The following is a 57,671-nucleotide window of genomic DNA, read 5'->3' on the forward strand; positions in this document are numbered from 1 at the left end:
TGCCAGCCGAGGGGCGGTCAAGCCCCCCAAGCATATTTAGCAGTGTCGACTTACCGCTTCCGCTGTTGCCGATAATGGCCATCAATTCACCAGCCTCCACGTGCAAGTCCAATCCTTGTAACGCGACTACCTCCAAATCGGCAATTTTATAAATTTTGACCAGATTATCACAATGGATCATCCTAATCCTCCCCTAACTTAACTGCTTGATGAATTCGGATTCGGGACACGAAAGACCCGAGTACTCCCAATCCAATTGCGATCATCATCGTGACGACCCAGTACAGCCGAACTTGATCACGAGGATCAAATGTAACTTTGAATGGCGGTACCTGCGTTTTCGGATCGAATGACAATTCAAATAAAGGTACGAACAAATGACTCGCCAAATTTCCGGTCAGAATTCCAATGAGAATCGCCGCACCTGAGATCAAGATTTGCTCACCAATAAGCATTAATATCAACTGGAAAAAGGAAATGCCCATCGCTCTCAAAATGCCGAACTGAAGCGTCCGAGCGAATAAGGAGAGAACCCAATATAATAGGAAGCCAAAAAAGCAAATGAATATCGATATCAGAAACCCGAGCGTCATCACACCATTAATAGCCATCTGGAAGGGATCCTTGATCGACTTAATCAGTTCCTGTTTGGCATCCCTCAAAGACTCTATTTCATAGCCATGATCGACGATTGCTTTATATACCGCTTGACTGCTAGCCTCTGGTTTCAGCTTCAACCAAACCTCATAGGGTTCCAACGCAAGATTGTTTTGAATATACGGCAGTTGTCCGATCACAAGATTTGGCTTCTTTATTTTCGTAGTGGACCCCTGCTTCGTTGTAGTTGTCACTGTATCATTCACACCGGGGTTTGGATTCCAAGACGGCCAATAATCAATCACCCCGTACACGGTAAATTGAGCACCTTCTACGCCTTCCCAGCCCAGAGTCATGGTGTCGCCAGGTTTCAGGCTGTATTCTTCGGCCATCGATTTGGAAATTAAAACAGCAGACGGGTTGCGAGCGATCAAGTTTAAATAATCATTGATATGATGATCAAGCAAACTATCGCGCATCCATGCGGTTTCACCAAATTGTTTACTTTCGATTCCCATCAATTGTATATTTTCAGTTGTCTTTCCCCGAGTGTAAATCGCATCCTTTTTATTAAACACCTTTGCGGCATATTCCACACCATTAAGCTGCGTAAAAGGCAGGAATGACGGCTCTGTATATTGTGTCTTATGCGGAGCTTCGGAAGCAGCTTTGGAATCTTCATCTGCCTCTTCAGACTCTTCCATTAAACCGGTCAAGATAGCCGGAGGGGCGTCATTCTCCCAACGGATTTGCATCGTAATATCGGCGCCCGAGGAATAATGGATTTTATCAGCTGTATTCTTGTTGATCGTACGGGTAGCACTGGCACTGAATAAGCCTGTGGCAATTGTGATAATCAGAAAAACCATAATAAATTGATATTGAATGGTCGAACGGCTGACTTGTATCAGTGTGCTGTAAAGGGAAGGTGGCCACCAGCGTCTGCCAACCTTAAACACTAAACGCATAAACCAAGGGTAAAATCGAAGAATGAACAGACCCATACCCAATATAAAAAGTGCCGGAATGAGAAACAACAGCGGATCTACCTTTAAATCGCCGGATTTTAAGCCAAGCGACAGCAGCTCTTTGATTCGCGTTTTATAATTATTCAAGCCGTAAAGGGCTATCCCAATCAACATAACATCTATGAAATATTTATGCCAAAAAGAGCTTTTCTCCTGTCTTGCCGACTGCTGTTTTTGCCCGACAATCGTTACCCTCATGGCAAGGAATACCGGAATCAGCGTCATCACAAGTGAGCTTGCGACAGCAATCAACCCATACAGGAAAGCATCCCGATTCAGTTCAACCTCAAGCTTAGCCCGCTGTACGAATTCAAGAAACCCGCTCGAAGCACCCAATAGTTTAGTCAAAAAAGCACCGAAATACGGTCCGATGAAGAAAGCAATTGTGCCGAGCACTAAGCCCTCCACGACATAACTGAAAATGATTTGCAAGCGACTAGCTCCACGACTGCGTAATACGGCGATTTCCGTTTTCTGGCGTTCCGTGATCAAGTTTGCAACCATGTACAAGTAAAAGGCGAGCATGAGCATAACTGGCACATTTAACGACCAGAGCATGAGCCTTAGATTGGCTTCTTTTACGTAATAGGCACTCAAAGTTTGTAAGGCAGGAGCATTCGTATTGTGAGTTTCGTAACGTTTCTCCATATGAGCCGTGATCGTGCGATGAGCATCAATGAAATCGTTCGTGGATATCAGCGACATTTTGCTATAATCAAGGGCCAAATACCAATAGCTAGACTGAATATTTAGCTTACTTCCTGCGGTGAACTCTTTTTCAAATAAATCAAAATTGATCAGAAAGCTGTTTTTATAACTGCTTGGAATGTTATACCAGAATAGATCTGCGTAATCCTTACGATCGAATACACCTACAGGCTTGACGTAAACCGGTTGCTTCATATTCTCATCTTGAATAGTAAAAACAGTATTCAGCACCATGCCAAGTTCTGTCAAAGCTTCTTTTACAACAAGCGCTTCATACACCCCATTAATCGGCTCTTTCTCTGGTAGACGTCCATCCACTAGCCGAATGTGTTCCTCCATACCATCAATGGCAGAGAAATCCGCTGACCGCTGTATGTGGATATCAACTTTGTCTGGTTCTGCAGGAGTAAGACCATATCGCTCTGTCGACCTTTCACGGACGAGATGCTGGACAGGAAGGCCAAAGCGATTACTGGCTTTGTTTAGAAATTCATCGGTTTCAGAAATTTTTTCATTCTTTTGCTTATCTTCTGGAACCAAATTTGCTGACAACCAATAGATGCCGGGATACTGACTGCTAGAGGTTTGCAATTGCTGCAGCTCCTGAATCAGTAATCTTTGCAAGATTGCGTTTGTATATATCGGCATCGTGCTCGTTAGAGCCACAGATAACACCAATCCGAATAGCAGGCTAAGCTCCAGCCATTTATTATTGATCATTTTGCGCAAGATCATGATAAATAATGCCAATCTCTTAACCCCCTAATTATTCAAAATAATCTTCTGCCCTACAGTAATGCCTTTTCGTATTTCCACTTCCCTTGCCGCAACTATCCCTTTTTCCACATCGATCTCTTTCCTGCTTTCTCCTTCCATAACCTGTACATAGTCGCGCCCCATGTAGCTGCGCAGCCCGGCTCTAGGGATGACCAACACATTCTCTCTCTTTTCCGTCACAATGGTGATGTCTGCTTGGGAACCAATCGTCACTTCTGCCGGTAGTCCCTGCACGTTAATAAAGAGTGACTTCGAATTTTTATCCTGTACCGTTTTATTATCGCTAATCGGAGCGGTCATTGGTGTTTGAACGACCTTCCCTACATACGTCTTGTCTTTTATTTTCACATTGACATCCATGTTTATTTCAATGCCAACCAAATCGTTCTGACTGGAGGCCGTATAAACGAGTTTCATCTTATTCGGGTCTGAGATCGTCACTAGTTGTTTATAAGCCGATACTTGATCGCCAAGTTTCATCGGTTCAATGTAAGTTACGATGCCGTCAACCGTTGCAACGAGAGTCGTTCTGTCTAATTGACTCCGCAGCGATTTCAACTGAATTTGAGCGCTTTCATAATCAAGCATTTTCAAACGGACAGCAGGGTCATCGCCACCCTTATCGGCTATTTCTTGCGCCATTGAAATTTTGATCTTTTCGAGCGTAATTTCCTGCAAACGAATTTTCATTTCCAAATCGCCCGTTTCTGTTGAAGCTATGACATCGCCTGCATGAACTTTATCTCCCAATTTCACACTGAAGGACGTCAATCTACCGCCGGATTCTTTATAAAATAAGTAATCCATTTGATCCGATGCAAACGTCGCCACTCCCGTAATTTGCTTGGCGATATTGGCGTTCTTCACATCAAAAAGCGTTAAGGATTCAGTGAGAGGTTGAACAAGCGGCGGTTTCAATTCTGGCTCTTCAATTGGCAACAAAGAGCAACCAGTCAAGGTGCCAGCCATGCACCATATTCCAAGCATCAGAAACAGTATTTTGCTAAGCTTCTTCGACAATTTGACCATCCTCCAATGTGTATACATGATCGGCTACGCTCATTATTGAGGGATCATGAGTCGTCATAATGATGGTCATCCCCTCGTGCTCTACCAAATCCTTGAATACCTTCATTACTTGGAGCCCCATCTTACTGTCCAGTTCTGCCGTCGGCTCGTCCGCCAGGATCAAAGAAGGTTTATGAGCGATCGCTCTCGCAATGGCAACCCGCTGCTGCTCTCCCCCAGACATCTCGAAGGGCCGATGTTTCATTCTTGCTTTCAACCCTACGAATTCAAGCGCCCTTTCCGTATATGCCTTGTAAAGGGTGGACGGAATGCCCGCAATTCGCAAACCGAACTCCACGTTCTCGTAAGCCGTCATCAGCGGAACCAGTGCAAAGGATTGGAAAATCAACCCCATATGTGCACGTCTCAACTCATTGCGTTTCTTCTCAGTGAATACACTGATTTCGGCATCTTGAAAGTAAACTTTGCCTTCCGTTGGCCTGTCAAGAGCACCGAGCATATTCATTAACGTGGTTTTGCCTGATCCCGACCGCCCTTTGAGAGCGACTAACTGTTTTGCAGGGATCGATAGGCTGGCTCCTTTCAGGGCGTGAACTGCGGTAGAACCGCGTCCGAACACCCGGGTAATACTCTCCGTCCTAACAAGAGCTGTGGTGCTTTGCTTTTGTTGCTCGATAGTCAATGGATTTCACACTCCTAAATAGGCAAGTTGCGTCTTATCATCTGAAGTTTTTGCAAAAAAAAGAGGAAACATGGTTGCTTCCTCTTTTCGCTTTCAAACATGGATGACCACTATTATTGAAAAGCAATATTCTCAATTTTCGCTTCACCGTAACCATTATCCCATGCATTGACATCGACATAGAAATAAACGGGTCCAGAGTATCCTCCTGGTATGTCAATAACTGTTCCATAATCATAATCACCGCTGTAATTTTTCGTAATGTTGAATAGATCTCCTTCATACGTAGAGACTGTAACCGTGATATTTGCGTCTCTTTCAACATAATACGACCAACCAAATGTAATTTGGGAAATGTTTTCAACATACGTCTCACCTTTGGATACGCCCGAACAATTCTCTTTATTACTGTATCCAGCTACAGTAGTGTAACCGTCACCGACATCCGCCGAGGAATAACAATGGTTATAATAGAAATCACTGCTTGATATGGTATTCGTCCACTGTATTGTAGGGTTCATTTGTGCAAAAGCCGATTGAGTTAAGAAAATCAATGAACAGATAACTAACATCATGCTAAAAAACTTTATCTGTTTCATTTTAACCACTCCCTTATGAGAATTAATTTACGATGTTGAAAAAAACTCCAGTCCATAAACTGGAGTTTTCATACAGCGAAAGGATATTAACCGTTTTGCAGCGTCCATAAAAAGAGAGCATCCATAAGCTTCCATGCATCGTCAGTGATCTCTTCATTCTCCCCAGAGAAGAAGAAGTACGATATTCTCGCTTTAACGGCATACCCGTTGTCGGCTTTCGTGCCTTTATCGTAGTAATAGATAGTCCCCTTCGTTTTATCGCCTGGAACGGTGGCAATCACTTTCGCTTCCTTACCCATAATACCGTAACCAAATGCCCTTTTAGGGTCAGCTTCTTTAAATACGTCCACATTACTGGATAATCCGCTTGCAACTTTATGCTTACTGTCTACGATGCTAATTGATTTACCATTTGCAAATTCCGCGTTTTCCTCGATTGACGAAAGACCCAGATAATACATGCCGTGGTTTTTCCCATATACGGTCGGAATCGCGACATCTTTCATAACTCCACCTTTTAGATACTTGGAGTTTATGGTTGGACTGATATAGATCAAATCATATCCTTCCAATTTTTCCGCTGTGAATTTTCTTTCACTCATATAAGTAACCTTAAATCCAAGGGCCTTCAAACGATCACCGACCGTAATATCATCCGTAGGAAGAGGAACTGATTCCCTTCCGATAATCACCACTTTCTTTCCTTGTGCGGAAACCTCACCGGAAGGTGTAGTCGGTGTGTCAGGCTTAGTCGTCGGTGTGCCCGGCTCAGTCGTTCCATTGCCCTCGAAGAGATTCTTCGCTTCAAAGCTTGCAAGCGCCAACATTTTTCGTGTAGCTGATTTTGAACCGCCAAATGTACCATCTTCTTGATTCGTCATAAGTTTCTTTTCGAGCGCAAGCGCGACATATCCTTTTGCCCAATCGTCTACCGTGTTGTCCGAAACAGGCGTTGCTTGTTTAGCGTCTTCTTCCAAACCAAGACCCCTAATGAGGAATGCGGCAAGCTCTTGCCGAGACACTGCACCGGACGGTTTGTATGTTTTCCCTTCCGCATCATACCCGTTTGTTAGCCCTGCTTTCTTGAGCGCCTCAATATAGGGAAGTGCATAGGAATTTGCCGGATCATCAGAGCGAACGTCGGTAAATGAAGATCTTGTAAGCGTTTCATCAATCGTCAATTTAAAAATAATGCCAGCCACTTTGGCGAACTGCGCGCGATTCATTTGGGCATCCAAACCGAAAGTATCTTCCGTCAATCCGTTAAAAACGCCGCCTTTAATCAGTGAATCAAATTTGTCCTTCACGTCTTGCGGCAGATCCTTCAAATCCTTGAAATCATCCACTGATTTAACCGTAGAAGTTTGATTGTCAGAAGCGGTATCGGCTGCAAAAGCCAACGGAAGTAAAGTTAATGACAAGAGAAAAACCATTAATAGCGTTGATATAAGTTTTTTCATACAGATCACCTTCCAATTTTAGATTATAAGACAGGTATTATTTTACTCGTTTAACCTATACACCTCCTCAGCAACGCCATATTCTTCATTCATTTTTGCCTTATCCCTACTCTAATACGAAAAGATGAATCGATTATAGGGGCTTTTACTCATGTTTATAGGTCTTTAAGAGGTTGATTATTTCTTGATAGATTTATCGAGTGCAGCCTTTTCAGCCTTCTTTGTTTCAATTCCTTTCGTTGATTGTTCTTCAATCATGCGCAGTGCCGTTACAGAGTCTTTGGACTCTTTGAAAATCAAAGGTCCGAATACGTTCTGCATCGGAACGTCGTACCAGGCCAAACCTGCTGCACGTGCCGCCGGAGGCAAAGCGGTTTTGCCATGGAAAATAGCTTTTGTGTTCTTACCTCTCATTTGCGTCAAATTTTGTCCAAACGCTTCTTGGACAGCTTTGGTTTCCAAAGGTACGATGACACCTTCTTTTGCCAAATCCACTTGATGCTCTTCGGAGAGAATTGCAGCCATAACCTGAAAAGCTTGATCTTTTTTCGTTGATTGCTTCGTTATGTACATGGCGTACAGGTTCGGTTGATACCTAGTATCCGGAACATCACTAAACGAAGGTGCCGATACGACATCGAAGTTCAAGTTTTTGTTTTGCTCATGGAACGAAACAATATGGTCCACCGTTGCCACCGCCATCGCAATATTTCCTTTTGTAGCAAAAGTTTCGACGGTATCAAACTGATTGGCAGGAATATCATAGAAACGTCTCAAGTTGTCTACAATCTTTTTCCACTCCGGCGTGTTCAAGCTTGCCTTGTCTTCCGTTAGGCTAAGCGGCGAGACAGAAAGCTGATTGTAGTTCATATAATGACCAGGGTTTTGAGAATACCCTTTGTATGTGATTTCGCCTTCCACACGGGTCAGCTTCTTGGCCAACTCGTATGCTTCGTCGTAGGTCATACCGTCCTTCGGATAGTCGACGCCGAATTTGTCAAAAATGTCTTTATTATAGAAGAGAACGAAATCGTTATTATTGAACGGCAAACCGTATATTTTCCCATCGGGCGTCATATTTCTCATCTGAGCCATATGGGCCGGATTCAATTGGTTTGTATCGAAGTTATACTTTTTGATCAAATCGCTGATATCATACTGAAGATCGTTATCGATAATATATCTTTGCACATTCATACGGGTGTTATCGAGGATAATATCCGGGATGGTGCCAGCCGCGATCAAGTCCTGATATTGTCTGCCCGGATTATCCCAGTGCACATGCTTAATCGTCATATCTGGAAATTTCTTTTTAAGAAATTGGCCGATTTGTTTGTCGAAATTTTCTTCTTTTGCATAAAAGGAAGGCCAGACCGTGTAAATAAACAATTCATTTTCAGGCGATTTGTTCGTCGGTTTGTTAGCTGTAGTGACAGTATTTGATTCAAGACTACTTTCACAGCCTGTGAATAGTGTGAGCAATGAAACGATAAACAAGGTGCTCTTTACATATTTTTTCACGGTGTTTAGTACCTCCAATGAAGAATAATTGTCCTATCCGATTTGCTTCAACAACAATTAACCGTTTTGCAAAGTCCATAGAACGATATTGTCCCAAAGCTTCCATCCAGCGTCAGTGGAATTATCCTGCATCCCGTTGCTCCAATAGTAGAATGATAACCGAGCTTTAGTCGTGTATCCGTTATCGGCTTTCGAACCTTTATCGTAATAATAGAGCGCAGCTTTCGTCTTATCTCCCGGGATCGTTGCAATTACTTTCGCTTCCTTGCCCACTATTCCGTAACTAACACCGTAACCGGTGTCAGCTTCTTTAAACACGTCCACTGTGCCTGATAATCCACCTGCAACTTTATGCTTACTATCCACGATGTCGATCGATTTTATTTTTTTAACCGTGGCACCTTCCTCGAGCGAGGATAAGCCCAGATAGAACATACCATGGCTTTTCACATAGACGGTTGGAATCGCGACATCTTTCATGACGCCATCCTTCAAAAACTTAGAGTTCACCGTTTGACTGAAATAGAGCAAATCAAAACCTTTGGTTTCATCGACAGTGAAATCTTTATCGCCAAGCTTAGTAACAATGAAGCCCATACCCTTTAAACGATCGGCCATTACCACATCTTCCGCAGGCGTAGGAACTTGCTCCCGTCCAACAAAGAGCACTTTTTTCCCTTTAGGTGAAATTTCGGGCTGCGGCGTTAGTTCTGGTTTGGTCGCAACTGGTGAAGACGTCACCGTAGCTTTCGGAGAATCCTTAGGTGCAGTCGTTGCCGAAGCCTTGGATGAATCTGTAGGCGCAGGCGTTATCGAAGCTTTTGAGGATTCCGTAGGCGCAGGAGTTACAGATGCCATAGAAGAAGCCGTAGGCAGTGCAGAAGCCTTGGAAGATTCTGTAGGCGTTGCCGTTACCGTAGGCACTGGCGACTTCGTAGGTGCGGCCGATTCGGTGACTTTTGGCGAGACGCTCACATCAGGATTTTCTTTGGATGATGAGCAGGCGATCATGGTCACTGTCATCAATGCGATGACGAGCAGGATGAGAAAACGTTTCATAGAACTAATTCCCTCTAAATTCTTGATCTTGATACAATCGCTTTGGAACAAGGATGATTTAAGATTCTTCTTCATAGCTCGCCTCCATTTTTCGCCATGTAAACGCTTCTATATTTAAAAAAATGAAGCGAGAACCGGCAACTTCGTTTGGCACTCTTATATATCCTTACTTTATTACTAATTTATTGCGCTTACATTAGGGGGGTGTTTCTATTTTATAGGTTGTTTGTTGCATCTTTCCGTACAGAGATAATAAAGAAAAGGCCTCTCCTGAGCGGAGAAGCCTAATGCTTTTGTTCCTCATAGATCAATTATCACTTGCTGCCAATCGCCCATTTTACGGCAGCATCGAAGAGCTTCCAGCCATCGTCGGTCTGGTTTATTTCTTCTCCGTTTACCAAATAAAAGTACACTTGACGTGCCGGCACAGGTTCGTTATTCAAGTTTTTGACGCCCTTCTCAAACGCGCAAATAACGGCTCTTTGGTCATCATCGGGAGCTGAGGCAACAATGACACCCTCCTTGCTAGGAACGACGAATCCGATCTTCCCATCTAACTTATAGATGTCCACATTGCCCTTTAACCCAGCTGCCATCGGATGATTGCCGGCTTTGATCGTAACGGTCTTACCGGAGTAATCGCCATTATCAAAGTCAGTTGATTTACCCGACAAAGCCACATCACCTATATTTTGAGATTCGGCATAAATCACGGGTATCGGTGAGGCGATCAATTTGTTGCTAACTCGACCAGAGTTGACGGTTGAACTAACGAATACCAAAGCATATTTCAGCGCTTCGTCGGCGGTAAGCTCTTTGTCCGTAGTCACCGCGACTTCAAATCCGAGTGCTTTCAAATGTTTAATTGTAATGGCATCACCACCGCTCTCCCTGCCAACAAAGAGTGCTTTTTTGCTTTTTCCAGACACTTTTGAAGCATTTCCCCCCTGGCTCGCATTAGGTTCTCCTTGTGTTGTTGCTGTGCAAGCCGTAGCGAAAATCAGGATCACAGCAATAATGAGAAGGCTCAATATTCGTTTCATGAGATATCACTCCTTTGCTGTAAAAAGCTACTTTTTCCCCATGGCCCAACGAACGGCTGCATCGAATAGCTTCCAACCGCTTTCGGTTTGATTGATTTCTTCCCCATTGAACAAATAGAAGAACACTTCGCGCGCGACTACGGGCTGGTCTTTTGCGTTTTTCACGCCTTTCTCATAGGCGAAAATGGTTGCTTTTTGCTCCTCGTTTGGTACCGTAGCCACAACAATAGCTTCTGCACCAGGGGTGGCGAAACCCATTTTTCCGTTAGCTTTATAAACGTCCACCTGGTTCTCTAGCCCTGCTGCAAGTTGATGCTTACTGTCTTTGATTTGAATCGTTTTTGCCACGTCCCCTGCATCCAATTTACCGTATCCATCGGTAATGGTCATTCCTGTATCCGAAGTTGATTGAGGCTCGGCATAAATGACGGGTACGGCAGTCTTAACGAATGTGTCTCGGATTTTACCGGAATTAACGGATTCGCTTACATAGATTAGCGTATAATCATTCACTTTTGCAGCAGCAACTTCTTTGTCTGATATTACCGTCAGTTCTAAGCCATGCACTTCTTTTAAGCGTTTGGTAACGATGGCATCTCCGCCGCTGTCTCTTCCAATAAAAAGAACTTTTTTCCCGTTACTCTGCGTTTTGTTCGGAGCTGTCGATGGATTGGTCACGGAATCCATATTGACCGGAGCCGATGTACAAGCCATTAGCGCCATAAACAGCATTAAGACAGTGATCATGTTCACTAAACGTTTCATGAATCAAATCCCCTTTACCAAAATAGTAGTAAACGCTTAATAATTACTTTTTCCCATTTTGTGCAGCCCACTGGATGGAGGCGTCCAAAAGCTTCCACCCCTCATCGTTCTGGTTCATTTCTTGCCCGGCGGGTAAATAGAAAAACACCTGACGAGCCGGGATGGGTTCATTTTTTATGTTTTTCGCCCCCTTTTCATAGCCGAAAATAACGGCTTTCTTTTCGTCGCCCTGAGCCGTCGCAATAATGACCGCTTCTTTGCCCGGAATAGCGTACCCCATTTTTCCATTGCTGTTATAAACAGTTACCTGATCCTTCAATCCTGCTGCAAGTGGATGTTTGTTGTCTTTAATTTGTATGGTTTTCACATCATTCAATTCCCCGTAATCAAGAATTCCCGTCAAACCGGCAATGCTAACCGATTGTGTCTTGGCATAGACAACGGGAACAGTGGAATTCTTCAGTTGGGCATCTATTCTGGAGGAATTGACGGAATCGCTTATAAACACGACGCCATAGCCGTTCGCTGCATCCGCTTTAAAGACGCTGTCCGTTGTATCCATGATTTGATAGCCAAGCTTCTTCAAACGACTAATAATAATGGGATCGTTGCTGCCTTCGTTCTTTTTGACATAAAGCAATTTTTTGGCATTTGATGGTGCAGAGGCCGTTTCCGCAGAAGAACATGCCATCATCGAAACCATAAGTACGACGGTAACTGATAAGGTAATAACTCGTTTCATTTTCCATAATCCTCCTTTAACTGCATTGTACTACTCCACCAAGCCCGTTCTTTCCACACCCTCCACGAACCAGCGCTGCGTGAATGTATACAAAAGCATCGGCGGAATGATCATCATGAATGTTGTAGCCATTCTAATCGCTTCGTCATTAACCGACGGCCCATATTGTTCGGCTTGCTGCCGCAGCGCAGAGGCTATGCGTGAAATACCCATCGAGAGAGGTGCCGTTTCGATATCGGACAAATACATGCTTGGCAAATAGAAGTCGTTCCAGGTCCAAACGAAGGAAAACAAAAATACGACAAGAATGGCAGGTTTGGCAAGCGGCATCATCACCTTGTAAAATATTTTAAACACATTGGCCCCATCAATTCTGGCTGCTTCCTCCAGTTCCTTCGGTTGGGTGGAGAAAAATTGACGATAAATGATGACGAACAGCGCCCCCTTCAAACCTAGGCCGAAAAATGCGGGCATAATAATGGGGTAAATCGTATTCAGAAGGCCTAATTCTCTGGCATAAATGATATTCGGCAAGATGGTAACCTGCATCGGGACAATAAATGTCAACAGCAAGAAAAAAAACATCAACCCTTTAAAAGGGACTTTTAATCTTGCGAAGGCATATCCGGTCACAGCGCAGGAAAACGTTTGCAATATAGCCACTGAAAGAGAGAGCGTTAAGCTAATGCTGAAAGCTTTCGGATATTTCAACCAATCCCAAGCTTCCTGGAGGTTTCCAAGGTAGATCGTCCGCGGAAACCAGTTTACGGAAGGATCGAGCAAATCATCCGCGTTTTTGACCATCGTGGTTATCATATGGAGAATAGGCTTCAGATAAATGTATGCTGTATCCAGTAATATCAAATAAATAAAAAATTTAAACAGCATCCCTTTATCCGCTTCTCTGCCTATAATCATATAGCGAGCTTTATTTAACCAAAGCAGAAACGAATTCGAATGCTCTTTCTTGATTTTTAATCCGATCATAGCTTCACCCCAACAATAAGTTTTTTGTTGTTTAAACGTTAAACAGTCTCTCTTTGCGACTTTGTTACCCTATTGAAGATGATGAAAATAATCGCCAGGAAGAAGCTGATGATAAGGAAATAAATCCATATTAACGCGCTGTACGACCCATATTCACTTTCTCTAACCTTTCCTAAAATAGGATTCGTCGGGAACGTAAATAAGTCGACGACGGTATAGATCATATTAAGGAAAATAAATGGCGTCATCGCTGGTAGCGTAATTTTCCAGAACGTTTCCCAAGGACCCGCGCCGTCAATTCGCGCCGCTTCATAGGCCGAATTCGAAATGGTCTGTCTGCCACCCAGGAAAATCAAGATTTGTACGCCTGAATACCACAGAATCAACACGAACGAGTCTAGAATCTTGATGAGTGGCCCAGACCATGTCGACGAAAGATTAGCGCTAATGAGGCCGGAAACATTGTACTTCGACATAAAGCCCAAGTCCCCCTCACCTTGCGTCAGGAATTCCGCTACAACTTGACCCGTCGCTAAGATGACCGGAAGAAAGAATATCGCGCGAAAAAATGTTCGGCCGACAAATTTTTGATTCAGAATGATGGCTATCATCAAAGCAAATAGGACGATAATCGGAATCATAAACAAAGCTTGACGAAGGAACGGCAATAAATCGTTGTACAACAGTTGTCCGTTCTCGAAAAGAATATACCGGTAATTGGTCCATTCGACGTACTCGGTTGTCGTTTTCGTTGCCGTTATCGTCACCTTTTGAAAGCTCATATACAAAGAAAAGCCAATTGGGAATGCCATGAAAATTAGAAAGCCAATAAACCAAGGGGCAATAAAGAGAGCACCTTCCAAATATTCGACTAGGGACGAATTTAGTCTCATCTTTCGCTTCATCGGCTTGCCCCTCCTCGAATCACAACGAAGTTTTGTGCTGGAACGTCAAGATCACCGCTGCGGTACGCGACCAAATTATAGTTCACAATGACACGTGTACCATTTTCGTAGGTCGTTTCCTTTACACCCAGAGCTAGCGTCTTGTGATTGGCAATAAACTGATTTTGTACACCCCCGAGCGCCTCGTTGTATCGCTTATACTGCTCCACAGCGAAAGTCTCCCAGTAGGGAAAATAGGTGTTGTAGTATCGTATACCGAAAGAATTCACATATTTTTTCGATTCCGCCCGTGTGAAAATAAAAGATGGCTCTGCGCCATATTCAATATCGCGTAAAAAGTCGTGTACATCTTCTTGCCGATTATTCACAAATTCCGATGAATAGGTGACTAAACCGTGGGTAGCAATCTGCACGAAAGGAACGGCTTCGTCGGTAAATAAATCGTAGGAATGATCGTAAACCAGCGTTTGAATATAATTCATATGAGGAAGTGAATACAGATTTGCATATTTCCCTTGCACGCCACCTAATGATTCTTTTATCGTTTTTAGAATTCGCTCCTGAACATCCCGAGCTTCATCTCTGGTCGAACCGAACCCCGAATTATAGTCACTGAACAGTCTTTGTCCAAGTATGTTGACAGCAATTCCGTCAACACCCATTGCTTTATATGCATTCAGGTCTTTCTTAACCATTTCTTCTGCAAATTTATAGCTGACCGCTGGTGTTCGTTCTCTGTTAAATAAAGCACTTACCGTTTGATTTCGCCCGGCCAAATTGACGATGGCGTGATATTTCTCGTCGAAACCTGACGCTCCCGTGTTGTTCAGAGCATATTCGGACTCTAAATAAACCGGTAAACCGTAACTGTGGGCATTGTCAATAAATGCTTTCATTCCTTTATCGCCACCGATACGGGAATCAACCGGGAACGTGTTCCCAAAGGCGCTGTAGCCACCCTTTTGCCACCCTTTAAAAGTAAGCGACATATTGGTTATGCCTTTGTCATGTAAAGAAATGACCATTTGAGTGGCGTCGTCCGTCGTGGTCAAATTGAGATATCGCGAGGTGACCAAGCCGTCTTCCTGATCCGCCCCGATGAAGTTTACGTGCATCGGTATATTGGGATTGCTAACAGTGACGGGCTTCGCCCCCTTTTCCTTCATCAGATATTGCCGGTAAGTTTGAGCCATACCCACATAGTCTGATTTCTGGCTGTCTAACAGGTAGTAACGCACGATGCGGTCACTGCCGAACACTTCATCTCTGTTGTAATCGATATACCCCCATGAATCAGGGACATTCGTATTTCTCGTTGTAAACTGCAAAAAGCTCGATCGGAAATTCATTTGAGACGTCACCCAGTTATAGTTGCTGAGTACCCCTGCCGGCGCTGCAACGATGTTGGCGTATTCGTCTCCGTCGTGAACGATGGCCACAAACCCTTTGCTCCCCGTCTTCATACCGAATACCGGCATCACAATTTTGTTGCGATTGTTGCTAAGACCCGCGAATGTGTTATCTTGACCGTATACAGCTTCATCGTATATCTTGTTGACGTTCAGCTGATTATCCTTAAACCGCACCAATGCTCCAGCGCCATCTGGTATGAACATATATCCTTCCTGTCCGGAAACGGTATATTCAGCTCCGAAGAATGGAAACAACCTAGCCCAGACGAGACCCATATTCGCTTCCTTGACGCCTTCGCGTATAATCTTCGTCTCAACATAATCGTTTTCGATTTTCACCTCTATTGGAATAGTAAGACCAGTTGCAGGCAACTCATAAACCAATGAAAAACCGCCGGGAATCAATTTAACCTCTTTGACCCGTCCCCCATCCGCAGCTAAATTGGTTTCTTTCGCTTGCAGGATGTTTTTCGAGAAATCGACGTATTGAACCATTAACGGTGAAGCCAAATGCTTTTTCCAGGTCTCGGAGATCTTTTCCTTATCCCAATATTCCGGATTTGGAAAAGAACGATAAACGTTTGCGTTCCGTTTGTCTTCCACAATAAAATGGCCGGTTTTATCATCCATTTTTAAACGCAGCAGATCGGTCTCGGCGACATTTTTAAAGTCGCTCTCTTTAGGCAATTGGGCGGCGTTACTATTCACAGAAGCTGCTGAACTTTCTATCTTCGGCGGTAAAGGCACGCGATTTTCCGGAGCTTTGAACTCAATTTTGACATTAACCACGACCAAGAAGACGGCGACCAAGAGCAGGATGGTAACGATTGCTGCGGTTTTACCCCGTTTGATTATCCCTATCATCTCAAGATCACCTCCTGGTACATCTCATAGATTAATGATGCCAAATCATTGGTCAATCCGGTTGTAATAAAGATGAGAACGCCAATGACCAACATGGTGCAAAGCGTAAATAGGATGTTCAATGCGGTTTCTCCTACGCTGTAATTATGAATCCATTGAATTTTCCAGAATATCAATAAACCGATCCATACGATCATCCCTTGTGCCACATAATGGTAAATAGTAGACTCGGACATCGTCATGATATTCGAAATGAAGGCAAGCGGAATGCCAATAACCATGTACGGTACGAGCGCATAAGCGCTTCCGATAAAAATATCTCGAAACCTGCCCTCTCCTCGATAAATGGAGCTCACGAGATAGTTTGCAATGACCCACGCAATCCAAACAATGAAAAACTGTGTAAATATCGAATAAATGTCGACATGGATCGAAGCGTCAAAGGAAAAGCTGGTAACAAGCCTTTTGATTACCAGGGAAGCATACACGCAAAGTAAGATGATAATCGCACTCAAGTAGCTGCCTTTACCTTCATAGCGTATAGCAATAAACCCATCAATCGGATGTTTCATCATGTAAAACACATGCTTGAAATTCATTAGAAAGCTGTTATGTGTTCGCCTCCTATTGCGCCATTTATCTCGAAGCCTACTTTTTGAGGTCCACTTATTAATCAACATGTAAAAAATTCCGCAGAATAACAATAAGCTCGCAATCCAGGAGAAGTTCTGTTGTAACCATTTCATCCTGATTTGCCAAAAGGCGTCAGAGTAACCTTCCTGATTCCCTGCCTCTTTAAACAGTCTTTTCGCTTCTGTATACTGTTCTTTAGTAAAAGCCGCTTGAGCCAATCCCATAATGGCTGGAGTGAATTGGGCATTCATACGAAGAACATCCTGCCACGATTTTTCACTATCCTCGTAATAACCCGCTAGAGTCTGTTGGTTGGCTTGATCCACTTTTTGGCCAAACTCCGATAAACGGAATACTTGAACGATATTTTCCTGATCGTCCAAAACGAACAATTCATTCCTGGCATTCACATCGAGTGCCACAGGGCTTTTCAAGAGACCTACTTGAGACGATCCGACCGCTGATGCGCCGCCCCAAAAGTACAACAAATTGCCAGATGCATCATAATGACTAATATATTTAAATTGCGAATCTACCACGATCATGTTGCCGCTTTGGTCAACGGCCACATCAATCAGCTGCGGACCTGAGGTTACAGGCCCTATCGGAACATCCCCGGGAACGACTTCTCCGAAAGTTTTATTGGAGCTGCGAAGTAAATTATTCCCTTTAATATTTAATTTCTTTAATTGGTCGCTTTTGGCCATACCACCCGTGACCGTATAAATATAACCGTTCTTATCCGTAGCGACACTGTTTATCGTCTCCGGTCTCTTTGCGACTTCATTGGCATACATTTTCTTGGTGTACAACATGCGCTTTAAAGCGTCTAACGGAGAAAGAGCCGTTTTGTTTGCGCCGAAAAAACCCTGAAATTTACCTTTCGGGTCAAGCAGCACGATCCCCTCGTAACCGCCATGCACCGCAATGTACAAGAATCCTCGTTCGTCCACCATCACTTTTGCCGGATCGAAGACGAACGTCGCAGGGATGTATTTGGAGTCAGGTCGTTTGAATTCGGTTTGCAGCTTTCCATTTTTGTCCAGCTTAATCACTCTTTTGTTCCCCGTGTCCGCGATATAGATGTCGCCTTCTTTGGTGACAAATATGCCTTCAGGTTTGTTGAGCGGGCTTTCCGGGAGCGTCATATAGCGCAGCAGTTGTCCCGTTTCGGTCATATGCACAATCCGGTTGTTGCCCGTATCAACGATATAAACTTCGTTCTTCACATCGATAAAGATGTCTTTGGGATTTCGTAACGGTGAGGGCGTTTTAACGGTTGGCTGCTTAGGATCCGTTGTATACAGGTCCTCTCCGATTACATCCAGTGGAAAGTAAGCCGGTTGAAGCCATATCTGATTGTTGTAACTATCCTTTGTATAGGTAGAATATTTCACTTCGGCGTGCGTAGTTGCAGGCAACAGCGCGGTGCACAAGATGATCAAGGAAAGGAAAAGCCTCAACCTATGGCATCTTATTTTCATGCTCAAACCTCCATTTCTGTCTCTTCATTCAATCAGATACGGTAGAGTTTGATTTGACCAAACAAACCGTACGAGCGCAGCTTATATTCCGACGTGTACTCGTCGCCTTCTTTGCGGAAAGATGCCCAATTGGTCGTCGACGTATCTCCAGCCGTATGATGAAAAGGACCTAGCATGTTGCGTGGACTTCCCATGACTTCGATATCAATCCGGTTATCTCCGTCGTGAAGATGCTCCGTCAAGTCGAGGCGGTTCGCGGCCCGCCAAGGCATATGCCCCGCTGTTCTGCCGTTTACCCGAACTTCAACCGTTACCGCGGAATATTCACCGAGCCCCAGCACCGTCCTACCCTTCGCATTGTTCTCCACGATGACGTCGAAATGGTAGATCATGCTGCCGCAGTAATGGAAATAACCTTGCAAGCACCAGTCTCCTAACTTCAATGTTTCAGGCTCTGCCACAACGGCCCTGTCGGCATTGACCCCGAAATCGCCGATCAGATAAATATCCTCCACTTCCAAGTGGTTATGGTACTGGCAAGATAAAAGCAGCTCATTCTCTCCTTCCTTTAGTCCGTGAAGAAGCACCTTATCAAACGTTCGATCGAGAAACCAACCTACTGGAAGATTCGAAATCGTTTCGCCATTGAGATGAATGTCGTAATATTCTGCGGACTCTACGACGAGATATACATCAGTCGTTGGCATGACCGATACTTGGAATGTGAATCGGAACACGGCCGATGTGCCGTTCTCCGGATGCGGCTCGTCAATCCATTTATACCTTTGCTCAAGTCCATTGTAATAAACCTGTCTCATGCCTAAGGCGTCCCGAATGGCTCTTTGAGCTTGCCATACGCCCGTTTCTTCCGACCAATCGCCATCCCCTAATCGATATGAGCAGGTGTCCATAGTCAATACGTTAGGCATCGTGCGTGTGAATCGGCAATCTGGACCAAGCTCCACAACCGTCACAGAAGCATCATCCGCACTACTCCGGCCTAGTACCGGGTGGCTTTCTACCGCTTTATTTGCATTCATTATATATAGCTTGGAATCTGCAGGGCCGAACACGTCCTCGAAATGAACATACCCGTCAAGGACGACGATCTCCACGACCCTCGCTTCTCCTGTCAGTGCATTCCATTCTTCCACGCTGCCGGTGCCCTCCATGGTTATGCTTATCCGATGCGTACCCTCTCGATCGTTATTCACGACAAACAATGCGCGGCAATCTCCTATGTCTCTGAGCATATACAACATTTCGTGCGCTTCAATCGATTGCGTATTCGTTAAGCTGACTCGCCGAGGCTGAATACGTTCCAGAACTGACACCGTATCTTCGACGTCCATGACGACGGTTATGTTTGCGTGATCGTAAAGTTCGGACAGCAGGTCCGTCGGTCTGCCCTCGATCATCGTCGGACGCGATCCGACGGCAATTACTTTTCCCCCTGCCTCCAGAAAGTCTGATAACAGTTGAAAGGTGCTGCTCAACATCGTTTGGATGACCGGAATGACTACGATACGGTATTCCACCAGATTCACTGCCAGGCTGCCACCGCGTATTTCCCCTCTTTCCGCCAAGATCGTCTCATCGCCGAGATCGAAATCGTAATGCGCCCTGAGCAGTTTGCCTATAAACGCATTGAATTCGTGGCCAAACGTATTGGTTGCGGAGACATCCCTATCCTTTCCGCGAGCTGGGAAACCGTACGGTCCCGTACCGACCATGCTCCAAGCGGTGGAAGAAGGATGAAGGACGAGCACATCGCGGATTGGCCTGCCTTCCGTCAGAACCGACGACAATCTGGCAAAATAATCTTCCATCACATGATTGTATTTCCACCAGCTCGTGTTGTAGTTAAACACGGGGGGATAGTCCCTCTTCCGGCACCCTTTGATCGAATAAAGTGCCAAATGCTGCGACCTCATATTAACACCGAGCACATACTGAAAATCTCCCACCCACTTTTGCCCCTCGAAGGTGAACGCCCAGCCCGTGCATCCATACGTTTCGGAGAGAACGAACTTTCTACCGTATTGGTTCGCTACGCTTGTGCATTGCTTGACCGTGATGTATTCGTTCGTCTGCTCGGTTAACATATCGATACCCGGAACCTGCTGATACCGGTAGTTAGGCATAACAGCTCCACAGACACGGGTGGCCGTGCCCATATTATTTTCCCAGAGATAATGGCCAGTGAAGTCGATTCCGTTTTTCTCGCACCATTCACCTAGCTGCTTGGAATACGACTCGCTGAATCTTTCGGTGAGCGTCCGCCAGTAATCATGACGGGCTTGGGAGGAATACTCTCCATTAAAATACATGTAGGGTATGACATCCAAGAGATCGTATCCCCGTCTTTCTTGGAAAAAGTCAGGAAATGACCAACTCCACGGAAGCCAACCGCGACCTGCAGTAAACTTGCAGTGGCTGTCATGCACACTAGGTTCATCCGTGAATATGCCACGGATGGTTTTCCCGAAATGGTCACCCACCTCTTTCTTGTAGGCTTCATAAGTGATGTCGATAAAGGTCTGCACCGTCTCCGGATTCAAATTATCAGGCGGCGCTTCGTTGTTAAACCAAGCACTTCGCTCGGAAATTTCTACGCGGAAGACCAACAGTATTTCATCTTCACTCAATGCGATAAATTCGCCATCATGCAGTCTCTCGCACCGGACCAAGTTTCTTTCATCAATGACGGCCTTAAATAGCGCCACGCTATCTGTCAAATCGTCCGAACTGATCTGTTGGCATACTTCCATCGTCAAACCTTTGGCGCGGAATGCGTCCCCGCCTCTATCTTGCACAAGTCCGCCAGCAAACCCAGATGGCCAGCGGTCCTCGTCGTACAACCACACATGCATGCCAAGCTCTTCGGCTGTTTCCACGGTCTTTCGGGTGTATGCCATCCACTCGCGACCCATGTATATGGTTTCCAATCCATCACGGGAATGGATGAAAAATCCGCCCATTCCCTGTTCCTTCATTTGGTTCACTTGACGGACCAGCTCTTCTTCTTCTAGACGATCGTTCCATGCCCAGAACGGCACCGACCTGTATTCGACCGATGGATGGTCGAATTTTTCGCGTAAATATTCACTTATTTCCATCGGCATCCGCCTCCATCTAAAAATATTTACGCCTGCAAGATCATGATACTCTTTGGTTCGAGCTCGATATCACCACTGACACTTAGTTCGCGCAGCAGCTCCTTTTGCTCGTTCTTCCCTATATTCATTTTTTGAATTTGATCGCTATGGTTCATCACAAAAGTAAACCGAACTCCGTCTTTTTCGCGCTGCGTGACCTCAACTCCCGGCGGCGCCTCGAACAAATGTGACATCCCTTTACGTTCGCATAAAGCCTTTATCCATTGCTGCATGAATTCCCTACTTGGATCAGTGGCTACATACCACGCCTCACCCCTCCCGAAGCGATGATAGGTCAAGGACGGTGATCCAAGGTAAAAATCACTGCCGAATTCTGCGAGCGCTTCCGCTCCCTCTAGATGAACAATTTCGCAAACTAAACTGCATTCATACGTTCCTTGAAGTTGTCCAAGCTCCTGCTTCATAACCATAAGGTTTCTTTGATCCGGAAAAAGAGCGTCGATCTCCTCCACCCAAATGCCCAGAAGATTACGCAGCTCACCCGGGTAACCACCCGGTGTAACCAGATCATTTTCATTCGCTATCCCGCTATAAAATGAAGTTACGAACGTCCCGCCATCCGCCACAAATCGCTCCAGCTTTTGAGCGTAACCCGTTTTAACCATATACAAAAGCGGGGCCAGAACCAGATCGTATTGACTTAAGTCCGTATTGACATGTATAAAATCGACTTGGATATGATTCTCGTAAAACGCGTCATAATATTTCTGGATTTGATCCAAATACTTGATATAGGTTGATGGTCCGCCCCCTAGCTCAACTGCCCACCAATTGTCCCAGTCAAATAGGATGCCGATTCTGCTCTTCACACGCGAGTCCAACAGACGATCACCCAACTGCTGCAATTCCTTGCCTAGCTCCGCACATTCCCTAAAGACTCGAGTGTTCTCGTGACCCGCGTGATCAATGACGGCACCATGGAATTTCTCATAAGCTCCAAGGGAACGGCGCAGTTGAAAGAACATCACCGACTCCGCGCCGCGGGCTACTGCCTGATAGCTCCGGAGCCGCATGACACCAGGTCTTTTGACAGGATTCACCGTTTTCCAGTTAATCACACTCGGACTTTGCTCCATTAGCATAAAGGGAGCACCGTCTTTCAAGCCGCGCATTAGATCGTATCGGAGCGCCATGTAGCTTTCCGGCGTATGGTTTTCGGAATAAATGTCCAGTGCCGCAATGTCCAAGTGGGGCGCCCATTTGAAATAATCAAGCGGCTTGTAGGTCCCGTTCCCTTGAAAGTTAGTCGTGACGATCGCATCGGGTATTTCCTCTTTAATGGCGTTGTATTCAATTAGATAACAGTTCAGCCAGCTGTCAGAATTAAATCGATAATAATCGAGAGTGATGCCTTGAAAAGCGGTTTGATCGGAATTCCCACCTGATAAACCTTCGCTTAACGCGCTGGGGAGTACAATTTCATCCCAATCGTAAAACGTATGTCCCCAGAAGCGGGTATACCATGCCTGGTTCAACTGTTCCAGCGTACCGTACCGCTTCTTTAGCCAATCCCGAAACGCCTCTTCGCAATTGTCGCAGTAGCAGCGAATCCCGATTTCATTGTTTACATGCCACAGAAGCAGAGCCGGGTGGTTCTTGTACCGCTGTGCCAGCTTCTTCGCCATGAGCTCGGCATAATGACGGAAGGTCGGACTGTTCGGACAAGAGTTGTGCCTTCTACCGTATTTTCTTTTTTTACCATCGGAGGTCACGGTCAGAATGTCCGGATATTTCTTCGCCATCCAAGCCGGATGGGCAGCCGTACTTGTACCCATGCATACGCGGACTCCGTTTTTATGCAGCTTATTCATGACTTCATCAAGCCAATCGAATCTGAAAGTCTCCTCATCAGGCTGATTCAACGACCAAGAAAAGACGTTGAGCGTTGCGATGTCAATTCCGGCAACTTGAAACAGCCGCATATCTTCATCCCATACTTCCTTCGGAAACTGCTCAGGGTTATAATCACCGCCAAATAGAAATTTTGGGAACTTGCGGCTGATCATAGATTCACCCCCTGTTTCGATATCGGTGCAGACTGCTCACAGCCTTCCCCTTGAAAAGGTTCCGGTTGTCGTTTGCTCAGTTTCATCGGTGACCAATCTCTAGTGGAAAAAGGCTTCAGCCGTAATGAAAACGTAGTGTCCACCGGATGAATTAAATACGCATCGAGCGGAGGAGCTTCCCCGCAGCTGTGATTGCCAAGCGGTGCTTGCTGATAATCCATGTTCACTATGGTTTCGTTCAGACGGACTAAATCGAAGGTATGCTTGGCTTTAGTCAAATTCTCGGTGGAATAATGACTCACGCTAATATCCAGCTTCGGCATTCCACCAATAAACAGACCAGTTCCCAGAGCGTTCGTTACTGCCGCCCAACGCACATCCGCTTTATTGCCGTTTTCCTGCGGCTTAATATATGGGACGAATTGATCTTGTACTGATCCGCTGTACACGCCGAGCCTCCCACTTTCTTTCCGGTCGATATAACACTCGTGTGGGCCGAGGCCAAACCACGAAAGTTGATCGAAACTTCCAGGAATAGCCATTTGTAATCCCAACCGCGGCAGCGGGGGAAGTCCTTCCCGTGGTACGATGCGGGTCTGGATGATGACATCACCGGATCCGTAGATCGTATAGGTCATCCATGTTGTAAAGCAGTTTCCCAAACCAGCAGCGCCCAGCGTCGACTTCACCGTAATTTGCGCAGCGTGCTTTTGAAGTTGGATCGACATATCATGCATACGAGGAGTCAGTACATCAAATCCCGCCTTCCTCCACTCTTTCGACTGACGGGAGTCGTTATCGATCGTTGCCCGCCAAATTTGAATTTTCGGACTGGCGGTTAAAAGTGATAAGCCGTTATATTCAAACGCGGATAGTTCACCGCGTGCTTTACTCCATTCAATGGTGAAATCATGTCCTTTAATCCGAAGGAGCCCATCCGTTTCGGAAGATTGCAAACTAGGCATCGATTCCAATTTGATGGACGGAAAGGCCTGCCGTGCGGCTGGAATCGGCTGATCGGCCCAAGCAATTTCATGCCCTTGCGGCGCCCAACGCGAAGCTTCCCTCAAAGTAAACCGAATATGGAGCCAATACTCGCCACTTGATTGCCCGAATGTCGTTTTCCAAGGGATAAAGACGGTAACCTCTCCTCTGGCCGGTACATCAAGTTCAGGCAGTTCACCCTGTTCCACAATTTCTCCATCGCACAGAATGGACCAAGAGCCGAGAAGATGTTCAAGGGAAATAAAGTCGTATCGATTTTGGACTTTCACAATTCCGGCCAGCACATCGATCGGCTCTACTTTCACTGGTTCGATCACCTTTTTAAACTCAATGATCGAAGCCTTGATTTTCCTGTCCGGGAATAACAATCCATCTATACAAAAATGTCCACTGTTCGGATGATCATTGAAATCACCGCCGTACGCGTACCATTCTTCCCCCGAATCGAGCTTTTGCCGGATTCCGAGATCCGCCCATTCCCAGATCAGGCCGCCCAGCAATCGCGGATATTTGTAAATGGCGTCCCAATATTCCTTCAAATTGCCGACGGAATTCCCCATAGCATGAGCGAATTCGCACATCAAGAAAGGCCTAGGATCGGATTTCTCCCCCTCTTCGATCAAAGTTTCCAAGGATGGATACATACAGCTGACAATATCGACGACCGAAGCATCCTTGGCTCGTTCATAATGAATGGGGCGTGTGGGATCAACCTGACGTACCCATTCGGCCATGGCGTCATGGTTGGGGCCGTAACCCGATTCGTTTCCAAGCGACCAAATGATGATAGAAGGATGATTTTTATCCCTTTCCAACATCCTTATGGCGCGGTCAAGGAACGGCTTTTTCCACAGTGGGTCCTCGGCCAAATAGCTTTCGTTGTCGATAAAATGGCATCCGTGAGTTTCTAGGTCCGCTTCGTCGATCACATACAGCCCGTAACGATCGCACAGATCGAGCCATCGCGTATCGTTCGGATAATGGGAGGAGCGAACTGCATTCATATTGTGTTGTTTCATCAAGCGTATATCCTCGATCATGGATTCGTAGGGAATGGCAAACCCGAATTCAGGATGAAATTCGTTGCGGTTGACCCCCTTCAGGATCACCGTCTTGCCGTTGATGAAGAGTTGACCGTCTCTGATGGCGATGTCTCGAAATCCTACAGCTATACTCCCAGCCTCCAGCAAATTCCCCTGATCATCCTCCAGCATTAACGAGATGGCGTATAAATTCGGCTCCTCAGCCGACCATTTACGTGGAGCTGAGACCGCGATTTCCAAATCAAGCACATTCTCTTCGTTCGCTCTCATCAGAAGGGAAGAAATGACGGTTTCTTCGTTAACGAATTGTCGAGAGTCGTCCAAAAGCGATATCCGTAATGTATGTTTACCGGAATCTAAGTCCGCATAATTTTTCACGTTAAGCCGAAGATCGATCACAGCATCTTCGTGGTTATCACAGAAACGGGTTTGCACCGTAAGATCACGGATATGGACATGAGGGGTTGCTTTGACATAAACATCTCTGAAGATGCCGCTCAACCGCCACTTGTCCTGATCCTCCAAATAACTGCCGTCACTCCATTGGTATACCTGCACAGCAACTATGTTTTCTCCCGGATGCAGCAGCGAGGTGACCCGAAATTCCGAATGCATGTGACTACCCTGTCCATACCCAGCGAATTGTCCGTTCACCCACACATGAAAGGCCGAGTCGACCCCTTCGAAGACAAGAAATACTTGCCGGTCATCCCACGAATCGGGAATGATAAAACTTCTGCGGTAACACCCAACCGGATTATCATTGGGCACATGCGGCGGGTCGATCGGAAAAGGATAATAGCTGCTGGAGTAATGCGGACGGCCATATCCATGCATCTGCCAATTGCTAGGCACAGGTATCGAATTCCAGGCATCTAACGAGAAGGACGAATCGTAAAAACGTTCAGGAGCCTGGGATGGGCTCTCTGCATAATAGAATTTCCAATTGCCGTTTAATGATTGGAAATAAGGCGACGCAGCCCGTTCGTTATCGAGCGCTGTCTCCATATCGCCGTACGGAATAAATCCGGCATGCGGTGGTTCCATATTACGCCCAAGAATCTCTAGATTTTCCCAATCCGGAATGGCTCTATCGTTCACATGATTGTCCCCCAATCTTTATTATCATTCAACAGCATCTCGGAATCGTAAGGCATTATGCAGAACAAGCGCAGTCACCCAGGATGGATTCCATTTGTTACTATGTCCCCTGTGATGCCAATGCGTTTGGAAAAAGCCTTCTCCCTGTTCGCCAACCACGGTAAAATTCCATTCTCCAGGTTTCGTACATATTCCCTGCCCCATGGCATCGAACACCATTCGTCCTAAACGCTCATATTGCGTTTTGCCAGTTAACCGACCAAAATGCCAAAATTCGAAGGTCGGAAAAAACACGTCAAGATGATGATTCTGCACACTGACTCCCGGCCATCCAGTGGCGGTAAACCCCGTATTCCTGAACTGTGATCCCCGATCAAACACCGGATTCCATATATAAACGTAAGTAAGCAGCCAATCCCCCGAAATTTCGGCCCATTCACAGAAGTGCTTATTTTTTGTTATGACAAACAATTCATAAGCAGCCAGGAAGAAGTACATGCCAGCTTCCTTATCCTCACAGTTCGCATCGAGCGTAGAACGAGCAAACGGCCGTTCGAATGTCTTAATATGAAGCTCATAATAACGCTGCATCATCGTTTCGGCAGCATCCAAATAACGTTTTTCACCTGTAACCCGGTAGGCTTTCACGACAGCGATCAAGCAAGGCAGACCGGCCGCTGTAATCCTATCTTCCGCTGAGCTGCCATCGAGCAGCCAGGCTGCCGGATAAATGCCTGACGGTAGGGCACCGACGAGAAAGAAGTCGGCCGATTCGTGAAGAGCCTCCACCCAGGAAGTTGGAATCTCCCTGCCCATTTCCCGGAACAGAAGGATGATTTCCGCCAAATCGGCTATGGTTTCCCCAAGAGCACGGCTGGAAACGACAGCCTGCTTATTCCAATTGAAGTCATCCCATTGCCCATCCACTAGACGGTAGGAACCGTGTCTGATTCCGGAAACGTCGGTACGGCTTTCGCGCAAATAAAAATCAACCGCCTGTTCGCAATGGTAGATTCGTTCTTCCTGTCCTTGGACAAACCCTAACTTGGCGTCGCACCATGCCAGCTTCAAGCATTGTCCTGTCCACCCGTACATATAGTGCAGAGGATGTTTAGAAACGTTGCCGAACTCATTTGAATCGGAAAATTTCACATAGCCAGCGGCCCCATGTTCGCCAGTCCTCCATCTATCGTCCAGAGCGTTCTTCTTCAGCTGGATCATCTCTTCGAGTGCGAGCGGTTTTGCCCCTACCGGTGCAAACAGCTCCATGCCTTTGCGAACGATTTCGCGGAATCCCTGCCCGGGATGAGCAACAGCTCCCCAATCCAGAGCGTATTGTTTAGTTAATGAAAAACCGGGAATGATGTCCATATAACCGCCGTTATAAGGTCCTGTTTTGTTTTTACCTACATAATATATATCCTTCTCGCCATTAAACATCAGGACTCCGCTCAAGGCTGCCAGCATCGTTCGATGTTCCTCTTGGACCGCTCCAAGTGAGCCGTAGTGCACGACTCCATCCTCTGATTCCATGTACGCAGGTACCGAAAACAAGGAGAAGAAACGAGCCTCGGCAGCTTCCGTCCACTCCACATTCACACAGGGGATCGGTAATCGGTGTTCTTCGCAAATAAATCCTTTGTCAGGACCTAGTCCAAGTCGAGGGACAACTCGGCTCGGATCAGCGGAAGGATTGTTGTTATAGATCATGTGGGGAATCGTAACTATTTCCTTACTCCACCTTGGCAGTACGAATAGGAATCCCGCAGCTACATCATGCAGCGTTCGATCCGTCCGATTTTCCCAAGTCGCATTTATTTTCAATAAATGATGCTCGTCGAAGGCTAGCTCCATCGTGAAGGTTAACGCTTCCATTTTCCCACGAATTCGGATCAAATCCGACTCGGAGGTGATTTGTACATCCTCTAACCGCACAAATTCTGAACGCCATGGTCTTCCGAAGGAACAAATGAACATCTCATCCAAATGTCCCACGAAATGAGGGGACTGCTCGCCATCGTTTCGCAGAATGAGCTGTGCTCCATTACTTGTGTCCACTATTTCTGCCCGCTTTTGCTTGTCTCGGCTAACAATTGCGTACAATTATCGTCCCCTCCTCTCTCGTTCAATAAGGAAATCAAGAATCGATCTAGCGTTGGGTTAAATCCTACTCTACCCGACAACGGTAAGCATACGAAGAAGATTTGGCCTTTTCCAAGCGTTTTCTTTCCCACTACAGGAAGCTTTTGTTTACCACTCGGTTCAACCTGAGTGTCGTAGGCGAACACAATCGGTTCGATGCCTTCTCCTTGCAGGTAACAATTGGTTATCCCATCTATCCTGTCGTTCGTCAAATGATAAAAATAGGAGAAATCGTCCGCTTTCATCCACTGCAAGTGCTGATCATCAGTTTGAACGGCTAAGGTATACATCCCACGTAATTTGACCGTTCTGACCGTCGTATTTTCGATATCCCAAGAGTCACTGCCTGGACCACGTAGAATCAAAACGGCTGTGGCTCCACTCTGGACCTTCTCGAGGATGGATGTCCGATGGCAATCAAATACTTCTTTCGAAGAAACGACAAGTGAGCCCTCTTTATGCGTATCTCCGTCATAAGATTTGCCTTCTATGTGTAGCAGGGAGCAGAGCAGTTCTGATTCCGCATCTAGAAAAGCGGTCTTCTGCGATTTCGGGTGTCTCATTTTCGCAAATGCCTCAAAAGAAAATCTTTCCTTATTTATCAATTTCCCGTTTTCATCCAGCAAGCAAGCATCCATGTACAAGTTCTGTCTATCTGATAGCGATGGAACCGAAAAGCTGATCGTACCTGCATATCTGGACATCGTCTTAGGCACAGGGCCTGTCATTTCATAATTGCCGTAATCCCAGATATCATCCCTAAGCGTAGCAACGACACGGCACCGGTCATAATCCTTCGCTGTATCGTTCAAGAGCCACGCTTCTATCTCTAACGTTTCCCCTTCATACACCTTCCACCTGTCGCACCTTAGATGGATGCGTACCGGTTCCAGACATTCCTTATATGTGAAGTACGCCGGTTTCGGAATCCGGTCAACACCAACGAGAGCTTTCATCCAGCCGGCAGGCCATGCATCAATGAGCAAGTGAATGGCAGTGGAAACTACCAAATCGGCCCTTCTGCGCCATGCGTCTGTCATCAGCTTCGTCCCCAAACATTGGTGCTTCTGGCTCGCTTCGACCCACTCGCGAATCGTATGCTGCTCGGCGTACCAATCCCGATGCAGACCGTAGGTTTGGGCTCCATTGATTTTGTTTGGCAGCCAATGCTCATTCTCAGAGGATGGAAGCCATTCTTTCGGATAACGATTCATCATCAACTGAACATTATCCAAACCTTCCGTGCCATACTCCCCGCAACCTGCTTTCCATCCCGTCCTAATCGATGGAAGAAAACCTTTATACATTTTACCTACAGATATCGTATTGTTCGTATACCACATGTTATAACAATGAAAATCGGGCAGTCCTTCATGGGTAGGAGGATTGTAATCCCCATCCGCGTTTTTGACTACACGATCAGGATTTTCAATGAAAATCGCCTGTCTGGCGGCAACGAAGAAGCCTTCCAATTCGTTCCGGTGCAAATGGCGGTGGCCTTTTCGCCTCTTTTCAGTACGCGAAGGCTCATTAATTAGCGAAACCATGACCGAAGACGGGTGACTGCGAATCAGTCTTTCCATCTCTGCTGCCTGCCGGACCCCCTCAACAAATTGGTTGCGGCGGATAAATCCGAACGTTGGAAGATCACATTGATGCATCATGCCGAGCATATCGAAATAGTCATATATTTCTTCCTGAACAGGACGCTGTGTGATGCGGTAAAAGTTCAAATGAGCAAGTTTCGCGATCAGAATATCGTCAATTAACTGCTCGAAATCATTGTTCATAACACATTGCTGCAAATGCCCCATTTCATTGGCGCCTCTTAAAATAACCGGTTGGTTATTGAGATACAACGTACCTTTTGGGGTGTCCTTTTCGTCCATGTGAAATTTTCGCATGCCGAACGTGCGGTCTTGGGTATCCAAACATTCTGTATGGTTTTTTACTTGAGTGCGAGCCATGTATAAAAAAGGCGTTTCCGGTTCCCACATCCGGAATGATGGCAAATCCACTTTGTAGCGGTAGTAATTTAGACCCGGACCGGCGTAAGCCGCTTGAAACGAGATGGGTCCGATTCCTTGACCGGTAAAGTTTTTCGGCATGATTTCAAGAATCAATTCGAAGTTTTCCTTCAGCTTATTCGTCGAATTAATCACATCAATCCATACTTCCACGAAGCCGTCATCGATATTCGGCCGAACAAAAATGTCTTGAATAAACAACGACGACCGCTCTTCCAAATAGACCGAATTATATATGCCTGCACCTGGTGGACAATGGCTCCAGCCGCTGTATGAATCGTCCCATCCCGGGCCAGTCGCCGCGTATATTTTATCTCCATCCAGCTTCGTACCGCCTACACCCATCATCGGATAATCGTTAAACACTTCAACGACTAGCGTATTGAGGTCCTGCAGCATGTCAGTCACGTCGAACTCAAAAGGAGCGAAAAAACCCTCGTGACTGCCAATGCACTTACGATTGAGATAGACCGTCGCTTTATAGTCAACCCCTTTAAATACGAGGTAGACTCTCTTTCCTTCGGGAACGGGAGCATAGGGAAATTCGCTGCGGTAAAATCCCGTCCATTTGCCGTTTTCTCCCGTCGGTCCGCGAAAATTAGGAATCGTCACCGTTTCCCAATCCCCAGCTCCCTCCAGCACATTCGTAAAGTTGGCGTCCTCAGACGTTTGATAGCGAAATTGAAACTCCTTACATGCTTGTCGATTGCGGCGCATGGTGGAGGAGGGTGCCAAATTTCTCATAAACGGGCGGTATTTCTCACGCAGCAGCTTCAACTCTCCATGAAAATGCGCGATTTGTTCCTCATAGGTGGCAACAGATACGTTCGACGCTTTTTCTGATCCCGGAGTGAAGTATTTTTTTTCATAAGCCACGGGAGGAATCTCCCGCAATTCGTCTTTATTTCCGGGATGTTCACGAAAGGCAATCTCCGCAAACGGATCCTGATGTTTGATTTGCTCCAAACTTATCTCCCCCTCTGCCGAAACCATACCGCTTGGATTCGTTTCATACAGCTGCGATTTCAAAATCGAGCGTATACCCGTCCTTGTCCTTAGGGTACATTCTTACTTCTGTCGTGCCGAAGCGCTGCATCCAGCAGCGTTCTTCCCCCAAAAAGGGCTCGACGATTTCTTTCACTCGTTCATCCAAAAAATCGTTCGTGACGATCCACCTTCCGAAGCCCATTTTTCCACTGTTCCTAAGCTTTTCCGGACAATCAAGAGGCAGCAGCCATTCTGCGATCACGACGACTCCCCCATCTTCCGCCCTTTTGATGACAGCAAACAGTGTTTCGAAGGAAAGTGATGAGCCCCCTACCATAATCAATTTCGGTCTTCCCAGCTGTTCTACGCTGACTTTATCGTCAAATGTAAGGACATTTCTAACCGGATAAAATAATGGATGCACCCTTCTTCCGTCGCTTGAAACATACCCTTGTTCTAACGGGAATTGTTCGTACGCTATGTCTCTTTTCAATTCGTGTCTTGGAAAGTCGTAACCTAGGATATGCATGCAGCTGCCGTGAGCTGGTATCGTTTCTCGGCTGAGCAAATGCCAGATGTGAAACACGCTTTGGGACCCGCCCAAATCAGCCAGTGTCCTATTGCCGAACAACCTTTCATTCTGCCCGTAATTACCGTCATCCGAATGAATGATTGCGATGTCTGGATTCGCCTGCGAATGGTGCCAGGACAATGGATGTTCAGGGATAAATTTAAGTACGAATTCTTTCCATACTTCGCCGAATTCAGTTGTTTCAAATCCGGTAGAGGTATGTTTGAACAGAACATCGATATTTTCCACGAACAAATGGGACGGTCCCATCAAGTAGCCCATCTTTAAAGCTGACTCAAATTCCTGCGGGGAGTGACCGGGAAATCCTTGAAAACGGGTGAACCACTTTCCTGTATCCGGACCCCACAAATCGGCGCAAATCCATAGCGCTCTGTCATATTGTTTGGCCGCTCCCAGTGCGGTAGATAACTGCAAGGATTGAAACGATTCCTTCATAATCTTAGGGCAGATGTCCATTCCCGCTCTGGCAAATGTGTGAAACATGGTAGGAAACACATGCTCCGCAATCAAAGGCATGGATCTGCGGGGTGATCCGACTTGCTCTAAGACGCTATGTACATGCTGGACATGGGACATAACCGACCGCTCAACCTTGGCGCGCGACTCTTCCAAATTCATATCATTGGTGCTGCCCCAATGTGGGAACCACCCGTCTTGCCGATACTGTCCGGCGTTTATTTGCAGATGCTCCGGTTCATCGTACAGCAGTCCGATACACCGACCTGAGCGCGCTGCTTGCATAATCGTCTCATCGGGCACGTCGTACCGGTTCGTTCCTTCCGTCCAGGGCCCATTAATGTTTCCATATTCGTTGCCGAGACAAATGTCTAATCCCGCTTCCGCGATATCTGCCAATAGCTCTGAATACCCTTTCATTTCTGGAATCACATGATGAACATAAAAGTCCGCTTTCAACTCGCGCAAGGCGTGTAGAAATTCATCAGGCTCAGGCTTTCGGTCTTGGGACGGACAAATACTTCCCGTTCCCGTCCGCATAATAAGCTCTGAAGCTTCCCCTGCCCACGGATCCTGATATGCAACAACAGGACCCTGTATCCCTAATTTCGGTTTATGCGTCATAGACATTCTTCACGTCCTAACTGCGCTTTCAAAGGATTTTCGGATCAAATCCAAACATTCCGCTACTTCTTCCGGCTTGGCATGCTCCAGAATCAACGGGACATCCGGCAATTGACTGGCGAGCAGCGCAGCATACACGTTCCAATCCGCTTGTCCCGCCCCTACCCGAGGCGTTGTGAATCCTTTTTCTCCGTAGTAGGTATCTTTGGCATGCGCAATCGGAGAATATGGGGCAATGCAGTCGAATATGTTCGCCATCGCTTCGTCTTGTCGGCTCAAATCGTCTTGCGTCAAATAATTGAAAGGATCCATAATGAGCGCCAACCCTTCGGTTCCGAGCTGTTCCATCAAGCGGACCCCCTGCTCCGGACTTGCTAGCACATTGAGCGCAAATCCTTCTATCAATAATACGGCATCGTTCTTCACAGCGCGGTTCCGCAAACGGTCGACAATGGTTAGCAGTTGATCCCATGCTTCTGGGCTCCGGTTTCCTTCAAAATCACGCCAAGCGTTGGTAGGGTGAAGACTTCCCGATTCCGTCGCGATATACCGTGTTCCATAAGCCGAACATAGGTCGATCATCTTCTCAAGCTGCTTCAATTTGTCTTCCCGTTTCTGAAGGTTAGGATTCAGTAAATTGGTATATCCCGACAGGCCTACGACGGAAATCCCTTTATTCTCAAAGATGGTGCGTATTTTTTCAGCACGAGTAAGAGAAAATGGTTCATCGTCCATCACCTGCATAGCTTGCTTCGGGTCGATCTGCACATAAGCCAATCCGTGTTTGCTCGCGTCTTCGGCGATTGCTTCCGCGTTCCAGCCCAGATATATGTAACTCATAAAACCGAGTTTGTTCATGATTGATCGCTTCCTTTCAACACGTCCGTTCTTTCCACCACACATCCTTCTTGACTGGAAATGACCATTGCAGTCGTCATGGCCACGGTCTGCAAGTTATCTTCCGGAGTGACCGGCGGACGTTTGCCTTCCTCCATAGCAGTCATGAATGCGATCATTGAGCCTGCAAAGGCGTCTGGGAACCAAGTTCCTTTCAGCTTGATCTCGTGCACGACGTTTTTGTGTTTGTTTAGCGCCATATAGAGCGTATCCTGCGTACACCATAGGCTTCCTTCTGTCCCGTCAATCCACCATGTATTGCTATGGGAACGGCTTGCTTTAGCAATATTATTAAAATGAAGCGAAGCCATGAGCGGGTTTCGTCCGCCTTTCGGACCAAACTCGACGCTTGCCGAGTAGATCAGTGGATCAATCGCGTTTTGCTGCTTCAGCTGGGCTGTCGTGCAGTGTACCCGGGACCACTCTTCTTCGGGATTAGGGTTAAAATATCGGCACAAATCCACATAGTGGACCCCGTGATCGACAATATTGAAATTTTTCATTTTCGTCCACCACCAGCCGGCTTGATCTTGGAATGAACGCATATTATGGTGAATGCTGTATACCTCACCGATGAGATCCTGCTCAAGTACCATCTTCAGCGCTTTGTGAGCCGGAGCCCAGCGAGCCTGTTGGTTCACGCCAAGCACGATACCCAGCCGATTCGCCTCTTGACTAAGCACTTGAGCATGATCCAAATCCAACGCTAACGGCTTTTGGCATAATACCGGCCGAGGTGCCTTGCCGATCAGTTTCAGCACTTCCAGTCTCGGTTCAGGATGGATAGCCAAATCTATAACGCCTACTTCTTCATTTTGCAATAGTTCATTAACATTAGTCGTCCAGAACGGAATATCAAATTTTTGCGCTGTTGCGCGTGCCGCTTCCTCGTTGACGTCGCAGACAGCCGCAATATGCAATCCATACTTACGATAGGCGGGTAAATGCGCCGTATTCGCGATGCTCCCGCAGCCGATCAAGCCGATTCCGTATTTCTTCAAGTCCGGACTATGTTGCTTTTTTGGCAAATAATCCTCAGGTCTAATAAATTCCATGGTATCACCTCTTAATTACTACATTACATCACTACGAAAAAACATTTATAGGCTGTTCATGCTTTTTTTAGGGATCATTCGACCACAATGATTAGATCATTTTGCTGGTGTAATATGTGTCTGTTGACAGCGTGTTCAGGAGTTCGTTGAGGGTAAGTTTTGGAGGGCTGTTAATGTACTACATCTTCCAAACCAAACCAAACTAAACTGAATTGTATTTGAAAAGCAAATCTTCATGGCAGGATATCTCGGTTCATAATTTCAGCTATGTTTTGGGACAATTCAGTTAATCTTCTCTTTCAAGATTCCATTCTATTTCTCCATGCGCACACAACAAACAAGGATACCGATTACGATGGTTTTTTCTTTATCTATTCCAAAAGTAGACAAAGTTACAAGTAGCCATAGATTTCAGCTTTGTGCTATAATATTTCAATAGATATACGGTTGTGAAGCACACGCCGCTGCCCGGTTTCAGGTTATCCTGACTGGGGAGCGGCTTTATTTTTTCCTAAGGAGGTATGATGGTTGAACTTTGAACTTGCTTATTCGGAATTTATAAGACACCATGTAAAGTCGCGAAAAGGTGAAGCGCGGAGGTGTTTGGCAGAAGGACTCGGTCATGCGGAAAAGTTATTTTTAGAGCAAGTATGGTGGCCCGCATTCTCAAACTTTGACTATCTGGTGCCTGAGTATGAAATACAGGACTTCCGCGACGGCACACGATTTATCGACTTTGCGTTCATTCGCGGGCACGTCCGGTTGGCAATCGAAATCGACGGCTACGGCCCTCACTTGCAGAAGATTACACGCTCTCAGTTTTCCGATCAATGGATTCGGCAGAATCATTTGATGCTCGATGGCTGGAAATTGCTCCGCTTCTCCTTCGATGATGTGAAAGACAAACCTAGAATGTGCGAGCAAATGATCCATCAATTCATGGGAAAATGGTTTGGAAGCAGTCACTCAGGTAGGTACAACAGTTGTTCTGTCGAAGAAAGAGAGATTATTCGAATGGCGCTCCGCAGCAATAGAAAAGTAAAACCGGGTGACGTATGTACGGCGTTAAATGTTGAGCAGCAAAAAGCACGCACTCTGCTCCGCAGCTTGCTCTCAAAGGGAATACTTATCCCTGGCGCACGCGGTAAGAAACGAATGTACGTCTATCTCTTATCACATTCCATAACAGCAGAGTCTGCCGACCTGTGACGCAATGATGAAAAATATCGTTACAGCATAGAAACGAAGAGTGAGCTCCCTTGCAACAATGTAAAACATCGTTCCATCAATCTTTTATGATTCGTCATACTCCCAATCCCCCTCCTAACGATGTAAAACATCGTTGCAGCAATCGCAATGCTACCTCAACTTGAATCTAACGATGAAATACATCATTGCAGCAAAAAGGCTCTGCAAAAAGTCGCCGAAAATGTCTGTGAGATAGGTAGTACACGATAATCAGTGCACGCAGAGTTTGCCAACCTGTGACGCAATGATGAAAAATATCGTTACAGCATTAAAACGATGATTGAGCTCCCATGCAACAATGTAAAACATCGTTCCATCAATCTTTTATGAGCCGTTATACTCCCAATCCCCCTCCTAACGATGTAAAACATCGTTGCAGCAATCGCAATGCTATCTCAACTTGAATCTAACGATGAAATGCATCATTGCAGCAAAAAGGCTGTGCAAAAAGTCGCCGAAGATGTCTGAGAGATAGGTAGTATACGATAAACAGTGCACGCAGAGTTTGTCGACCTTTGACACAACGATGAAAAGTATCGTTACAGCATTAAAACGATGATTGAGCTCCCTTGCAACAATGTAAAACATCGATGCAGCAATCGCATTGTTACCTCAACTTGATTCTAATGATGAAATACATCATTGCAGCAAAAGAGGCTGTCCTAAAAGTCGCCGAAGATGTCTGAGCGATAGGCTGTACACCCAGAGTCTGCCGACCTATGACACAATGATTAAAAGTATCGTTACAGCATAGAAACGAAGACTGAGCTCCCTTGCAACAATGTAAAACATCGTTCAATCAGTCTTTTATGACCCGTCATACTCCCAATCCCCCTCATAACAATGTAAAACATCGATGCAGCAATCGCATTACTACCTCAACTTGATTCTAATGATGAAATACATCATTGCAGCGAAAAAGGCTGTCCAAAAAGCCGCCGAAGATGTCTGAGCGATAGACTATGCGACAAACAAGGCCACCGATAGCGGTGGCCTTGAGCATGATCCTATTATAAAACTACGAATTACTAACCAATTTCCCAATCAACGCTTTGCTTTGTTTCTCCGCTATCAGCACGTAAGTCTTACCCTCAACAGCCTCAAACTTAGTCAAAAACTCTGAAGATATGGTTTTAACCGGCATCCCATCCATTTCCACGATAAGAGACGACTGCGGGCTTCTGCACGTTACTGTGCATAATTGGCTTTTCGTCGCTTTAATGACACAGCGCGTAAGCTCGCCTTCCTCCCATTCCATCTCGATCTCGAAACCGCCACGGGCGCGAAAACCGCTGATTTTACCACGCATCCATGCCTTCGGTAAAGCCGGAAGCAGTGCAATCTCCCCACGGTGCGATTGCAGAAGCATCTCGGCAATTCCCGCCGTTCCGCCGAAATTACCGTCAATCTGAAAAGGCGGATGATTGTCGAACAAATTCGGTAGTGTCGAGAGGGAAAGCAGCAAGCGAACATGCTCATAGGATTGTTCCCCGTCCTCCAAGCGCGCAAAAAAATTAATGATCCAAGCCCGGCTCCATCCCGTTTGGCCGCCCCCGTGCTCCAACCTGCGTTCCAGCGTCCGTCTGGCCGCTTGCGCCCATTCCGGCGTATGTCTTGCATGAATGATTTCACCGGGATGGAGCGCGAACAAATGAGAGATGTGACGGTGGCCCGGATGCACTTCATTCCAGTCCTCCACCCATTCCTGCAGCTGTCCGTGTTTACCGATTTGCGGCTGCGGCAGCTTGTGAAGTGTAGTTTCCCATTTCGGCCGTATCGTTTCATTCGTTTGAAGAATATCGGCAGCCTCTATACATGCACTGATTAATGTATAAATGATTTGGGTATCCATCGAAGGACCTATACTCAGACATCCTACACTTCCGTCGGGACCGATGAATTTATTTTCGGGAGAAGTGGAAGGACCGGTAACAAGACGACCCTTTTCATCTTCAAACAAATAGTCCAGGAAGAATTCAACCGCTTCCTTCATAACCGGATACGCCCGTTCTCGGAGAAATGATTCATCCAAACCGAACCGGTAATGTTCCCAGAGATGCAGAGATAACCAAGCAGCCCCCATCGGCCAAATCGAACCTGGTATATGGTTCCCCTCAATTTGAGTTGATCCCCACATGTCAGTATTATGGTGAGCGACGAACCCTCCGCAGCCGTACACCTTTTGCGCCGTTTTCCTGCCATGAGGACGCATGCGATCGATCAAATCAAATAACGGCTCATGGCATTCGGACAAATTACAAATTTCAGCAGGCCAGTAATTCATCTCCGTGTTAATATTAATCGTATATTTGGACTCCCACGGCGGAGTAAAGCTTTCATTCCAAATGCCCTGCAAATTCGCAGGATTTGAACCGGGGCGGGAACTGGCCATAAGCAAATAACGGCCATATTGGAAAAACAGCGAAATGAGCCCGGGATCTTCCCCGCCATCTTTGTATCGCTGCAACCTAGCATCGGTGGGTAGTACTTCGGTTTCACCGGCATCTTCGGGACGGCCCAGTTCCAGCTTTACACGCCCAAATTTGGAGGCATGATCTGATACGTGATCCTTCTTTACCCGCTCATATCCCTTGCTTGCTGCATGAACCAGCTGTTGAATGCACTCTGCTTGTGGGTCCTCATGTCGAAATGTTGTTGCAGCCGAAAGATAGATGGTAACAGCTTCCGCCTGATGAACAGTGAGGAAATCACCGATAGCATCCACCGTTCCGCCTTCTGGAACAGCTTTTACTGCTGTGCAGTACGTCACTCCGTTTTTTCCGCTTTCTCCGCTCATCACCAATGTATCGTTGGCTATCCTTTGCGTACCTTCATCAAACGGTCTTCGGCTCAAATGCATCCTGAGATTCAATGTTGCAGGCCGATTGCACGTGATCCTGATAACCATCACCTGATCGACCGCACTGCTGAACAATTCCCTTTCGTGCTGAACATCGTTTAGACAATAGCTGACATGGGCGATACCCTGTTCAATGTCCAAATCCCTGTAATAATTGGAAATCATCTTTTTTTCCCCGTCGTGGTAGAAATGCAAATCACCCAACGGTTGATATGGACGCATGGATTTGGGATTGGACATTAACCCCATTTGCGCCAGTTCTTCTGCCTCAATTTGTTTCCCTTTACTTAATAAACGCCTTACTTCCGGAAAATATCGCCGACCATCCGGATTGTCTCCGTTGACCGGTCCGCCGTACCAAACCGAGTCTTCGTTCAATTGCAGCCGTTCTTGATTTACTTTTCCAAATATCATCGCACCCAGACGTCCGTTGCCGATCGGTAATGCCTCATTCCACGTTTTTGCCGGTTTTTCATACCACAGCTTTGTACTACCAGTTGATTTCCGCAAATGTTCCAATGACATCTCTCCTTGATTAAGCTATTTATTAGACGAATCGTTCATTTTTCGTATTCGCAATGCGTAATAAAGCTTTGCAGGCAAATCAATTCGGAATCGACCTTCATATGTCCCACTAAGCGGCGTGATGGTCATGTTCCATGTATCAATCAGATCAACTTCATATTTCCCATCTGGCAGTGCAAATTCGCGGAATGCAAAACGATGCGGGCCAAAGTACTGTAAGTAATATTCTCCTCTTACCTCCAACGTTGCGGCATCAAGCCGATCACTGCTGTATGTCATATGAGCCGGCGCATCCTCAAGAATGCCGCGCATAAATTCGATTCTCCGAACGCTTCTTCCATGAAGTTCCCCTCCATGCGACCACCAGAGCACTTGCTCCGCATTCAAATACGTTTCTCCGTGAGTAACATAGCCTCCACGGCAATTTCCTTCCCAAATCCGGCAAACTAACTCTTCAGGGGTCAAACTGCCCCACTTGGTATCCAGATTTCCCTCGTAATCACATTCATCGATAATGACCGGTTTTCCATAATGTTTGGTACATTCCGATGCAATTCTCACGTCGGTATGTTTGATACTCGCATGCGTCACCCATGGAACTCCGAAGTCATACCATGTTTGACAATTATGGATCGAGCGCAAATGTCCGCCATAATCGTACTCCTGAACAATACGAAATAAACGCGTCCAATCCTCGGTTTTTTTATCCCTCATTAAATCGTATTCATTAGCGAGCGACCACCATACGTTGTGGTATGCGCCAAGACGTGCGATGACATAGCGTAGATAACGATCGTCCTCATCCGAAGACATCTCATCGAAGCCCCAACGTCCCTCGTCGTACGGATGAAATAAAATGAGGTCCGCCTGTATGCCCAAATCTGCTAAATCCTTTACCCTCTTCTCCAAATGGGCAAAATAATCCGGACGAAGACGGCTATAATCGAATCCTTGTTCTGACGAGCCTTCAAAAGGATAGGTACTTGGCTCAGTGTAATTAGACCCATCGTTTTTCGGCAACACACACATGCGGATTTTGTTAAATGGCGAATTCTGCAGCGTAAGCAGCGTTTGCGCCTGAAGTTCATCACTTTGCAAATGCCATACATAAGACGTCGTGCCAAACGGTGTGAACCGAGTTCCATCCGCATACTGAAAATGAACAGCATTCTTTACCCGAATAGGTCCGTGATTGCCGGCTGCTGGGTTGGTGCAGGTAAACTCTCCCGATATCCTGTCCAGATCCGAACAATTGCTTGACGTTGCATACGACCATACCCCTTCTTCCTCCGGCATAAACCGGATATGGTATTTCCCGTTGCCATCGTAAAATCCTTCCGCTTCAGCATAATGCAGTTCCTTCTTGAATATGGCGCAGAGACGTATGTCTGTGAACGGGTTTCCATCTGAGGGACCTTCCAGTGTCAGCTCAAACACACCCCAGCGTTCAATTACCTTGGTTCCTATCAGTCTGACCTCCTCCTTCCGGGTTTTCTGCTCAAACCTTCAAAATGCGCAATGCGAGATTAGGTTTTCCGGGGAGGTCGACCCTGCTTCGTCCGCGAAACGTGCCTTTAACCGGTGTAATAGTCATGTTCCAAGTATCGATAATCTCGATATGGTAGGAAGCATTTTCAGGGAGATCAATGAACTTATAGGCATGCTGGTGATGACCGAAATACTGAAGCCCATAATTTCTTTGCTGCCAAGCTTTCATCCAATCTGCGGGACCTTCCTCCATAATTTTTCGCAAAAAAGCGATTCTCTCCGTACTCTCTCCGTACAATTTACCCCCGGAGGATATCCAGGCTCTTGTCTCCCGATCGATGAACGATTCACCATGTCCGACAAACCCGCCTCGAGATATGGCTTCCCAAAATCGGTGGGTCATTTCCTCTCCAGAAATATTGCCCCAACGTCTAGAGCTGTTGCCTTCATAGGATATTTCGTCAATGACGATCGGTTTCAGATTCGCCTCCCGCCAGCTTGTTGTAAGCTCCGCATCCCAGTGCTGTATGCTTTGATGAGTAATCCAAGGCTTGGAGAAATCGTACAACCAGGAAGATTTGTACATCTTCGTACCGTTATGGATCGAACGAAGATGTTGGTATGGATCTTTATGTTGTACGAATTGGATCAATCGATCCCAATCGTCGACCGTCTTGAATGTATTAAAGTCGTACTCATTGCAAAGTGACCACCATACGTTCCGGAAAGCGGAAAGACGTGCGATCACGTAGCGTAAGTAAAAGGTATCGGATTCCGCGTCCATGTTATCGACGCCCCAAAACCCTTTATCGTAGGGATGAAATAAGACGAGATCGGCCTCTATGCCGAGCTGCATCAAATCATCGATCCGCTTTTCTAAATGGACAAAAAATTCAGTATTGAACCTCTTTTTATCCACGTCTTCCGGACATGTTCCGTCAAAAGCCAACCGAAGAGGAGGTTTCATATCCCTCGTAGGCAAAAGACACATCCTCACTTTATTGAACGGAGAATCTTTCAATGATTCTAGTGTAAGCTCCTCAAGCCGCTCGTCTCCGAGATGGGTCCAGTGATAGCAGGTAGTGCCGAACGGCATATACGGCGTACCGTCCTCATATGTGAATAAATAATGATCCTTTACCCGCACAGGACCATGGTTCCCGGGGGACGGCTCCATGCATTCGAATTCGCCGTAATGACCATCAAGATCACCATGATTGCTGTGGGTAACATAGCGCCAAACACCAATTCGATCAGGCATGAAGCGGATCCGGTACGTTCCGTTACCATCGTAAAAGCCATCAGGCTCTATAACGAGGTTCTTGTATTGAAATCGGGCGGATAGCTGAACCTCTTGAAACGGATTGCCTTCGGACGGTCCTTTTAACGTCAGCTCAAACCATCCCCATTTATCCACTTCTCGCCCGTTTTGTTGAATGCCCATCGGTACGTTATCCCCCCTCAATCCGTTATGATCATTACTTGATACCCGAATGTGCCATTGTCGCGATGACCTTACTTTGGAACGCCAAAAACATCATGAAATTCGGTAAAAATAGGATCATCGCAGCCGCAGCCGCAGCACCTTGCCTTGACACACTGTTCGCCAAACCGGAGGTCAAAGTTTGCACATAGAACTGAAATGTTTTTAATTCCTCATCCTGAATAAAGTTTTCCGATGCTTCCGTGCTAAGCCATGCCGAGTTAAATGCAATGATGCTGACTGTCATAATCGCAGGCATAACGACGGGAATAACGATTCTTAAAAAAAGTGTAAACTCTTTAGCCCCGTCCATCCGGGCAGAATCGAGCAATTCATCTGGGAGTTGATCGATGAACTGTTTCATCAGAAAAACGCCTGTCGGCACAGCTACGAGCGGAAGGACATGTGCCCAATACGTGTTAAATATGCCCAAATGGCTGATGATCAAATATCTGGGAATCGAGACCGTTTCAGGAACGAACAACAGTGTTAAAAGTATCGTTGCGAATATCATCTTATGCCCAGGAAATTTATGCTTGGAAATCGGATAAGCGCACATGGCACTTGCAATAACGATTGCAGTAACACCCAGTGCGGTGGCAATCACACTGTTAAACAAATATCGCGTGATCGGAACTGCCGTACCCTTCGTTATGGACGCTAGTTCCATAAAGCTTTGAAGAGTAGGATGCCTTACGAATATGTTCGGCGGATAAATGAACAATTCCTCATATGGCTTAAAGGCATGATTGAATATATAGACCAAAGGCAGCAGCAAAAAAATACTCATCAAAACGAGAATGACAATTGATATTTTTTCCATATGACTGAATCTGCGCGGCCTTTTCCGTACTCGCCACGAATTGAAATTTCGAAGAGTTCCAGCTACGCTCATTTATTCGCCCTCCTTCGTGCCGAACAGCTTCTCGCATAGCTTGTTAGCAAAGTAAATAAATATAAGCAGAAGTACGGATAATGCCGTCGAATAACCGAGCTCAAAACGGGTGTATCCATAGTCGTGCATATGAGTCAGAAGAACATGGCCCGAATACTGCGGAGTCGGATTCATGCCCGAAAGAGTCTGCCCTATTTCTCCGGATTGAATCGCTCCGACAATAGCCATGACAGCTCCGAACAACATTTGCGGCTTTGTGGAGGGAATCGTTATATACCAAATTTCTTCCAGTCTGCTGCGTATGCCGTCCAGCTTACCTGCCTCGTATAGCTCCGGATTCACATTCAAAATGCCGGCAAGCATGGCTAGGAAGCCAATCCCCATACTTTTCCATAGCGTGACAAAGACCATGGAACTCATCAAATACTCTTTGCTTGTAGCCCACAAAATGGGTTCGCTAATGAGCCCGAATTTAAGAAGAACACTGTTCAAGTAACCAATTCGATCGCTAGATAGCATAGGAACCCATATAATTCCAATTGCTATTGTGCCTGCCAAGGAAGGTGTATACATAGCAAGTGTAAACCATTTACGATATATGCCGGGTAGGATCGAAATCAGCCACGCTAGTAAAAAAGCTGCCATATATCCACCTGGTCCGACGAGTAAGGCAAATGTAATGGTGTTCGGCAGCGCGTATTTTAGCAAAGTCAAATCCTGGGATAACATGTAACGGAAATTGTCCCATCCTACGAATCGGGGAGGTTCAATGGAATTATAATACGTAAAGCTAAGTACGATCGCAGAAAGAACAGGAAGGAAGATAAAAAGAATGAAACAGATCATAAATGGCGCTATGAACAAATAAGACACCCGGTATGACCAAATCGTTTGCAGCAGCGTACGATCCTTTTTATTCACTCGTTTTGTGGAAGTATGAACACTAGGCAGCACTAGCGGCTCACTTTTTAACATACTTATCCACCCCTTCCCACGGCTTTGTAATAACCGGCAAGTCCAATGACCTTACCATTTTTCCGTTTCCGTCGACAAATTTAAATTCCTGCAGTTTTCTTTGGACTTCGCGGTCCAATTCTTTCGCGGAAAGTTCGAGCGAAGTCCGATAGTTCATCCCGTCAATCACGGTTCGGTTCCATGCATTTTTCAATTCGCGCTCCATTAGATAGCTGCCGCCTGGTACATTCGGAACTTCCCTGTACCATCTCCATTGCTCCAAAATCGCTTGCAGATCATCTTCCTTCCAAGGAAGCTGAGTGAACGCATCCATATTCGATGTAAACCAGCGGAACGTCACACCGTTGAGCGTTTCCAAATCAGTGCCGAACCTTTCCTGTACTTCCGCCGAAGTCCACCATTTCAGAAACTCCCAACCTTCCTTCGGATGTTTGGCGTTTTTCATAATCATCGAAGAATACATGTTTCCGCCCATCCACCTGGCTACCGTTCCATCATTCTGCCGTTCACCGGGAACAGGAGCTACGCCCCACAATCCATTCAGCTCGGGAGCCGCTACATTCAATTGTAGATACGTATTCAAATCGGCAATACCGAGTGGATACGACCCCTCCCTGAAATGCTGGTAAAAGCTATCCATTTGTTGATCGATCGCATATTTGTTTTGCAGCTCGGTCCATTGCTTGAACGCATTGAAGCTCTTCTCCGAAGTCAGCCCCGTTTTCGAGCCGTCTTGCAAATAGTATTCCGCTCCATGCATCTGCAGGAATATACCGTGATCATTTACCGGCGTAAAGTTCATACCGTTCTGCTGCAGCACAGGAAGCATCTTGTAAAGATCATCCCAAGTGTCCGGTACTTTCAAATCCAATTTTTGCAAAATATCTTTCCGATAGTACATGACCCGGAACTCCTGTGTTTCCGGTACGGCGTAGTAACCGCCATTATAATAGAAAGCCGGCCACGTTCCCGGGGAAAACTGCTTATAGTATTCATCGAAGTCCGGAAATTGCTTCAGATTATAGATCCCACCGCGAATCGCATAGTCGAACGGAATATGCTGCTGCAAGCCTAACGCGACGTCAGGCGCAATTCCTGCGGCATTCATCATGACAAGCAGTTTCTCATCTTTAAGCAGATTCACTCTGACTTTGATTCCGGTTTGCGGTGTAAACATTTCATCAGCCAAACCTTGCAGCATATTGACGTAATCCCGTCCTCGGAGCATCCAGACATCAAGCACCATCTCTTCCTTGTTTGTCGTTCTTTTTGATTTAAAGGAATCGATAAAATTAATGATTGCCCCTTCCCATTTTTCGTAAAAGGTCGGTAACATCTTCGGAAGCGGCTGCTCAGCAGGCACGACATAAATACGATCCAATTGGAGAGGCTGATAGGTGAGCTGCTTGATTTGTTCGGCCACCCTGCCTTGCAGCCTGTTCAAGATGCTTGCATTATACGGAATTTCATCAGGGTTTCTCAGCAAGTCTTCCATATCTTTCTGTACGGTGACAAGCGCTTGCGCAACAGCATCTGGACGACCATTAATGGTTGCCATACGCGTGCGAACCCCGTTCAAATCATCGTGTACACTTTGCAATTGCTCGACAAAAGTGGGTAAGTCTTTTTTGAAATCCCACGTCCGGTTTTTATCGTCCACCCCGCCGGTCAGCGTTCTTAAATCAGCGGATAGCTTAGACAATTCTCTTATCGTATGATCCAAATCGGAAGAAATCGAACCGAGTGGAGCCCATGTGACGCGCATCGAGATCGTATTGGTTCCTTTTTCCAAGTAAAATTCATACGGATTGTCCTGATCGTCGGCCAGTGTAGTACCTTTCCAGCCGGATGAATACATAAACCGATAGGCTTTTAGTTCCGAAAACGGCACTTTACCGTTGATCATAATCTGACGGAACGAAGAGCGGTTAGATACGTACGATTGATCCGCGCGCATCGCAATTTTGTAGTAACCGGTTTCCGGTACGTCGAAGTTCCAGCTGATTTCTTGATTAGTCGATGACCACCGGGAACCGTCTATCACATTGTAAGTAATATGCCCACGTTCACTGGGTGTAGTAGCGATATCATTATCATATGCCAGCGATATGGATGAATCGTTCTTCCATTGCATCTGTTCGGCTTCGATCACGATCGGGTCCGCTTGTACAGTAGGAGCACCTGTTGGCCACTCGCTTTTTACGGTATTATAGTCGGTTGTTTTGTCTGGCGCTTTTAACGTTATGGATTCAAGTGCAAACGGATCGCTACCCGCCAACCGGATTCTGTGCTTCCCTGGCTTCAAATACCAGGTTAGCGGATCTTCGTATACGCCGGACAAATCGCGCAGTTCCCAAGATAACCATCCGGATTTATCATCAGCTGTTGGGCGAATCTCATCGCCTTTATCGTCTTTGTGAATCGGAAACTTATCCTTCCAATGTCGGTATAACTCGACTGTTTTCGATTCCAAGTAGGGGCTTGAACCATCAACGGTCAGATTCAACGCTATCGGCTTGCGGTATTTCGTACCAACAAAAGGATTGTATGACATTTCGATCGTATACAACCCGCCTTGCGCCACGTCCACTTCGTATTCGATCCATTCATCCCTTATGGCACTCCAGATCAAAACGCCGTTTTTCTCGTTATAGGATCCAATAGAAACATTCGCGTTATCCGACTGACCGACCAGCTTCGAGCCGGGTATGGTCATTTTCCCCATGTGATCGGTCGAAGCTCCTTCCTTTTTCCACTGATCAAGCTTTTCAAAATAATAAGGATCCAGTTGCTTGGATGAATTCGCCTGATTTTCCATGCTCGTTGTCTTCGAATCTGTCCCTGATGAAAGGCTTGTATCCGCTAAACCGGGAAGCGTTTGACTGAGCATACATACGAGCGCCAGCATCGTTGAAATCCATACCCGGGTTCGAAAAAACACCTTCAACTTCATCCCTCCGCTGTATATTTAGTACAATAGATTGTCCTTTGAATCTTTATCGAAAAATAGTGCTTTCTGCATATCGAGAGATAGAATAAGCTTCTCGTTTTCCTCAAAGTTGTGATCGGCTCGGGTTCGAACAATCAGTAGATTGGGCATTCCGATATCCATGTACAAATACATATCCGCCCCCATCAATTCGTTGATCTTTTGAATCCCGTTAATTTGAGCATAGGAGGTAGCATCACTCACAGCCGGATTTACATGGATATTCTCACAGCGAATTCCTAAAACGACGGTTCTGTTTACTTTGTTTTTCATCTTTAAAACGTTCGACTGACTCGCAGGAATTTCCAAATAATATCGGTTAGTATGAAACTCTAGCTTGCCGTCCGTGCTTTCCATAATTTTCCCCTCAATTAAATTGATCGGGGGCGTGCCGATAAATCCGGCGACGAACATATTTCTCGGATGATTGTAAATCTTTTGAGGTGTGTCTACCTGCTGGATAATCCCGTCTTTCATAACGACGATGCGATGTCCCATTGTCATTGCTTCCACCTGATCATGCGTCACGTACACCATCGTCACGCCAAGCTGCTTGTGAAGCTTTATGATCTCCGTTCTCATTTGGACTCTCAGTTTAGCATCCAAATTGGATAGAGGCTCATCCATTAAGAAAACTTGAGGATCACGGACTATAGCTCGGCCGAGGGCTACACGTTGACGCTGGCCGCCGGAGAGCTGCTTAGGCTTCCTGTCCAGAAATGGTTCAATTTCCAATATCCTCGACGATTTTTTGACAGCCTGATCGATCTCATGTTTTGGCATTTTACGTAAGCGCAATCCGAACGCGATATTTTCGTACACACTCATGTTCGGGTATAAGGCGTAATTTTGAAATACCATCGCAATATCCCTATCCTTCGGCGGCAAATGGTTGACCAATTGATCTCCGATATAAAGTTCTCCTGATGTTATATCCTCCAAGCCGGCGATCATCCTGAGTGTCGTAGATTTACCGCAGCCAGACGGACCTACCATGACAAGAAATTCTCCGTCGTGTATTTCCAAATGGAAATCTTTAACAGCATATCCACCATCTTTACCATAACGTTTTTCTACGTGATTCAAAAGAATGCGCCCCATTGCGGCACCTCCGATAGTCTGTTTCAAACTTCCCGATGATAACGGTTTCAGTTCATTATACATCCATCGACTTTTTAACTTATAGGTGATGATTGCTTACTCTATAGGTGAATCATGCTTTCAACTGACGTGCTAACCAATCGTATGATTGTCTTCCGCACACTTCATGTTTTCCTGGAAAAAGATCAACTTCGAATTCCTTCCCCGTTCCCTCCGCATAATAAATCTCTTTAAGTTTGAATACTGCTTCCTGTACAGAAGCAACTGGAAATAGCGGGTCTTCGATTCCCGATTCGACAAACAGCGCTCTCGGTGCGATCAGTCCGATCAACTCAGGAAGATCCGCGTAAGGAAGAATCGAGGGTAAATAATTGTCAATGCAATGATTCATTGCTAATAAGCTTCCTCTAAAAGTGCTTGTAAACGCACAAATAACGGTAGCCTTAACACGTTCGTCCAGAGCGGAAGTGAGCGAAGCAATTAAACCACCACCGGAAAATCCCATGCATCCGATCCGATTCGGATCTACATCCTCTCGAGTTAACAAATAATCAAGTGATCTGATTGCCTCATAAATCCGCAGACCGGCTAACGTTTTTCCATAAAGCAGCAGACGGGAAGCAAGCGAAAAGCAGGAACTGCTTTTTTTCGGATCCTTATCCTTGTCCGCCGACAGCCTACGATCACCGAACCCGATGATCTCGGGCGCTACGACGATCATACCCCTTTGTACAAGTTTCAAAGCAAAATGCTGATGGATGCCCGGGGGCGCGTCATCCGTGGTTCCGTCTGGCTTTAAACCGACGATCTCCCTGCTTCCGTATCCGTGTCCGTGCCATGCAAGCACGGTCGGCGCTCTACCCATGAGCCGTTTCGGAATCAGTATGAATGCAGCAACCTGAAGGTTTATATCAGTCGTATAAATGACACGCTCTAGATAGTGATCTCCTTTATCCATCCTCTCGAGTACAATGGGATTCAATTCACCTGCCGTATCGGGGATTTCCCCCAAACTTTCAAGTAGTTTTGACCGTACATCGGCTTTTCTTTCGTTCCATGGCTTTTTGAGCGCATGCCTAGATTCATCATTCATGTTGTTATATACATGTTCCAAGTAGTCATCCGGATTCCACATCGATTATTCCTCCACTTTAATAAATTAAAAAAAGAGCTGTTCCATAGCTATGGTCAGCCCCCACCCAAATTAATACGTTATAGCTTTATCTTCGAACTCTTGGAAATTTTGTCGATATTGTCGAGGCGTTACCCCTGTTTTTTTACGGAATAGAGCATGGAAAAACTTCATATCCTGATAACCGACTTGATTGGCGATTTGATAAATCGGAATATCGGAAGATTTCAACAGTTCGCAGCATTTTTGAATGCGTACGTTTTGCAAGTATTGCGTGAAAGACAGTCCCGTTGATTTTTTAAATAAGCGTTGAAAATGACTGGCACTTAAAAAAAAGTAATCCGCCACATGCTGAACCGTAAGGTTTTGTGTGTAATGGGATTTGATGAAATGTACGACTTCTTCCAACATCCGAAAAGGAACAGCCTCCGATTCATTCTTCAATTCAAAGCGCTGCAGCATCACCAGCATTTGGATCAGCAAAGCGGTCAGAATGGTCTCAAAGCCGGTGCTCCGCTTCAAATATTCACGGTACATATTGTCAACGATCGTTGAGAATGTATCATGCTTATCTTGAAAATGCAGCCACCGCTCCGGACACTTACATGGAAACGTGATGGAATTGTAGGTGTGAGATTCTTCCTGCAGAAGATGCATCCAGTTCTCCATTAGCCCAACTCGGAAAATGCAGTTATATATGACGAGCATTTTATCCTGCGTCGGAGATGACGGCCTAAATACATGTGATGTTCCAATTGGAATCACAAACAGATCTCCCTGTTTAATCGGAATCACTTGATCTTCAATGTAGTGATAACCGCTTCCTTCCCCCACATAACTGATTTCAACGAAATCATGCGTGTGCTGGGTGGTTGTAAACGATTCCAATTCACGATTTATGAAAATATCCATCTTTCCGTCAAAAAACAAGTCTCCACTTAAATGACCAATTCTACCATTCATGACCATCACCTCCAGCACATAATTTCAACCCTCTTTTACCCATTCTTCCTCTAGACAAACATGTTTGATTCCTTTACGTAAATATGAAAAAGCAATATGAATCTTACCATCACGCGTGGAGATAATCGAAGGGTATGAATACCCGATTTCGCTATCTTTGTACTCCAAATCCGCCATCTGTACGTTTCTGAAATAAGGCCATGTTTTTCCTTCGTCTTCTGAGATGGCTAACGTAAGCGGTGTACGCAGCGGTTTTTTGCGGAATTCGCCCTTCCTTTGGACCCACCTGAATTGGTCACGCTCCATCGTGGAGTTGTTATAGATCAAAGCCAGATGGCCGTTCTGCAGCTTGATGAACTGCATCGAGGAATTGTTGTTCGGCAGTTCACTCTTGACGGGAACCGTCCAGCTTTTTCCGTTGTCGTGAGAAAAACTTGTATAGATACGGTCCGCTTGGCGGCTTCGGAACATTGCATAGAGCGTACCATCGTTTAATTCAACAACGTTCATTTGCACCCTATGAGTGCTTCCCTGCACTTCGAATTCCTTCCATGTTTTCCCTTGATCCGAGCTGATTTGCACAACGCTGTAGTGCCCGTCAAGCTTACAGTAATACGTCGGGAGCAGCCAATCGCCATTTTTGAGCACGAGCAGAGGATGCCTCAGAAATATGCCCAGACCGTCAAACAAAACCTCAGTCGGACTCCAAGTTAATCCGTGGTCTTCCGATATGCGATAAACAATCCTTGAGGTTTTTTGATTATGGGGCTCGTTGGATGTATGGAACAGCCAAAGTTTGCCATCTAGCGCTTGATGAAGAATCGGATTTTGCTCGGATCGTTCCGGATCACCCGAAAGCTGCACCGGAAAAGTCCATTGATTGGATCCGGCAGGGAATCTCGACATTAAGACATTTGTATCAGGATTACCCTCCCCACTGCCCGAAAACCACACACAGAGCAGGTCGCCGTTGTCAAGTTCCAGCAAATTGGCGGCATGGTTGTCATTTGGATACGGAATAGGAAGGAAAGCTTCCCTCAGATACGGATCCGTCTCCGACTGTACGACAACTCCATTGAAACGTTTCATTTAGAACACACTCCTTGTCCGCATGGTACACCATTTCACTATAAATCCATTTCCTTCCAAGTTAACTCTATTCGACAAAGCGTAGGGTTTGAAAAAACAAGTTTGCCTTTTACATACAAACAGTAGCCTTCCTCGATATCCGGAATATCTGAGGACACATTCGGTTTCCGGTAAGTGATCCGTATTTCCGAGCCAGCTATCTTAACACGGTCCAAGCAAAAATAATCCAATCCCGTATTCAGAGGATCTAGGACTACCCCCTCTTTTTCAATAGATAATCCCGCCACATGTGAAATCAACAGATCGATATAATAAGAGTGATTGTATTCCTGTTCGTCACTTAACGGTTCCCCCGTTGCGCTGTTGTAATGCTCAACAAGACCAGGTTGGTTTAAATCCCTTTGAATAAAATGGAGAAACGAATATTCGCGCAGATAATAGGCAAACTGACGATCGAATTGATGATTTCTTCGCTTGCTTTCCTTTGCGAGCGCATCGAGCGCAATCGAATTGGTATAAGGCCAGGTCGGACCGTCCCAGACGCAGCCGTTCCTTCCTTTGACAAAATGGCCCATCCAGCCCCCTTCTTTCGAATAGGCAGGGCAATCGATGGAAACAGACGGGAACGAGCACTTCGTATGAAATTCCTGTTCATTGAACAGATGCTCGATCATCCCATTGAAACGATCGTCAAGGATTTCCGCCCAACCGGGATAAAACCCGACAATATTTTTGACAAACGCTTTCTCGTCTGTCTGATAATGAAGGTCGTAAAAGAACTTTGTATCATCATTCCACATTTTGTCAAGAATGTCCTGCTTGATATTGTCAGCTTGTCGATAAAATTCTTCTGCTTCCGCATCACCCGTAACCTCGCACAATTTAGCAATGCCCAGCGTGTTCAGATAGTGATAGACGGCGCGATCCACCCTTTTGAGATGAGTGTAGGTTGCCTTGTCTTTCGGATTCTTCGGAAATTGGTGGAAATACCAATAACTTGGCTGATATTCTTTTCCCGTCCGAGTATGTTTGTATTCGATCATCAAATGATCCTGATCGTTACCATTCACACGGTTCCATGCCGAAACATTCAATTTCATGGCAGGCAGTATGTCGGATATCATTTCGGTGTTTCGATGTACGAGATACAGTTTGTAGGCGGCCCAGCAAGAGAAGTTAGCAAACGAATGCATGATGGTATCTACCGTCAAGCAACTAAACATGCCGTCTTCTCCTGGAGCATTCTTCATGTTTAGGAATGGACCTTCGCCATATACTGGATCGTGGTACCATCTGGCATCCATAATATGCAGGGGAACGGACAGATTGATCAGCTTGCTGAACTCCCACCCCCCTTTGCTGAAGGGCTTTTTACTTTTTTTATGAGATCTTCCCTCGTAAAACAATGGATAGGACAAGTGACCGTACTGTGGATCGGCCAAATTGTGCCGAAGCAGAAACCAACGATAGGTCCAAGTCTTGTTTAACACAGGGTCGCTGCTGGTAAATGTCGGTGTTTTTTCAAACCAGATTTGATACTCATTACTCTGATTTTCTATGACCTGATCCGTTGTGTAACCGCTTTCTGCATACGCCGAAGCCCGTTCCTTTAGCAAGCCGGTGTCATCCTGTCCGGAAATTCCGAATGCTGCCGAGACGATAATCGCTTTGGATTCTCCTGGTTTCAAACGCACTTCTTCGAGCAATGCGGGATCGCTGACGGCAATTACACCTGTGACATCAAAGCTGTAATGCTCGATGTTAAACATTCCATATAGATAATTCCCTTTGTATTCCAAGAACGCATCTCCATACGTCTCCAATCGTAATACGAGTTCCTCGCTGCTTCGATTCGTCCAAGTCTGACAGGAAACTGCACAATCGTTCCAAGAGATGAACTTGCGTTCAACCAATGAAAGACGATTACCTGTATATGCCATGAACAAGTGACTCGGAAACCATTCGGTATGGCACGGCTCAAAGCTTTCTTCCAAATTGTTCGTTATCTTAAACAACAAAGGAATATTCACTTTATGAATAAAATCGAACCGTCCAGAAAAACCAGGTACGGGATCCAAATAATCGGCCCACAACCGCGCTCCGGTCGAACCGAGCAAGAGTGCACCGGGGAGCGTACGAAGCGCTTTTTTTCCCGCGCGCAATTTTTCGTCCAATCGGCTGCCAGCTGGCATGGATGACCTCCCATCCCATAACTACTTATGGGTGTATTATATTACGATGTCTATTATATCGAATTCATCTAAGAGATTGATGGTGGTTATCCGCTCAATCTATAGGTCAATCATGCCAAATCTGCAAGTGTGATTTTCCAGAAGGCAATGCGTTCACGCTTCCAAGTATAGGTCACATATAGGTCAAGACCGCTTGCAACTATAGCCGGATAGGAATACTGTTTTTCACCTTCATCCAGCACAATTTCATTTTCCCATGTAAGGCCGTTGTCCCCAGAAAGCCGAATGACGAGCGGCGTTCTCGGTCCCTTATTCTTCCCGTTCTCCGGTCGAGTAGGATTGTAGATCAGCGCAATTGTGCCGTTGTTAAGCTTCACCAGATCAATCCCACTGTTATTATTGGGTAATTCGGTGGGATACGCAGGACACCACGTTCTTCCCCCGTCCGTCGAATCGCTCCGGTATATAGTCCCTTCGGTGCTTCGGGTGAGCATATGCACGATTCCAGGGGTAGATTCCCATAAGGTCGGCTGAATAATGCCTTTTCCTTTTATACGGCTATGTTCCAAAGGGACGATTTCACTGCGAGTCCAGGTTTCTCCTCCGTCGAACGAGAGGTCGACGAATACATCCCAGGCTGGTTCCAGTGAAGCAGGGGCCGCAATCGTTCCGTCGTGCAGTACAATCGGTTTGTTTTTAACGGGACCCCTTCCTCCCTTATCCCCCTCAACCAAAGGAACCGGAGGCGTCCATGTATTTCCGTTATCCGTAGAGCGAATAACCATTGTTTCCCATTCGGCAATACTGGTTCCGACTTTATAATAAAGGAATAGAATGCCTTCATTCGTTCGGAAAAGGACGGGATTCCAATGGGGTACATCCTCTTGATCCGCCACTTTCACGGGTGGCGTCCATCCCCGGTCTCCCCTTCGTGATATCCAAATCGCAACATCTCCGGCTTTCTCTCGTGTTCCCCCGAACCATGCGGCAATCACATCGCCCCCTGGCAGCAGTTCCAAAGTGGATGCGTGACAGCTGAGGAAGGGTCTCTCCTCCTCAAAAATGAATTCCTTTACGGTATTGACATATCTCATCCTTTAACCTCCGATATAGGAACGATTTCGTAATAGAATCCTTCGCCTGTTTCAAACACCGACTTGTCGTTAGACGAACGGTAGATTTGTCCATTCAGAAGGATTTGAACCGGCTGAGCGGTCAATAGCCGACACTTCTTACCGGCAATCGACTTAATGAAGGCGCGTGATAGTTTTCCATCCTCCCATTCCATGTCGATTTCAAACCCACCACGGGCTCTCAATCCCTTCACGCTACCACGGCGCCACTGGGGCGGTAAGGCAGGGAGGAGACGGATCATTCCGGCGTGGCTTTGCAGCAGCATTTCCGCAATGCCTGACATACCGGCAAAATTACCGTCAATTTGAAAAATATTCAACTTCACCTTAGGATGCCGGTGAGCATTCATCATATTGGGGTGCAGCCCAGCCAGCAAGTCGTTTAAGAATCGGCGTGCTTCTATCGGCTCACCCAACCGCGCCCAAAAGTTGACTGTCCAAGCGCAGCTCCAGCCCGTGTGCGCTCCGCCATGAGCAAGACGACGTTCGAGTGTTTTCCTACAGGCTTCGAACAGTTCAGGCTGTCCATGAAGTGTAACTTGATCCAGTGGATGAAGAGCGACCAAATGTCCGATGTGTCGGTGTCCCGGTTCCAACTCCTCGAAGTCTTCGTCCCATTCCTGCAGCTGGCCGAATTTTCCGATTCGGAACGGGGGGATTTGGCTCAATGCCGTTTCCAGTTGTCCCCTAAACGTGTAATCTAGGTTTAGAATGCGGCTGGCTTCTATACAGCGGGCAAACAAACTATTGATTAGCGCCAAATCCATCGTCGTTCCTTTTGTTACGCTGCTTCGCTGCCCGTCCGGGGTAATGAAGAAATTTTCAGGGGAAGTAGACGGGCAGGTGACCAAATAGCCATTCGGATCCTCGATAAGAAAGTCCAGACAAAACAGCGCGGCTTCTTTCATTGCCGGATACGCTTGTTTGAGAAATTGTTCATCCTGGCTGAAAGCGTAATGCTCCCACAAGTGTTGGCATAACCAAGCGCCGGCCATCGGCCAAAATGCCCAACTAGGCGATCCACCTACCGGTGTCGCCGTACGCCACAAATCAATGTTGTGATGCGCGGTCCATCCCCTGCTGCGATAATGGATACTGGCCACTTTCCGGCCTGTGATCCTTAAGTCTTCGATCAGATCAAACAGCGGTCGGTGGCATTCCGCAAGATTGCCGACCTCCGCCGGCCAATAGTTCATTTCAACATTAATGTTTGTTGTCCAGCTGCTGCACCACGGTGGTTGGATCTTATCGTTCCAAATGCCTTGCAGATTCGCCGGCTGCGTACCAGGACGGGAGCTGGATATAAGCAAATATCTCCCGAACTGAAAGAAAAGTGCTGCGAGTCCAGGATCGTTATACCCATTTTTGACTGCCTGAATGCGGACATCCGTAGGTAGAATGCTTTTGTCTTCCCCTCCGTCGCCAATGTCGATAGAAACTCTGCCGAATAGTTCGGCGTATTCGGTCGTATGCTGCTCTTTCAAACGATCGTACCCCAGTCGTACAGCATTCGTAAGCCATGGAACACACAAGTCTGAAGGATCTTTGCCCAGTACGACCGGATCTTTCTCGAAGCCGTTGTAGCTGGTAGCGGTGGCCAACAGCAGAGTAACCGATCCTTTCCCGCTGAAGCGAATCCGCCCACCGCTGACTTCCACCCTTCCGCTCTCCGCTGCTGCTTGAAGGTGGATTTCGAAACCGATTCCTTTCCCCTCGGCATAGTGAATGGGATCGGATGATTTGACCGTGTTAGGCAAAACATGATACGGGCAGCGGCCGGAGAGCGTCACCCGGTCTACAGAAGTTTTGCGTACGGAAAACTGCAGCGGGCTGTGAAGGATGGCAGTAAAACTGGTTTTTTTCTCGCTGTGCAAATGTATCGCCATCACTTGATCAACGGCTGATACGAACACTTCACGTGTGAAGACAACACCATTTTGACAGTAACGCACCCGTACAATTCCAGCTTCCAGATCTAATTCCCTGTGATAATTCGATATTTCGCCCTCTTCGTCAAAGATAAGCTCCAAATCCCCGAGAGGCATGTAGGACTCAATATCCGGCCCTTCCATGTACTGTTCAATAATCTGCTCCGCTTCTGCGTACTTCTTCGAAAATATCAATTCACGCACAGGGTCCAAATGCCGCTCCGCATCATAGCGAACCGTCTCCCGAGGTTCCCCCGACCA

General features: G+C 46.2%; 37 protein-coding genes (2 of these 37 cut by a window edge). 1 reads left to right on the forward strand and 36 read right to left on the reverse strand.

Annotated elements, in window-relative coordinates; genetic code table 11:
* The 23 genes from AC58UU_RS13405 to AC58UU_RS13515 all read right to left on the reverse strand — a co-directional run.
* Window positions 1–181, reverse strand: the start of a protein-coding gene (locus AC58UU_RS13405) for an ABC transporter ATP-binding protein (protein WP_497316340.1). The gene continues 698 nt to the left of window position 1, outside the view; the window shows 181 of its 879 coding nt (coding positions 1–181); its start codon is at window positions 179–181; its stop codon lies off the left edge, out of view.
* A gap of 1 nt (window position 182) precedes the next feature.
* Entirely contained in the window at window positions 183–3,083 is a 2,901-nt protein-coding gene (locus AC58UU_RS13410; RefSeq protein ID WP_497316342.1) for an ABC transporter permease, read from the reverse strand.
* A 12-nt stretch (window positions 3,084–3,095) separates the two neighbouring features.
* Complete coding sequence (locus AC58UU_RS13415; RefSeq protein ID WP_497316344.1) at window positions 3,096–4,130, reverse strand: efflux RND transporter periplasmic adaptor subunit; 1,035 nt, start codon at window positions 4,128–4,130, stop codon at window positions 3,096–3,098.
* Entirely contained in the window at window positions 4,114–4,821 is a 708-nt protein-coding gene (locus tag AC58UU_RS13420; RefSeq protein WP_497316346.1) for an ABC transporter ATP-binding protein, read from the reverse strand. Before AC58UU_RS13420 ends, AC58UU_RS13415 begins: the two co-directional genes overlap by 17 nt.
* 113 nt (window positions 4,822–4,934) lie before the next feature.
* Window positions 4,935–5,420 (reverse strand): hypothetical protein, encoded by a 486-nt coding sequence (locus AC58UU_RS13425; RefSeq protein WP_497316348.1) that lies wholly within the window; start codon window positions 5,418–5,420, stop codon window positions 4,935–4,937.
* Window positions 5,421–5,506: 86 nt separating this feature from the next.
* Window positions 5,507–6,880 carry an S-layer homology domain-containing protein gene (locus tag AC58UU_RS13430; RefSeq protein ID WP_497316349.1) on the reverse strand — a complete coding sequence of 458 codons (1,374 nt, stop codon included), beginning with the start codon at window positions 6,878–6,880 and terminating at the stop codon, window positions 5,507–5,509.
* A gap of 177 nt (window positions 6,881–7,057) precedes the next feature.
* A complete protein-coding gene (locus AC58UU_RS13435; protein WP_497316351.1) occupies window positions 7,058–8,401 on the reverse strand; it encodes an ABC transporter substrate-binding protein in 1,344 nt (447 codons plus the stop codon).
* 57 nt (window positions 8,402–8,458) lie between these two features.
* Entirely contained in the window at window positions 8,459–9,535 is a 1,077-nt protein-coding gene (locus tag AC58UU_RS13440; protein ID WP_497316353.1) for a hypothetical protein, read from the reverse strand.
* Between the two features lie 239 nt (window positions 9,536–9,774).
* Window positions 9,775–10,503, reverse strand: a complete 729-nt coding sequence (locus tag AC58UU_RS13445) for a hypothetical protein (protein ID WP_497316355.1) — start codon at window positions 10,501–10,503, stop codon at window positions 9,775–9,777.
* Window positions 10,504–10,530: 27 nt separating this feature from the next.
* On the reverse strand, window positions 10,531–11,268 hold the full coding sequence (locus tag AC58UU_RS13450) for a hypothetical protein (RefSeq protein ID WP_497316357.1): 738 nt from the start codon (window positions 11,266–11,268) through the stop codon (window positions 10,531–10,533).
* Between the two features lie 43 nt (window positions 11,269–11,311).
* Window positions 11,312–12,010: a hypothetical protein gene (locus AC58UU_RS13455; RefSeq protein ID WP_497316359.1), complete on the reverse strand. Its 699-nt coding sequence runs from the start codon at window positions 12,008–12,010 to the stop codon at window positions 11,312–11,314.
* Between the two features lie 30 nt (window positions 12,011–12,040).
* Window positions 12,041–12,997, reverse strand: a complete 957-nt coding sequence (locus tag AC58UU_RS13460; RefSeq protein ID WP_497316361.1) for a carbohydrate ABC transporter permease — start codon at window positions 12,995–12,997, stop codon at window positions 12,041–12,043.
* A 38-nt stretch (window positions 12,998–13,035) separates the two neighbouring features.
* On the reverse strand, window positions 13,036–13,902 hold the full coding sequence (locus tag AC58UU_RS13465; protein WP_497316363.1) for a carbohydrate ABC transporter permease: 867 nt from the start codon (window positions 13,900–13,902) through the stop codon (window positions 13,036–13,038).
* Window positions 13,899–16,178, reverse strand: a complete 2,280-nt coding sequence (locus AC58UU_RS13470; RefSeq protein WP_497316364.1) for a DUF5696 domain-containing protein — start codon at window positions 16,176–16,178, stop codon at window positions 13,899–13,901. The genes AC58UU_RS13465 and AC58UU_RS13470 overlap by 4 nt, the downstream gene beginning before the upstream one ends.
* Complete coding sequence (locus tag AC58UU_RS13475; protein WP_497316366.1) at window positions 16,175–18,295, reverse strand: YIP1 family protein; 2,121 nt, start codon at window positions 18,293–18,295, stop codon at window positions 16,175–16,177. The genes AC58UU_RS13470 and AC58UU_RS13475 overlap by 4 nt, the downstream gene beginning before the upstream one ends.
* A 32-nt stretch (window positions 18,296–18,327) precedes the next feature.
* On the reverse strand, window positions 18,328–21,414 hold the full coding sequence (locus AC58UU_RS13480; RefSeq protein ID WP_497316368.1) for a glycosyl hydrolase: 3,087 nt from the start codon (window positions 21,412–21,414) through the stop codon (window positions 18,328–18,330).
* Window positions 21,415–21,440: 26 nt separating this feature from the next.
* Window positions 21,441–23,480, reverse strand: coding sequence for a beta-galactosidase (locus tag AC58UU_RS13485; RefSeq protein ID WP_497316370.1), 2,040 nt, complete (start codon window positions 23,478–23,480; stop codon window positions 21,441–21,443).
* Entirely contained in the window at window positions 23,477–26,629 is a 3,153-nt protein-coding gene (gene lacZ, locus AC58UU_RS13490) for a beta-galactosidase, LacZ type (RefSeq protein WP_497316372.1), read from the reverse strand. The genes AC58UU_RS13485 and lacZ overlap by 4 nt, the downstream gene beginning before the upstream one ends.
* Before the next feature lie 24 nt (window positions 26,630–26,653).
* Window positions 26,654–28,732 carry a hypothetical protein gene (locus AC58UU_RS13495; RefSeq protein ID WP_497316373.1) on the reverse strand — a complete coding sequence of 693 codons (2,079 nt, stop codon included), beginning with the start codon at window positions 28,730–28,732 and terminating at the stop codon, window positions 26,654–26,656.
* Complete coding sequence (locus tag AC58UU_RS13500) at window positions 28,687–31,827, reverse strand: glycosyl hydrolase 2 galactose-binding domain-containing protein (protein ID WP_497316375.1); 3,141 nt, start codon at window positions 31,825–31,827, stop codon at window positions 28,687–28,689. Before AC58UU_RS13500 ends, AC58UU_RS13495 begins: the two co-directional genes overlap by 46 nt.
* The gene (locus AC58UU_RS13505) at window positions 31,808–33,463 is read right to left on the reverse strand and encodes a hypothetical protein (RefSeq protein WP_497316377.1); all 1,656 of its coding nucleotides are present in this window, start codon (window positions 33,461–33,463) and stop codon (window positions 31,808–31,810) included. Before AC58UU_RS13505 ends, AC58UU_RS13500 begins: the two co-directional genes overlap by 20 nt.
* A 3-nt stretch (window positions 33,464–33,466) precedes the next feature.
* Window positions 33,467–34,315 (reverse strand): sugar phosphate isomerase/epimerase family protein, encoded by an 849-nt coding sequence (locus tag AC58UU_RS13510; RefSeq protein ID WP_497316378.1) that lies wholly within the window; start codon window positions 34,313–34,315, stop codon window positions 33,467–33,469.
* On the reverse strand, window positions 34,312–35,409 hold the full coding sequence (locus tag AC58UU_RS13515) for a Gfo/Idh/MocA family protein (RefSeq protein WP_497316380.1): 1,098 nt from the start codon (window positions 35,407–35,409) through the stop codon (window positions 34,312–34,314). The genes AC58UU_RS13510 and AC58UU_RS13515 overlap by 4 nt, the downstream gene beginning before the upstream one ends.
* Window positions 35,410–35,937: 528 nt before the next feature.
* On the opposite strand from AC58UU_RS13515, the gene AC58UU_RS13520 reads away from it, so the two are divergent.
* A complete protein-coding gene (locus tag AC58UU_RS13520) occupies window positions 35,938–36,618 on the forward strand; it encodes a putative endonuclease domain-containing protein (protein WP_497316382.1) in 681 nt (226 codons plus the stop codon).
* A gap of 1,057 nt (window positions 36,619–37,675) precedes the next feature.
* Here the strand turns inward: AC58UU_RS13520 and AC58UU_RS13525 are convergent.
* From AC58UU_RS13525 to AC58UU_RS13585, 13 genes are all read right to left on the reverse strand, one after another.
* Window positions 37,676–40,036 carry a glycoside hydrolase family 95 protein gene (locus tag AC58UU_RS13525; RefSeq protein WP_497316383.1) on the reverse strand — a complete coding sequence of 787 codons (2,361 nt, stop codon included), beginning with the start codon at window positions 40,034–40,036 and terminating at the stop codon, window positions 37,676–37,678.
* Window positions 40,037–40,057: 21 nt separating this feature from the next.
* Entirely contained in the window at window positions 40,058–41,512 is a 1,455-nt protein-coding gene (locus AC58UU_RS13530) for a DUF5605 domain-containing protein (protein WP_497316812.1), read from the reverse strand.
* A gap of 28 nt (window positions 41,513–41,540) precedes the next feature.
* A complete protein-coding gene (locus AC58UU_RS13535; RefSeq protein ID WP_497316385.1) occupies window positions 41,541–42,974 on the reverse strand; it encodes a DUF5060 domain-containing protein in 1,434 nt (477 codons plus the stop codon).
* A 34-nt stretch (window positions 42,975–43,008) separates the two neighbouring features.
* Window positions 43,009–43,908 carry a carbohydrate ABC transporter permease gene (locus AC58UU_RS13540; RefSeq protein ID WP_497316386.1) on the reverse strand — a complete coding sequence of 300 codons (900 nt, stop codon included), beginning with the start codon at window positions 43,906–43,908 and terminating at the stop codon, window positions 43,009–43,011.
* Window positions 43,909–44,883, reverse strand: a complete 975-nt coding sequence (locus tag AC58UU_RS13545) for a carbohydrate ABC transporter permease (protein WP_497316388.1) — start codon at window positions 44,881–44,883, stop codon at window positions 43,909–43,911. It abuts the gene before it with no gap.
* Window positions 44,870–47,836, reverse strand: coding sequence for an extracellular solute-binding protein (locus tag AC58UU_RS13550; RefSeq protein WP_497316390.1), 2,967 nt, complete (start codon window positions 47,834–47,836; stop codon window positions 44,870–44,872). Before AC58UU_RS13550 ends, AC58UU_RS13545 begins: the two co-directional genes overlap by 14 nt.
* 15 nt (window positions 47,837–47,851) lie before the next feature.
* Window positions 47,852–48,973 carry an ABC transporter ATP-binding protein gene (locus tag AC58UU_RS13555; protein ID WP_497316391.1) on the reverse strand — a complete coding sequence of 374 codons (1,122 nt, stop codon included), beginning with the start codon at window positions 48,971–48,973 and terminating at the stop codon, window positions 47,852–47,854.
* Between the two features lie 112 nt (window positions 48,974–49,085).
* The gene (locus AC58UU_RS13560) at window positions 49,086–50,108 is read right to left on the reverse strand and encodes a dienelactone hydrolase family protein (protein WP_497316393.1); all 1,023 of its coding nucleotides are present in this window, start codon (window positions 50,106–50,108) and stop codon (window positions 49,086–49,088) included.
* A 69-nt stretch (window positions 50,109–50,177) separates the two neighbouring features.
* Complete coding sequence (locus AC58UU_RS13565; protein WP_057301704.1) at window positions 50,178–51,068, reverse strand: AraC family transcriptional regulator; 891 nt, start codon at window positions 51,066–51,068, stop codon at window positions 50,178–50,180.
* A gap of 24 nt (window positions 51,069–51,092) precedes the next feature.
* A complete protein-coding gene (locus AC58UU_RS13570; protein WP_497316395.1) occupies window positions 51,093–52,157 on the reverse strand; it encodes a sialidase family protein in 1,065 nt (354 codons plus the stop codon).
* Window positions 52,158–52,195: 38 nt separating this feature from the next.
* On the reverse strand, window positions 52,196–54,349 hold the full coding sequence (locus AC58UU_RS13575; protein ID WP_497316397.1) for an MGH1-like glycoside hydrolase domain-containing protein: 2,154 nt from the start codon (window positions 54,347–54,349) through the stop codon (window positions 52,196–52,198).
* Window positions 54,350–54,459: 110 nt separating this feature from the next.
* Window positions 54,460–55,443 carry a sialidase family protein gene (locus AC58UU_RS13580; protein ID WP_497316399.1) on the reverse strand — a complete coding sequence of 328 codons (984 nt, stop codon included), beginning with the start codon at window positions 55,441–55,443 and terminating at the stop codon, window positions 54,460–54,462.
* Window positions 55,440–57,671, reverse strand: the 3' portion of a protein-coding gene (locus AC58UU_RS13585) for a glycosyl hydrolase family 95 catalytic domain-containing protein (RefSeq protein ID WP_497316401.1). Its footprint extends 144 nt past the window's final position; only the last 2,232 of its 2,376 coding nucleotides appear in the window; its start codon lies beyond the right edge, outside the window; the stop codon is at window positions 55,440–55,442. The genes AC58UU_RS13580 and AC58UU_RS13585 overlap by 4 nt, the downstream gene beginning before the upstream one ends.

This window comes from Paenibacillus sp. JT22N1, assembly GCF_059692155.1.

What these genes read in the sequence shown, in the direction of transcription:
- AC58UU_RS13445 (WP_497316355.1), bottom strand. Translation starts at nt 10,503, where the DNA reads ATGAAACGAATATTGAGCCTTCTCATTATTGCTGTGATCCTGATTTTC.
- AC58UU_RS13560 (WP_497316393.1), bottom strand. Translation starts at nt 50,108, where the DNA reads ATGTGGAATCCGGATGACTACTTGGAACATGTATATAACAACATGAAT.
- AC58UU_RS13580 (WP_497316399.1), bottom strand. Translation starts at nt 55,443, where the DNA reads ATGAGATATGTCAATACCGTAAAGGAATTCATTTTTGAGGAGGAGAGA.
- AC58UU_RS13570 (WP_497316395.1), bottom strand. Translation starts at nt 52,157, where the DNA reads ATGAAACGTTTCAATGGAGTTGTCGTACAGTCGGAGACGGATCCGTAT.
- AC58UU_RS13465 (WP_497316363.1), bottom strand. Translation starts at nt 13,902, where the DNA reads ATGAAGCGAAAGATGAGACTAAATTCGTCCCTAGTCGAATATTTGGAA.
- AC58UU_RS13550 (WP_497316390.1), bottom strand. Translation starts at nt 47,836, where the DNA reads ATGAAGTTGAAGGTGTTTTTTCGAACCCGGGTATGGATTTCAACGATG.
- AC58UU_RS13455 (WP_497316359.1), bottom strand. Translation starts at nt 12,010, where the DNA reads ATGAAACGAGTTATTACCTTATCAGTTACCGTCGTACTTATGGTTTCG.
- AC58UU_RS13485 (WP_497316370.1), bottom strand. Translation starts at nt 23,480, where the DNA reads ATGATCAGCCGCAAGTTCCCAAAATTTCTATTTGGCGGTGATTATAAC.
- AC58UU_RS13460 (WP_497316361.1), bottom strand. Translation starts at nt 12,997, where the DNA reads ATGATCGGATTAAAAATCAAGAAAGAGCATTCGAATTCGTTTCTGCTT.
- AC58UU_RS13515 (WP_497316380.1), bottom strand. Translation starts at nt 35,409, where the DNA reads ATGGAATTTATTAGACCTGAGGATTATTTGCCAAAAAAGCAACATAGT.
- AC58UU_RS13535 (WP_497316385.1), bottom strand. Translation starts at nt 42,974, where the DNA reads ATGGGCATTCAACAAAACGGGCGAGAAGTGGATAAATGGGGATGGTTT.
- AC58UU_RS13425 (WP_497316348.1), bottom strand. Translation starts at nt 5,420, where the DNA reads ATGAAACAGATAAAGTTTTTTAGCATGATGTTAGTTATCTGTTCATTG.
- AC58UU_RS13470 (WP_497316364.1), bottom strand. Translation starts at nt 16,178, where the DNA reads ATGATAGGGATAATCAAACGGGGTAAAACCGCAGCAATCGTTACCATC.
- AC58UU_RS13430 (WP_497316349.1), bottom strand. Translation starts at nt 6,880, where the DNA reads ATGAAAAAACTTATATCAACGCTATTAATGGTTTTTCTCTTGTCATTA.
- AC58UU_RS13565 (WP_057301704.1), bottom strand. Translation starts at nt 51,068, where the DNA reads ATGAATGGTAGAATTGGTCATTTAAGTGGAGACTTGTTTTTTGACGGA.
- AC58UU_RS13545 (WP_497316388.1), bottom strand. Translation starts at nt 44,883, where the DNA reads ATGTTAAAAAGTGAGCCGCTAGTGCTGCCTAGTGTTCATACTTCCACA.
- AC58UU_RS13510 (WP_497316378.1), bottom strand. Translation starts at nt 34,315, where the DNA reads ATGAACAAACTCGGTTTTATGAGTTACATATATCTGGGCTGGAACGCG.
- AC58UU_RS13480 (WP_497316368.1), bottom strand. Translation starts at nt 21,414, where the DNA reads ATGGAAATAAGTGAATATTTACGCGAAAAATTCGACCATCCATCGGTC.
- AC58UU_RS13555 (WP_497316391.1), bottom strand. Translation starts at nt 48,973, where the DNA reads ATGGGGCGCATTCTTTTGAATCACGTAGAAAAACGTTATGGTAAAGAT.
- AC58UU_RS13540 (WP_497316386.1), bottom strand. Translation starts at nt 43,908, where the DNA reads ATGAGCGTAGCTGGAACTCTTCGAAATTTCAATTCGTGGCGAGTACGG.
- AC58UU_RS13450 (WP_497316357.1), bottom strand. Translation starts at nt 11,268, where the DNA reads ATGAAACGTTTAGTGAACATGATCACTGTCTTAATGCTGTTTATGGCG.
- AC58UU_RS13440 (WP_497316353.1), bottom strand. Translation starts at nt 9,535, where the DNA reads ATGAAGAAGAATCTTAAATCATCCTTGTTCCAAAGCGATTGTATCAAG.
- AC58UU_RS13475 (WP_497316366.1), bottom strand. Translation starts at nt 18,295, where the DNA reads ATGAAAATAAGATGCCATAGGTTGAGGCTTTTCCTTTCCTTGATCATC.
- AC58UU_RS13575 (WP_497316397.1), bottom strand. Translation starts at nt 54,349, where the DNA reads ATGCCAGCTGGCAGCCGATTGGACGAAAAATTGCGCGCGGGAAAAAAA.
- AC58UU_RS13505 (WP_497316377.1), bottom strand. Translation starts at nt 33,463, where the DNA reads ATGTCTATGACGCATAAACCGAAATTAGGGATACAGGGTCCTGTTGTT.